Annotated in this window: 49 protein-coding genes, 1 tRNA gene, 1 pseudogene and 1 riboswitch (1 of these 52 running past the window's edge); of the genes and pseudogenes, 21 read left to right on the top strand and 30 right to left on the bottom strand. The window is 60.9% G+C overall.

The annotated features are described in order from the left end of the window. Positions 1–100 precede the first annotated feature (100 nt). The 6 genes and pseudogenes from J8I87_RS14740 to glyA form a co-directional block, all read right to left on the bottom strand. The gene (locus tag J8I87_RS14740) at positions 101–493 is read right to left on the bottom strand and encodes a hypothetical protein (protein ID WP_209932194.1); all 393 of its coding nucleotides are present in this window, start codon (positions 491–493) and stop codon (positions 101–103) included. Between the two features lie 56 nt (positions 494–549). Continuing rightward, a pseudogene (locus J8I87_RS14745) lies at positions 550–1,310 on the bottom strand (PilW family protein). A gap of 77 nt (positions 1,311–1,387) precedes the next feature. After that, positions 1,388–1,840: a hypothetical protein gene (locus J8I87_RS14750; protein ID WP_245253944.1), complete on the bottom strand. Its 453-nt coding sequence runs from the start codon at positions 1,838–1,840 to the stop codon at positions 1,388–1,390. After that, positions 1,822–2,388 (bottom strand): GspH/FimT family pseudopilin, encoded by a 567-nt coding sequence (locus tag J8I87_RS14755; protein WP_409518760.1) that lies wholly within the window; start codon positions 2,386–2,388, stop codon positions 1,822–1,824. The genes J8I87_RS14750 and J8I87_RS14755 overlap by 19 nt, the downstream gene beginning before the upstream one ends. A gap of 166 nt (positions 2,389–2,554) precedes the next feature. Continuing rightward, positions 2,555–3,046, bottom strand: coding sequence for a transcriptional regulator NrdR (gene nrdR, locus J8I87_RS14760; protein ID WP_209932196.1), 492 nt, complete (start codon positions 3,044–3,046; stop codon positions 2,555–2,557). A gap of 6 nt (positions 3,047–3,052) precedes the next feature. Beyond that, complete coding sequence (glyA, locus tag J8I87_RS14765; RefSeq protein ID WP_209932197.1) at positions 3,053–4,300, bottom strand: serine hydroxymethyltransferase; 1,248 nt, start codon at positions 4,298–4,300, stop codon at positions 3,053–3,055. A 175-nt stretch (positions 4,301–4,475) separates the two neighbouring features. Beyond that, positions 4,476–4,590, bottom strand: a riboswitch (ZMP/ZTP riboswitch). 178 nt (positions 4,591–4,768) lie between these two features. Between glyA and ydfG the strand changes: the two genes are divergently transcribed. From ydfG to J8I87_RS14810, 9 genes are all read left to right on the top strand, one after another. Then, on the top strand, positions 4,769–5,515 hold the full coding sequence (gene ydfG / locus J8I87_RS14770; protein WP_209932320.1) for a bifunctional NADP-dependent 3-hydroxy acid dehydrogenase/3-hydroxypropionate dehydrogenase YdfG: 747 nt from the start codon (positions 4,769–4,771) through the stop codon (positions 5,513–5,515). A gap of 121 nt (positions 5,516–5,636) precedes the next feature. Beyond that, positions 5,637–6,107 carry a tol-pal system-associated acyl-CoA thioesterase gene (ybgC, locus tag J8I87_RS14775; protein ID WP_209932198.1) on the top strand — a complete coding sequence of 157 codons (471 nt, stop codon included), beginning with the start codon at positions 5,637–5,639 and terminating at the stop codon, positions 6,105–6,107. A gap of 165 nt (positions 6,108–6,272) precedes the next feature. Then, on the top strand, positions 6,273–6,950 hold the full coding sequence (gene tolQ, locus J8I87_RS14780; protein WP_012401829.1) for a protein TolQ: 678 nt from the start codon (positions 6,273–6,275) through the stop codon (positions 6,948–6,950). A gap of 10 nt (positions 6,951–6,960) precedes the next feature. After that, positions 6,961–7,407, top strand: a complete 447-nt coding sequence (gene tolR / locus J8I87_RS14785; protein WP_209932199.1) for a protein TolR — start codon at positions 6,961–6,963, stop codon at positions 7,405–7,407. Further along, positions 7,404–8,417, top strand: a complete 1,014-nt coding sequence (tolA, locus tag J8I87_RS14790; RefSeq protein ID WP_209932200.1) for a cell envelope integrity protein TolA — start codon at positions 7,404–7,406, stop codon at positions 8,415–8,417. Before tolR ends, tolA begins: the two co-directional genes overlap by 4 nt. Before the next feature lie 115 nt (positions 8,418–8,532). Continuing rightward, the gene (gene tolB / locus J8I87_RS14795) at positions 8,533–9,825 is read left to right on the top strand and encodes a Tol-Pal system beta propeller repeat protein TolB (protein ID WP_209932201.1); all 1,293 of its coding nucleotides are present in this window, start codon (positions 8,533–8,535) and stop codon (positions 9,823–9,825) included. Positions 9,826–9,844: 19 nt separating this feature from the next. Continuing rightward, the gene (gene pal / locus J8I87_RS14800; protein WP_209932202.1) at positions 9,845–10,351 is read left to right on the top strand and encodes a peptidoglycan-associated lipoprotein Pal; all 507 of its coding nucleotides are present in this window, start codon (positions 9,845–9,847) and stop codon (positions 10,349–10,351) included. A gap of 15 nt (positions 10,352–10,366) precedes the next feature. Beyond that, entirely contained in the window at positions 10,367–11,116 is a 750-nt protein-coding gene (ybgF, locus tag J8I87_RS14805; protein WP_209932203.1) for a tol-pal system protein YbgF, read from the top strand. Positions 11,117–11,323: 207 nt separating this feature from the next. After that, a tRNA-Lys gene (locus J8I87_RS14810) sits at positions 11,324–11,399 on the top strand. 210 nt (positions 11,400–11,609) lie between these two features. Here the strand turns inward: J8I87_RS14810 and J8I87_RS14815 are convergent. After that, positions 11,610–13,055 (bottom strand): tyrosinase family protein, encoded by a 1,446-nt coding sequence (locus J8I87_RS14815; RefSeq protein WP_209932204.1) that lies wholly within the window; start codon positions 13,053–13,055, stop codon positions 11,610–11,612. Between the two features lie 93 nt (positions 13,056–13,148). Here J8I87_RS14815 and J8I87_RS14820 point away from each other — a divergent pair, with 93 nt between their 5' ends. Continuing rightward, positions 13,149–14,621 carry a GNAT family N-acetyltransferase gene (locus J8I87_RS14820; RefSeq protein WP_209932205.1) on the top strand — a complete coding sequence of 491 codons (1,473 nt, stop codon included), beginning with the start codon at positions 13,149–13,151 and terminating at the stop codon, positions 14,619–14,621. Between the two features lie 53 nt (positions 14,622–14,674). Next, a complete protein-coding gene (locus J8I87_RS14825; RefSeq protein ID WP_209932206.1) occupies positions 14,675–15,487 on the top strand; it encodes a zinc ribbon domain-containing protein in 813 nt (270 codons plus the stop codon). 193 nt (positions 15,488–15,680) lie between these two features. Here the strand turns inward: J8I87_RS14825 and J8I87_RS45990 are convergent, their stop codons facing one another. The 8 genes from J8I87_RS45990 to J8I87_RS14865 all read right to left on the bottom strand — a co-directional run bounded on the left by J8I87_RS45990 (position 15,681) and on the right by J8I87_RS14865 (position 26,694). Continuing rightward, positions 15,681–16,862: a glycosyltransferase gene (locus J8I87_RS45990; RefSeq protein WP_209932207.1), complete on the bottom strand. Its 1,182-nt coding sequence runs from the start codon at positions 16,860–16,862 to the stop codon at positions 15,681–15,683. Then, positions 16,859–18,040 (bottom strand): glycosyltransferase family 4 protein, encoded by a 1,182-nt coding sequence (locus J8I87_RS14835; RefSeq protein ID WP_209932208.1) that lies wholly within the window; start codon positions 18,038–18,040, stop codon positions 16,859–16,861. The genes J8I87_RS45990 and J8I87_RS14835 overlap by 4 nt, the downstream gene beginning before the upstream one ends. Positions 18,041–18,124: 84 nt before the next feature. After that, positions 18,125–19,315, bottom strand: a complete 1,191-nt coding sequence (locus tag J8I87_RS14840; protein ID WP_209932209.1) for a glycosyltransferase family 4 protein — start codon at positions 19,313–19,315, stop codon at positions 18,125–18,127. Then, entirely contained in the window at positions 19,312–20,673 is a 1,362-nt protein-coding gene (murJ, locus tag J8I87_RS14845) for a murein biosynthesis integral membrane protein MurJ (protein ID WP_209932210.1), read from the bottom strand. The genes J8I87_RS14840 and murJ overlap by 4 nt, the downstream gene beginning before the upstream one ends. 3 nt (positions 20,674–20,676) lie before the next feature. Continuing rightward, a complete protein-coding gene (locus J8I87_RS14850; RefSeq protein ID WP_209932211.1) occupies positions 20,677–21,768 on the bottom strand; it encodes an SDR family oxidoreductase in 1,092 nt (363 codons plus the stop codon). Between the two features lie 63 nt (positions 21,769–21,831). After that, entirely contained in the window at positions 21,832–23,109 is a 1,278-nt protein-coding gene (gene tviB, locus J8I87_RS14855; RefSeq protein WP_209932212.1) for a Vi polysaccharide biosynthesis UDP-N-acetylglucosamine C-6 dehydrogenase TviB, read from the bottom strand. A 79-nt stretch (positions 23,110–23,188) separates the two neighbouring features. Beyond that, complete coding sequence (locus tag J8I87_RS14860; protein ID WP_280923074.1) at positions 23,189–25,435, bottom strand: polysaccharide biosynthesis tyrosine autokinase; 2,247 nt, start codon at positions 25,433–25,435, stop codon at positions 23,189–23,191. Positions 25,436–25,500: 65 nt separating this feature from the next. Next, positions 25,501–26,694, bottom strand: a complete 1,194-nt coding sequence (locus J8I87_RS14865) for a right-handed parallel beta-helix repeat-containing protein (protein ID WP_245253953.1) — start codon at positions 26,692–26,694, stop codon at positions 25,501–25,503. A 399-nt stretch (positions 26,695–27,093) separates the two neighbouring features. Here J8I87_RS14865 and J8I87_RS14870 point away from each other — a divergent pair, with 399 nt between their 5' ends. Beyond that, positions 27,094–28,224 (top strand): MraY family glycosyltransferase, encoded by a 1,131-nt coding sequence (locus tag J8I87_RS14870; protein ID WP_209932215.1) that lies wholly within the window; start codon positions 27,094–27,096, stop codon positions 28,222–28,224. A 64-nt stretch (positions 28,225–28,288) separates the two neighbouring features. On the opposite strand, the gene J8I87_RS45995 is transcribed toward J8I87_RS14870, so the two are convergent. Next, positions 28,289–29,416, bottom strand: coding sequence for a GNAT family N-acetyltransferase (locus J8I87_RS45995; protein WP_209932216.1), 1,128 nt, complete (start codon positions 29,414–29,416; stop codon positions 28,289–28,291). Between the two features lie 216 nt (positions 29,417–29,632). Next, positions 29,633–31,450 (bottom strand): glutamine--fructose-6-phosphate transaminase (isomerizing), encoded by a 1,818-nt coding sequence (gene glmS / locus J8I87_RS14880; RefSeq protein WP_209932217.1) that lies wholly within the window; start codon positions 31,448–31,450, stop codon positions 29,633–29,635. A gap of 571 nt (positions 31,451–32,021) precedes the next feature. On the opposite strand from glmS, the gene J8I87_RS14885 reads away from it, so the two are divergent. The 5 genes from J8I87_RS14885 (at position 32,022) to J8I87_RS14905 (ending at position 36,689) form a co-directional block, all read left to right on the top strand. Further along, positions 32,022–32,252, top strand: coding sequence for a hypothetical protein (locus tag J8I87_RS14885; RefSeq protein ID WP_209932218.1), 231 nt, complete (start codon positions 32,022–32,024; stop codon positions 32,250–32,252). 177 nt (positions 32,253–32,429) lie between these two features. Further along, positions 32,430–33,524: a GNAT family N-acetyltransferase gene (locus J8I87_RS14890; RefSeq protein WP_209932219.1), complete on the top strand. Its 1,095-nt coding sequence runs from the start codon at positions 32,430–32,432 to the stop codon at positions 33,522–33,524. A 62-nt stretch (positions 33,525–33,586) separates the two neighbouring features. Further along, positions 33,587–34,852 (top strand): hypothetical protein, encoded by a 1,266-nt coding sequence (locus J8I87_RS14895; protein ID WP_209932220.1) that lies wholly within the window; start codon positions 33,587–33,589, stop codon positions 34,850–34,852. A gap of 359 nt (positions 34,853–35,211) precedes the next feature. After that, complete coding sequence (locus J8I87_RS14900; RefSeq protein ID WP_209932221.1) at positions 35,212–36,372, top strand: GNAT family N-acetyltransferase; 1,161 nt, start codon at positions 35,212–35,214, stop codon at positions 36,370–36,372. Positions 36,373–36,482: 110 nt separating this feature from the next. Further along, positions 36,483–36,689, top strand: coding sequence for a hypothetical protein (locus J8I87_RS14905; protein ID WP_209932222.1), 207 nt, complete (start codon positions 36,483–36,485; stop codon positions 36,687–36,689). A gap of 132 nt (positions 36,690–36,821) precedes the next feature. Here the strand turns inward: J8I87_RS14905 and J8I87_RS14910 are convergent, their stop codons facing one another. The 9 genes from J8I87_RS14910 to J8I87_RS14950 form a co-directional block, all read right to left on the bottom strand. Continuing rightward, positions 36,822–38,294 (bottom strand): DUF3443 domain-containing protein, encoded by a 1,473-nt coding sequence (locus J8I87_RS14910; protein WP_245253945.1) that lies wholly within the window; start codon positions 38,292–38,294, stop codon positions 36,822–36,824. Positions 38,295–38,310: 16 nt separating this feature from the next. After that, positions 38,311–38,883, bottom strand: coding sequence for a DUF2844 domain-containing protein (locus tag J8I87_RS14915; RefSeq protein ID WP_209932223.1), 573 nt, complete (start codon positions 38,881–38,883; stop codon positions 38,311–38,313). A gap of 428 nt (positions 38,884–39,311) precedes the next feature. Then, a complete protein-coding gene (locus J8I87_RS14920) occupies positions 39,312–39,614 on the bottom strand; it encodes a hypothetical protein (protein WP_209932224.1) in 303 nt (100 codons plus the stop codon). Then, the gene (locus J8I87_RS14925) at positions 39,607–41,436 is read right to left on the bottom strand and encodes a carbamoyltransferase (RefSeq protein WP_209932225.1); all 1,830 of its coding nucleotides are present in this window, start codon (positions 41,434–41,436) and stop codon (positions 39,607–39,609) included. The genes J8I87_RS14920 and J8I87_RS14925 overlap by 8 nt, the downstream gene beginning before the upstream one ends. Before the next feature lie 136 nt (positions 41,437–41,572). Next, on the bottom strand, positions 41,573–42,736 hold the full coding sequence (locus J8I87_RS14930; protein WP_209932226.1) for a hypothetical protein: 1,164 nt from the start codon (positions 42,734–42,736) through the stop codon (positions 41,573–41,575). A gap of 6 nt (positions 42,737–42,742) precedes the next feature. Further along, on the bottom strand, positions 42,743–43,897 hold the full coding sequence (locus J8I87_RS14935; protein ID WP_209932227.1) for an SGNH/GDSL hydrolase family protein: 1,155 nt from the start codon (positions 43,895–43,897) through the stop codon (positions 42,743–42,745). A 400-nt stretch (positions 43,898–44,297) separates the two neighbouring features. Next, positions 44,298–45,008 carry a methyltransferase domain-containing protein gene (locus J8I87_RS14940; RefSeq protein ID WP_209932228.1) on the bottom strand — a complete coding sequence of 237 codons (711 nt, stop codon included), beginning with the start codon at positions 45,006–45,008 and terminating at the stop codon, positions 44,298–44,300. A gap of 347 nt (positions 45,009–45,355) precedes the next feature. After that, on the bottom strand, positions 45,356–46,420 hold the full coding sequence (locus tag J8I87_RS14945) for a glycosyltransferase (RefSeq protein WP_209932322.1): 1,065 nt from the start codon (positions 46,418–46,420) through the stop codon (positions 45,356–45,358). Beyond that, the gene (locus J8I87_RS14950; protein WP_209932229.1) at positions 46,420–47,667 is read right to left on the bottom strand and encodes an oligosaccharide flippase family protein; all 1,248 of its coding nucleotides are present in this window, start codon (positions 47,665–47,667) and stop codon (positions 46,420–46,422) included. The genes J8I87_RS14945 and J8I87_RS14950 overlap by 1 nt, the downstream gene beginning before the upstream one ends. Before the next feature lie 357 nt (positions 47,668–48,024). Between J8I87_RS14950 and J8I87_RS14955 the strand changes: the two genes are divergently transcribed. Beyond that, entirely contained in the window at positions 48,025–49,290 is a 1,266-nt protein-coding gene (locus J8I87_RS14955) for a glycosyltransferase (protein ID WP_209932230.1), read from the top strand. Between the two features lie 55 nt (positions 49,291–49,345). Here the strand turns inward: J8I87_RS14955 and J8I87_RS14960 are convergent, their stop codons facing one another. After that, positions 49,346–50,491, bottom strand: coding sequence for an acyltransferase (locus J8I87_RS14960; RefSeq protein ID WP_209932231.1), 1,146 nt, complete (start codon positions 50,489–50,491; stop codon positions 49,346–49,348). A 413-nt stretch (positions 50,492–50,904) separates the two neighbouring features. Between J8I87_RS14960 and J8I87_RS14965 the strand changes: the two genes are divergently transcribed. Both J8I87_RS14965 and J8I87_RS14970 read left to right on the top strand, forming a co-directional pair. Beyond that, entirely contained in the window at positions 50,905–52,413 is a 1,509-nt protein-coding gene (locus J8I87_RS14965) for an O-antigen ligase family protein (RefSeq protein ID WP_209932232.1), read from the top strand. Between the two features lie 82 nt (positions 52,414–52,495). Further along, positions 52,496–53,743: a glycosyltransferase gene (locus J8I87_RS14970; RefSeq protein WP_209932233.1), complete on the top strand. Its 1,248-nt coding sequence runs from the start codon at positions 52,496–52,498 to the stop codon at positions 53,741–53,743. 36 nt (positions 53,744–53,779) lie between these two features. Here J8I87_RS14970 and J8I87_RS14975 read toward each other — a convergent pair whose 3' ends face one another. Together J8I87_RS14975 and J8I87_RS14980 are read right to left on the bottom strand one after the other, a co-directional pair. Continuing rightward, positions 53,780–55,525, bottom strand: a complete 1,746-nt coding sequence (locus J8I87_RS14975; RefSeq protein WP_209932234.1) for an FAD-dependent oxidoreductase — start codon at positions 55,523–55,525, stop codon at positions 53,780–53,782. A gap of 250 nt (positions 55,526–55,775) precedes the next feature. Beyond that, a complete protein-coding gene (locus J8I87_RS14980; protein WP_209932235.1) occupies positions 55,776–56,456 on the bottom strand; it encodes a DapH/DapD/GlmU-related protein in 681 nt (226 codons plus the stop codon). Between the two features lie 234 nt (positions 56,457–56,690). On the opposite strand from J8I87_RS14980, the gene J8I87_RS14985 reads away from it, so the two are divergent. Further along, positions 56,691–57,344 carry a hypothetical protein gene (locus J8I87_RS14985; protein ID WP_209932236.1) on the top strand — a complete coding sequence of 218 codons (654 nt, stop codon included), beginning with the start codon at positions 56,691–56,693 and terminating at the stop codon, positions 57,342–57,344. Between the two features lie 126 nt (positions 57,345–57,470). Here the strand turns inward: J8I87_RS14985 and J8I87_RS14990 are convergent, their stop codons facing one another. Further along, positions 57,471–57,671 carry the final stretch of a glycosyltransferase WbuB gene (locus J8I87_RS14990; RefSeq protein WP_209932237.1) on the bottom strand. It continues 1,107 nt past the right edge of the window, so 201 of the gene's 1,308 nt are visible here — the last part of the coding sequence; the start codon falls outside the window, past its right edge — the gene reads right to left on this strand; its stop codon occupies positions 57,471–57,473.

The raw sequence follows: 57,671 nt of genomic DNA on the forward strand, positions 1-57,671 counted from the left end.
CAGTAGTTCAAACCAGGCGCCTTGCTCACGAAGCGTTTGACGTTGCTACTCTACATAAAGATCTACAGCCGGTAATAGATGAAATGTGCTGCAGCACATTTCATCTATCTGCATTGCGCCCATAGCCCCTCGCCGTCACGAGATAGGCCTGCGCGTCGGGCCGACTCGCGAGGCGCCACGTTTCGACGAGACATTGCGGAGCGTGGAACGACAGCGATGCCGGCCACGACGCAAATGGAGTAATCGCATTCGATTCGAAAGTGGGCTGGGATTTCCAGCCGGTCGGCTCGCCATTGACACCAGCCATCGCCGAAACCAACCCGTTGACGATATTGCTGGCACAGGTCGACAACGCCGCGTCTGCGGCATGAAACGCGACCAGATGATCGTGCATGCCCGCCGCGTTGCGCGAGACAGCCACCGACTGTTCGAACCACGCCGCCGTCGTCGCCGGCATCATCGATGCGATCAGCAGCACTACGGGCAGCGCCACGCCCCGACTCCGCGCCCGCCGATGTGCCCATCGCCCGAGCCTGACTCCCGTTTCGCTCATGCCGCGCCTCCCTCGTTGTTTCGTATCGCGACGCGCCGCCAGAATGCGCGTCGCACTCGCCTGTCCGTACTGACGACGGATACGCCATCGCAATCGACATATCGCGTCTGCGCTGTCTGCGGCGCCCCCGAACGAGCACGCAAACGTCGACGGCGACGACGTTGACCCACTGTGCGGGCATCAGTGCCGCTGCATCGATTGCCGACAATGCGCCGACGAGCCAGTACCGCAAGCGCATGCGCTCGACGCCTTCGACGAGTGGCTGCGACGAATTCGCCTTGCCCGTCCCCTCGCAGTACAACTCCGGTTCGCCCGTCGAGCCGCTGACCTTCGCATAGAAGCGGTTGACGATAGCCACGCCCGACGCATTGGCGTCCGTTTTCGTTACGCCTTGGCCGAGGCAATCCGTCGAGAGCCCGGCAGTGGAAGGCCATGTCGATACGTTGTCGGCCATGTAGCGCACTGCGATTCCGTCCGAATGAGTTGCGAGCGCTTCGCAACTCAGGTTGTCGTCAGCGCCGACAGGCCTTCCGCCCGTGCAGCCAAAAAGCCCCGGCCGTGCAACGAACGAGTTCGACATGTCAGCGGGAACGAAGCCCGCCATTTGCACTTGCCCGCCGATCAAGGTCAGCGCGGTCATGCCTGCATCGTTGATCTGGGCCGCATCGGCGGCTTGCGTAAATGCGATTCGCTGCGAGTGGTACAGGGACACTGCGCCCGCCGTCACGATCAGCCCAAGCGCCATTGCTATTGTCATTTCGAGCAGAGTGTGACCGTACGTGTCGGCAAAGCGCGAGCGGCGCCCACGTCCACGAGAAAACGAAGCGAGCGGCTTCATCGGGAAAAGGCCATGACAACGCACTGGACGCCTCGAGGCACCTCGACATCGCCGCACGACGCAGGCATATCGGTCCCGTCTGCGGCGCCCGGCGTAGTGCGAGTCGCAAACGGCTGCGCGACCCATGTCGTGCGAGCAAACGACAGATCTGCAGAAGAGCCGGTGACGGCAGCATCACCCTTCGGCAAAAGGCTCGCCGCGCGCAGCTTCCATTGACCCAGTGCGGCGTCGTTCACAGCGGGCGCGCGCGCCGCTTCCGCGACTGCATCGGCGACGAGCGGCGCCTGCTCGCGATACGACATCGCGCGAGCGTCGCGCGCAATCGACAACTGCACGGCAATCAAGCCCAGCACGGTCACGGCCGTGACGGCGACTGCGATCAGCACCTCGACGAGCGACTGGCCGCACGACGAAACCCTGTGCGCGCGCCTCATGTCGTCGCCCCACATGCGCCATCGGCAATGCGCGCCCGGCCACCCGCCGCGATGCGGATGCAGCGGCGCCAGTCCTTGCCTTGTGTCGCAATCGAATCGACGCGAGGGCCGATATCGAAGCTGCGAAAACTGCCGTTGGCCTGACCGGCGGGCGGCGTGAAGGTGAGACTGGTCAGCGCGCCCGCGATGCTGACCGACGCGAGGTCGGGCTGCACGCGCAACGGATAGAGGCCTCCCCCGCGCTCGATCATCACGGCCCATCCGCAGGACCAGTCGACGGCGCCCGTCTTGCACGGCTGTCCGGTGGCGAGACAGCGCCGCGCGGCATCGATCCGGCACACCGTCACGCGTGTGCCGCGCCGTAGTGCTTCGCCGCGCGCATAGCTGAGCGTGGACAGCATCTCGCGAGCGCGCGCATCGACCTGATCGCGCAGATGCCACGCAACGAACGACGGTGCCGTCAGCGTCGCGATGATCGCGAGCAGTGCAATCACGACGAGCGTTTCGAATAGCGTCAACCCGCGGCAGTTGTGCCGCGCATGAACATTCCGATTCATCTGCATTCCTCGATATCCAACAAGAACGCGACGACTCTAACGGTGCACGACAACACCCACAATTAGCCGAACGGCCAGGTGGCGGACGCACGAATCCCTGCACGACAATGCCCGTGCATCGATTGAATTCGCGGTTGAACTTCAGGGAGAGAAAATGCCTATGCGCGAAAAATCAGCGCTTGCGGGAAGGCTTCGCGGGAGCGGCATTAGCGTTCGTGCGGCGGAACTCTTCAATGACGTCCTCGAATTCCGACACGTCTTCGAACCGCCGGTACACGGAAGCAAAGCGGACGTACGCGATAGTGTCGAGCGCGCGCAACTCGTTCATCACCAGCTCGCCCAGGCGCTCGCTGCGCACTTCGCGCTCGCCGCTGCCGAGCAACTGGTACTCGATGCGCGACGCGGCGGCGTCCACCGCGTCGGCAGCAACGGGGCGCTTGCGCAGCGCCAGTTGCATGCTCGCGACGATCTTGCGGCGATCGAATTCCGTGCGGCTGCCATCCTTCTTGACGACTGCGGGCAACGCGAGCTCGACGCGCTCGTACGTCGTGAAACGCTTATCGCAGGCCGGGCAGCGACGGCGGCGCCGGATTGCGGCGCCATCCTCCGATACACGCGAGTCGACGACCTGCGTATCGTCATGCCGGCAGAAGGGGCAGCGCATCGCGGCTTAGCGGTAGACCGGGAAGCGCTGCGTCAGCTCGGCGACCTGCGCGCGCACGCGTTCGATCGTAGCCGTGTCTTCCGGATTGTCCAGCACATCGGCGATCAGGTTGCCGACCTGCTCGGCTTCCTTCGTGCCGAAGCCGCGCGTCGTCATCGCGGGCGAACCCAGGCGGATGCCGCTCGTCACGAACGGCTTTTCCGGATCGTTCGGAATCGCGTTCTTGTTCACGGTGATGTGCGCCGCGCCCAGTGCCGCTTCCGCTGCCTTGCCCGTGATCTTCTTCGCGCGCAGGTCGACCAGCATCACGTGGCTTTCCGTGCGGCCCGACACGATGCGCAGGCCGCGCTTGACGAGCGTTTCAGCCAGCACGCGCGCGTTGTCGACCACACGCTGCTGATATTCCTTGAAGTCCGGCGACAGCGCTTCCTTGAACGCGACGGCCTTGGCGGCAATCACGTGCATCAGCGGACCGCCCTGAATGCCCGGGAAAATTGCCGAGTTGATCGGCTTTTCGTACTCGGCCTTCATCAGGATCACGCCGCCGCGCGGGCCGCGCAGGCTCTTATGCGTGGTCGTCGTGACGAAGTCGGCGAACGGCACCGGGTTCGGGTAGACGCCCGCCGCGATCAGGCCGGCGTAGTGCGCCATGTCGACCATCAGATACGCGCCGACCGACTTCGCGATTTTCGACAGACGTTCGAAATCGATGCGCAGCGCGAACGCCGATGCGCCCGCGACGATGATTTTCGGCTTGTGTTCCTGCGCGAGCTTTTCGGCTGCGTCGTAGTCGATGTCCTCGGCTTCGTTCAGGCCGTAGCTGACCACGTTGAACCACTTGCCCGACATGTTGACGGGCGAGCCATGCGTCAGGTGGCCGCCGTGTGCGAGGCTCATGCCCATGATCGTGTCGCCCGGCTTCAACATCGCGAAGAACACGCCCTGGTTCGCCTGCGAGCCCGAATTCGGCTGGACGTTCGCGGCTTCAGCGCCGAACAGCTCCTTCACCCGATCGATCGCCAGCTGCTCGACGACGTCGACGTATTCGCAACCGCCGTAGTAGCGCTTGCCCGGGTAGCCTTCGGCGTACTTGTTGGTGAGCTGCGAGCCTTGCGCCGCCATTACAGCCGGGCTCGTGTAGTTTTCCGACGCGATCAGTTCGATGTGCTCTTCCTGACGGCGGTTTTCGTCCTGGATTGCGTTCCAGATTTCCGGATCGACGTTGGCGATGGTGCTTTGGGCTCTGTCAAACATGCTGGTTCCGTTAAGTATGTTCAGGTTGACCGGATCGTGCGCAGGTCATGTGCAAGGAGCGTAGTGGGTACGCAGCACTGCTGGCGGTCTGGAGCCTTGACATGGCGGGTGAAGGAGGTGCCGCACACGCGAGGCAGGACAACCACCGGCAGCGCAAACGACAGCGCGCGCGAAACATGGCTGCCCAGGCGAACGGCAAAACGGCACCCTGCGCTTCACGGTGGGACGCTCCACCTTGAACCCGTCAGGCTTGACGCCGTTGAGTTCTATCGCCAGTCACGCAGGGGTGAGCGCGTTAGTTTATTGGAACCGGGTCGAATAGGCAACCGAGCCTCGCCCGCCGCTAAAAGTCCCGTCGCGCTGCGATGCCTGCCCCGCAAACGTGCCTTCTCGCAACGGGGTCATGGTTGCCGCAGCGCCCCATTGGAAGTAGGCTTGTGGCCTTTCTCCACCGACCAGGGTACAGCAATGATCGTGTTCGTCACCGGGGCGTCCGCAGGGTTCGGCGCCGCTATCGCGCGTGCTTTCGTCAAGGGCGGCCACCGCGTCGTCGCGACAGCGCGCCGCAAGGACCGCTTGCAGGCGCTCGCCGATGAACTCGGCGAAAACCTGCTGCCCTTCGAACTCGACGTGCGCGACCGCGCGGCCGTCGAAACCGTCCCCGCCGCCCTGCCCGCGGATTTCGCCGCCGTCGACGTGCTCGTCAACAACGCCGGCCTCGCGCTCGGCCTCGAGCCCGCGCAGCGCGCGCTGCTCGACGACTGGACGACGATGATCGACACCAACTGCACGGGTCTCGTGCAGGTCACGCGCGCGTTTCTGCCGGGCATGATCGAACGCAATCGCGGGCACGTGTTCAATCTCGGGTCGGTGGCAGCCACCTGGCCGTACCCGGGCGGCAATGTGTACGGCGCAACCAAGGCGTTCGTGCGCCAGTTCAGCCTGAATCTGCGCGCCGACCTGCACGGCACCCCAATTCGCGTGACGGACATCGAACCGGGCCTGTGCGGCGGCACCGAATTTTCGAACGTACGATTTCGCGGCGACGACGCGAAGGCGGCGACCGTCTATCAGAACGTCCAGCCGCTCACGGCCGAGGACATCGCCGATTCGATCTACTGGATCGCGACGCGCCCCGCGCACGTCAACATCAACACGATCGAGCTGATGCCCGTCGCGCAGTCATTCGCCGGCCTGAACATTCACCGCGGCTAGCCGTCGAGCACGTCGCACCCGAGAGCCGCAGTGTTCGTCCAGCCGCGCAAACCGGCCACGATTTCATGCAAGAGTGCCCAAAAATGCGGCGTTCTATTGCGTTCCGGTAAAATGCGCGGCTATGAATATGTCTGACAGTCAGTCCGGTGCGGATATCGGCTTTATCTGGCCAATTCGCGTGTATTACGAAGACACCGACGCCGGCGGCATCGTGTTTTACGCGAACTACCTGAAGTTTTTCGAGCGCGCGCGCACCGAATGGTTGCGCGCGTGCGGCGTCGATCAACGCAAGCTGGCAGAAGAATCGGGAGCGCTTTTCGTCGTGCGCAGCACCGCGCTCGACTATCGCGCGCCCGCCCGTCTCGACGATATGCTGCGCATCGTCAGCCGGATCGAACGGCTTGGCCGCGCATCGGTGGATTTCGCTCAGGAAGCCTGGCGCGGCGACGCGCTGCTGGCAACGGGCACGATCCGCGTCGGCTGTGTCGACTCGAACTCGATGAGGCCGGCCGCCATTCCTCCGCCAGTTCTCGCCGCATTGCGGCGCGGAGCGGCCTCAGACGGCGCCAGTGTGTCAACGACGGATATTTGAGCGTCGTTGTCAGCTGGACAGTGAACTCGTAACGGTCACAACAAGACCAAGCATGGTTCGGCGAAGGGTCAGCCGAAGCTTCCGGTTTGCCGGCTGAACGCCGACCGAACGCTTCGACCCACCTTGCAGCCGGACGCCCCATCCGGGACGTTACAGCGAACCTCTATGAACACTACACAAGATCTGTCGATCATTTCCCTCGTTCTCAATGCGAGCCTGCTGGCGCAGGCCGTGATGGCGCTGCTGCTGCTGCTGTCGCTGATGTCGTGGACTTTCATCTTCCGCAAGTGGTTTGCGATTCGCCGCGCACGGGCGCAGACTGAACGTTTCGAACGCGATTTCTGGTCGGGCGGCGACCTGCAGGCGCTATATCAGAGCGCCGCGAACAACCGTCACACGATCGGCGCGCTCGAACGCATTTTCGAGTCGGGCATGCGTGAGTTTCTGAAAGGCAAGGAAAAGCGGATCAACGATCCCGGCGCCATTCTCGACGGCGCTCGCCGCGCGATGCGCGCCGCGTTCCAGCGCGAAATGGACGTGCTCGAAGCAAACCTCGCGTTTCTCGCATCCGTCGGCTCCGTCAGCCCGTATATCGGTCTGTTCGGTACGGTGTGGGGCATCATGAACGCCTTCCGCGGCCTCGCGAATGTCCAGCAGGCCACGCTCGCGAACGTCGCGCCCGGCATCGCCGAAGCGCTGACGGCAACTGCCATCGGCCTGTTCGCCGCGATTCCCGCCGTGGTCGCGTACAACCGTTACGCGCACGATATCGATCGCCTCGCGATCCGCTTCGAGACCTTTATCGAAGAGTTCTCGAACATCCTGCAGCGTCAGGCCCATTAAGGAGTCCACGATGGCCGGTTCAGTCCGTTCCAGCATGCGCGGCAGCCGCTCGCGCCGCGCGATGGCCGACATCAACGTCGTGCCGTATATCGACGTGATGCTCGTGCTGCTCGTGATCTTCATGGTGACGGCCCCGCTCGTCGCGCCGTCGATCGTGAACCTGCCGACTGTCGGCGGCGCCGCGCCGCAGCAGCAGACGCCGCCCGTCGTCGTCAACATCCGCGCGGACGGCAACATGAGCGTCAAGTTCAAGGACGACGCGGGCACGACGCAGCAGGAGACGATGACGCAGGCCGACCTGCGCAGCTTCGTCACCGATCGTCAGGCCGCGCATCCCGACCAGCCTGTCGTGATCGCCGCCGACAAGACGGTCAAGTATGAGGTCGTGATGAATGTGATGTCCGACCTGAAGGCTCGCGGCGTCAAGCGCGTTGGATTGCTCGTCAAATCGCAATGATCCGCCGACCGAAAAACGCCTACCCGCTTCAGCCGCCGCGTGAACGCGGCACGGGACGCGCGTTCGCGCTCGCCGCGCTGATGCATGTGCTGCTCGGGTTCTTCCTGTACCACGGCATCCACTGGCAGAACAGCACGCCGGCGGGCGCGGAAGCCGAACTGTGGACGCAGGTGCCCGACACCTCCACGCCACGGCCCGTTCCGCCGCCGGCCGCGCCCGTCAAGCCCGCGCCGCAGGTCAACGACGAAGAGGCCGACATCGCGCTGCAGGAAAAGAAGCGTAAACAGCAGGAAGCCCAGCGTCAGGCACAGCTCGCCGAGCAGCAGCGTCAGCAGAAACTGCAGGCCCAGCAGGAAGCCGAAGCGAAGCGCCAGCAACAACTCGCGGCCGACCAGGCCGCGGCGGCCGCCGCCGCGAAGCTCAAGCAGCAACAGCAGCAGGCCGAGAAGCTCAAGCAGCAGCAACTGTCCCAGCAGAAGCAGGAGCAGTTGAAGAAGCAGCAGGAAGAGCAGCAGAAGGAACAGGAAGCGAAACAGGCACAAGCTGAAGCGCAGGCCAAGGCCGATGCGGCGAAGGCCGCGAAGGCAAAGGCCCAGGCGCAGGCACAGGCCGACGCCGCGAAAAAGCTCGACGCGGAACGCCGCCAGCGCCTCGCGGCGTTGCAGGGCATGGCGGGCGGCGAAGGCTCGACGGGCAACGGTCTCGCGAAGAGCGGCACGGGCAGCGGCGCGGGCGGCAACGCCACGTCGCCCGGTTATGCGGAGAAGGTGCAGCGCCGCGTGCGTCCGAACATCATCTGGTCGGGCGATACAGCGGGTCTGGAAACCGTCGTCTCCGTGCGCTGCTCGCCGTCGGGCACGCTGTTGAGCGCCACCATCACGCGCAGCAGCGGCAACTCGGCGTGGGACGACGCCGCCCTGCGGGCCGTCCAGCGCTCGGACCCGATGCCGCAGGATATCAACGGCAAGACACCGGAAAGCTTCAAGATCACGCTGCGTCCCGCCGCCTGACAGCCGTTTTCATTCGCCCGCCAGCGTGCGGGCGGACCGGGAACGATTTCTGCCTAGGGCGGTCTGTTCGTAGTCGTGGAGTGTTAGAAATTCGTTTTTGGGGAATCTATACAGAATGAGTTTGATGACCAAGCTAGGACTGCGAGCGCTGGTAGCGTCGTGTCTGATCGCCGCCGGCAGCGCCGCCCATGCACAACTCAACGTCCTCGTGACGGGCGTAGGGTCCACCCAGTTCCCGATTGCCACGGCAAATTTCGCCAACGAGGCAAATTCTCCCCAACAAATCAGCACGATCGTCCGCCAGGACCTTCAGCGCAGCGGCAAATTCACCAATATCGACGCCGGCAGCGCGCCCGTTTCGGAAAGTGATTCGGTCGATCTGGGCGCATGGAAGGCCAAGGGCGCAAACGCGTTCGTGGCAGGCAGCGTGACCCGCTTGCCGAACGGCCAGTATCAGGTGCGCTTCAAGCTGTATGACACCGTCAACCAGCAAAGCCTCGGCGGCCTCGAACTGGTCAGCCCGGAAAGCGGCCTGCGAATGAGCGCGCACAAGGTCGCCGACTATATCTATGCAAAGCTGATGGGCGGCCGCGGCGTGTTCGCGACGCGTCTGTCGTATGTGATCAAGACGGGCAACCGTTATCAGCTGCAGATCTCCGACTCGGACGGCCAGGACGCGCACATCGCCCTCTCCAGCCCCGAGCCGATCATCTCGCCCGCATGGTCGCCTGACGGCACGAAGGTCGCGTATGTGTCGTTCGAGAAGAAGAAGCCGATCGTCTACATTCACGATCTGCCGACGGGCCGCCGCGTGATCGTATCGGACCAGAAGGGCAACAATAGTGCGCCGGCGTGGTCGCCGGACGGCCGCACGCTCGCAGTCGCCCTGTCGCGCACCGGCAACACGCAGATTTTCGCAGTCAACGCCGACGGCAGCGGCCTGCGCCGCCTGACACAAGGCAGCTCGATCGATACCGAGCCGGCTTACTCTGCGGACGGTCAGTGGATCTATTTCACGAGCGACCGCGGCGGCCAGCCGCAGATCTACAAGATGCCCGCCAGCGGCGAAGCCTCGGGCGGCGCGCAGCGCGTCACGTTCACGGGCAACTACAATACGAGTCCGCGCGTGAGCCCGGACGGCAAGCAGCTCGCATATATCTCGCGCACGGGCGGGGGCTTCAAGCTGTATGTCCAGGATCTGCAGTCCGGGGTCGCAACGGCGCTCACCGACACGACACATGACGAATCGCCGAGTTTCGCGGCGAATGGTCAGTACATTCTTTACGCCACACAGGTGAACGGCCGTGGCGTGTTGGCCGCAGTATCGACAGACGGTCGTACGCGGCAGGTCCTGTCCGTTCAGGGAGGCAGCGTGCGCGAGCCTTCCTGGGGCCCGTTTATGCAATAACACACAAGGAGAGTGAAGCATGATGTCCAAACTTCGTATCGCGTTTGCCGTGAGCATGGTCGGCGCGCTGGCTGCATGTCATTCGGGCGTGAAGCTCGACGAAAACGCCAATAAGGCCGGTACTGGCGCGCAGCCGAACCCGAACGATGTCGCCACGGTGAACGTCGATCCGTTGAACGATCCGAACAGCCCGCTGGCAAAACGCAGCATCTATTTCGATTTCGACAGCTATTCTGTTAAGGACGACTACCAGCCGCTGCTGCAACAGCACGGCCAGTACCTGAAGACGCATCCGCAGCGTCACGTTCTGATCCAGGGCAACACCGACGAGCGCGGCACGAGCGAGTACAACCTGGCACTCGGCCAGAAGCGTGCTGAAGCCGTCCGCCGCGCGCTGGCGCTGCAGGGCGTTGCGGATTCGGAAATGGAAGCCGTGAGCCTCGGCAAGGAAAAGCCGCAGGCAACGGGTCATGACGAAGCGTCGTGGGCGCAAAACCGCCGCGCGGACCTCGTCTATCAACAGTAATAGGTGACAAGCCGTATGACGCACCGTTTTTCCTGGCTGCGCATGGCCGCAGCCGCCTGCGTCGCGGGGACGGCCGTGATGGCCCTGCCCGCTCACGCTGGCATGTTCGACGACGATCAGGCTCGCCAGGCGATCCTCGATCTGCGCAGCAAGACTGATAGTCTGTCGGGCCAGCTGTCGGCGGCTCAACGCACGATCCTCGATCAATCCAACCGTCTCGACCAGCTGAACCAGCAGGTCGCGACGCTGCGCGGGCAGAACGAGGATCTCGCCAATCAGCTCGCCACGTTGCAGAAGCAGCAGAAGGATTACTACAGTGACCTCGACGGTCGTCTGAAGAAGTTCGAGCCGCAGCAGCAGACGGTCGATGGCGTGCAGGGCACCGTGCAGCCCGGTGAAACGGAAGCGTTCAACGCGGCTTCGCAGCAGTTCCGCAACGGCGACTTCAAGAATGCGGCGGCGTCGTTCCGCAGCTTCATCACGAAGTACCCGCAAAGCCCGTATCAGCCTACGGCACAGTACTGGCTCGGCAACGCGCTGTATGCGCTGCGCGACTACAAGGGCTCGACGACGGTGTGGCAGGGCGTCGTGCAGAAGTACCCGCAGCATCCGCGCGCGCCTGAGGCGCTGCTCGCCATCGCGAACAACCAGCTCGAGCAAGGCCAGAAAGCCGCCGCCAAGAAGACGCTCGAACAGATCGTCGCGCAGTACGGCGGCTCGGACGTCGCGCAGTCAGCGCAGAGCAAGCTGTCGCAGATCAAGTGATTTCGCAGCGGCCCGCCTTGTACCGGGCGCGTTTGCGGGTTGTAGTCAATGCGTAGTGTCGACGTTCAGGAAGCGATACACGCCTCTCGCCGGAAAGCCCGGAACTTCACGGTTCCGGGCTTTTCTTATTTGAGCGGTCGTGTAGTGTTTGCTCGCTCGGTTTCTTGACAACCCTCTGCTTCGCCGATATAATCTCGCTTCTCTTTTGGGTCGTTAGCTCAGCTGGTAGAGCAGCGGACTTTTAATCCGTTGGTCACTGGTTCGAATCCAGTACGGCCTACCACCTTCCTCGCGGAAAGGACAATCAGACACTTGCGAGAATCGCAGTGCTGAATGAAATGAAAATGGCCCGATCGGCTTACGCTGATCGGGCCATTTCCTTTTTCCGCAGTTCATCATCGCGTATACAACGACGTCGCCCCTGTCCCGCCCCTCTGAAACGGACGACGCCGAAACCGCGCAGCAATCAAACTCAATGCCGCGGACCATCCAATCAAGGCGCGGACGTCGACAACTCGAATCGAAGCTCACCAACCGTGATAGCCGTGCCCTTCGGCGCATTGGGTCCATCCACTCTGACAAGGGAAACCACGGCCCCCGCAGTATTCCCTCCGATGCGCTGCAGCACTTCCGTCGCGGGGAAAGTCACGACGCCGCCCGAGTGGTGCATGGCCGCAGAGATTTCAAACGGCCCCAACGTGCCGAGGAAGTGCGACTGGCTCACTGAGTCGACGTCTCCCTGAGCAGGAAGATTCAGATACACGTTGTAGTAGTAACCGCCCTGCTGACCCGCGCCTGTCACTGCCACGTTATCGAGCACAACATTGACGGAGCGATATGTCGTCGTCGTGGCCGCGCTGCTTGCCGTGCTATTCGCCTGCAGATCCGGAGCAACGGGTGTCGACTTCAGCGTGTCTTGCAGAGCAGTCTCCCCTGACGAAGCGAACTGAAGCTGCGCACTGACGGACTTCTCCGTCAGCGTCAAGCGCGCCACGCCGCCGAGTGAGCGCCGGTCGGATGCAATCGTACGCTCAGGGGTAGTGGCAAAACTTCCCGTTGGAGGACGACCGTGAATCGCCCTCACCTGCGCCTGGACGCGGATGATCCGGCCTTCTTGCGCGACTGGCGGCAATGCAGTCGGAACGCTGGTGTTTGCATATTGATAGTTCAAAAGCGAAGGCCTGTACGTTTTCGATCGCGACATCGTGAGACCCTTCGCATAGGTGAAGTTACCGTTCCAATACGAGTTGCTCGGCAGAGGCAACGTCGTCCACGGCTGCTGCGCCCATGCGTCCCACAACCGGTCTACATTGCAGTGATGCAAATAGAAGATCGGATCCGTTGGAGACTGCATATCCGCCATCCAGCCGCCGATGATGTTGTGTATCGGATTGTGCGGCGCCGACTCGTACGCAGCTTCGAATGAATTGCTCGTTCCCCGCTGGAAGTTCACGACGTTCCGTGCGAACGGCGCGAGTGAGAGCGCACTGGATATATTCGAGTTCACACGACCGGTGACATAAAGCGGATTGCCTGACGCCGCATCAAGGAACTCGCCTGGAATGTTCGGATTGGCATATTGGTCCCAGTACGGCAGCGTCAACGTGTTGTCGCCCGAAATTGTCCGCAACTGCTGTTCGAAATAGTAGAGATACCCTCTATGCCATGCGAGAAAATACGCCACCATATGCGGGCAATAATTGACATGAACATTAACCCAATATGTCCACGAGGTCGGCTTGGTCGCATCCGTTTGGGCCTTCATCAGTCTTATTGCCGTTTTGAACGACTCGAACTGTGGCGTCGTTTTGAATACTTGCCATTCCTGCCTGGTATAAACGGTCGGCGTAGTCGCGCCAATAACTGGAAGCGAAATCAAAGCAGCCGCAGACGCAGAGCCTTTTAAAAATGCACGGCGACTTACGCGAGAGTCAGACATTTTCCCCGTCCTCCTTTATTACGAAGTTTCTACACCGAGCCAGCAACCGCACGCACACACACACACACGCGCACGCGCGCGCGTGCGCATGACATGCGCTATCGCTTTGACCCGGGAGTTCTATACACGATATACGGCAATGACCTGGAACGTTTTGTTATCTGGCGCGCAAATGTGGGACACCGCACACTAACAGTGTTCTTAGGAAATCATGCTGTACTCAAGCGCGCCGTCACACCCTATCATTTCCCTACCGAGACGTCCGGGCCATCGGGCGCGACGACCGATTCTGTATCGAATGAAGAAGCGGTCGTAAAAAGACCAATAATTCTTCGAATCTGCCTTTTTTCCGGCCCGTTTCGTGCTCGACATTATCGCCTGAATGCGGCGATGGACTTTAGTCTCAATCCCGGAGATACCATGCGCATAATGGGGACGCAGGTTCAGATAGTTGCGGATGCGAGAGCCTTCGAGAAGTTGAAAGATGACTGGACAGCGTTGTGGTCCAGGGCGGACGGACAGTATCACGAGTCCCATGCCTTTTCTTGGCTAAGCTGGCAGCATCTGGCGAAACCGCAGGGCGGCGCGTTGCGCTGCATCCTCGGTTATTCCAAATCGAAACTGGTCATGGTGTGGCCACTTGTTCTGTACCGTCGAGGCCTTTGGACCATCCTCAAATCGCTCGGACCCGACTCCGCCGACTACTCGTCAATACTGATCGATCCACAAGAAGACGCTGTGGGATTGACACAACTAGCGATACGCGCAGCAATGAAGGACTGTAATGCAGCCATCATTCGCCTTCCGTACGTCCACACCGACTCGAAGCTTTTCCGATTCTTGTCCGATGCAAAATCGTGTACGCATGCCGAGCCTCGACGAGCTAGCGTCGCGCGCTTGCGAGACATCGACGACTGGGGATCGTATTGCGCGTCACTCGGTACCTTGTCGGGCAAAAAACCCGGTGCACTGGAACGTCGCCTCTCGAACAAAGGAGCCTTGGAAGCTCGCGTCATCGCCCCCACTGACAGACAAACGATTGCCGAGCTGGTCGACTGGACGCTGGAGCATAAGCGCAAGTGGGCACAGCATGCGGCCAAGCAGGGAGCGTGGCTTTATTCGGATGGTTACCGCGACTTTCTTATTTCCATCTTGACTGACCAGCCGGCGCAGCCTGCGGCGCTACTGTACTTGATCCTGTTTGATGGAAAAACACTCGCGACGACAATTGTCGGCAAGGGGCAATCATCGGTTAAAGGATTGATCACAGGGTTCGATGAGGCGTTCTCAAAGTTCAGCCCAGGACATCTGGTAGTGGAGCATATGGTGAAATGGGCATACGACCACAACTTCAATTTCGATTTCGGCGTGGGTACGGAGCCATTCAAGGCGTATTGGAGTCGCGACAATGCGACAAAGTATGCAAGCATGGAAATTCCCGTGAACACCTGGGGCCGCCTCGCCCTTAGCGGAAAGAGATTGCTGCATGCGAACACCCGCAACTCCCAGTTCTCGTGGCTTAGGGGCGGCAAAGCGATGTCCACGCGCAACGGCAACGCGACATGAGTAACGAAGCCGCGCATCGTTGATGCCAACGACGATCACCTGGTAAGCTGATTATGCAATTGATCGGGAAGACTCCAATAGACAGAGGCCTCGCCTTCATTCGGCGGATTGATCCCACAAAATGCCCGCGCTGCGGCAATGCAGTTGCGCGCGACTATCGCTATTGCTCCGTTTGCGGCGCCTTCCTTCCAGGCGCCGATCCAGCGTCCGTTCAAACGCGTTCTCCACGCGGCACGGAAATACGCATTGCGAAAGCGCCCGGGACGGCATTACGCGAGGTCGAACGGGACGAACATCGCCTGGCGCCAAATCACAACCGGCCCGCCCCCCTTCGCTCCAGACGCCTCTCCAACACGACGTTCACGATAAGAACGACACTGGCTATCTGCATCGCGGTAAGCGCGGTGACAGGAGCCTTCACCTACCTCTTATGCACGACCCGGATCGCCAATCGTCTGGCGTTTGAAGTACCGCCCGCCCCCGTGGCGCACGAATCCATCGATAACGCGCCAATGGCGTCTGACGGCTACCTGACAGCGAAGACGCTACACGAAATCGACGCATCGATCGCAACCTCTGGACGCAACGGTGACGCTACCCTTACGACAAGCACCGTCGTTCAGACAAGCGATACCACGGATGGCCGCGACGATACGGCGCGCAATGGCATGTCTAACGAGAACCTGCGAGCACACAGAAGCGCCTCAGCAGTGTCGGAGGCGGGCAATATTGCGTCGCAAGCCACCTACTCGACAAATGTTGATTCCGGGGAGCAGCTAGTCGAGCCGCACCCGTCCATTTTCTCCGACACGACTAATCCCGATGCACTGGAACGGGCAATTCTTGAACACGGTTGGAATAACTGAGTCTTTCCCAGTAATGGCAACGCAAGGATCTGGGGACAAAACCATTACGTGCATCTGACGATTGAGTAAGGTGTCGTTTTCCTAACAACCATACTCAAATTGTGCGGCCGGGCTGCCGCATGGGCATCGCCCATGCATCGACGTATCCGGAAGGTGAGCGCCAGCCCATCTTCCGGAAAGCAATGGCCATGTTTTAGACGGTCGCGCGCCGCCGCTCCTTGAGCGCGTTCCGATACACCTGCTGGTAACTCTTCCAGCTTCTCTCGATCGAGAAAAGCTGCTCTACGCGATGTCTTGCGGCCTTGCCCAACTGCCCTCGTTCAGTTGAAGGAATCGCGAGCACCGCTGCAAGTGCCTGTCCCAATTCCTGCGGGCGTTCCGGCGGCACGAGACGTCCTGTTTCACCAATCAGATATGCCGTGTCCCCGACATTGGTCGCGACGCAGGGCACCTGACACGCCATCGCCTCGGCGATCACCGTCGGCAGAGCTTCACTTTTCGAAGACAGACAAAAGACATCCAGCCCCGCAAGCAACGCTTGTGGTTCACTTTGCGGACCAAGCAGATGACATCTGTCCAGGACACCGGAGGTCTTCAGAAGCGAAACGAGTTCTTCATTACTGGCCTCCAACCCACGACCGACCATGATGAAGTGACATTCGGGCATCGTCTTGTGAAGCACGCGAAGCGCTTCGCTAAATGTCCCGTAGTCTTTGACTGGGTGATAGCGGCCGACCGTCCCGACAAGTGCCGTTGATTCAGGAAGTCCCAGCCGGCGGCGCAATGCGCTCGCAGCGTGCTCGTCGGTTCGAAACTGCGCAAGATCGATCCCGTTGGGAATAACGATCATCTTGCTGCCACAGTATCCACCTTCCGAATGCGAAGATCTCGCCGCTTCAGCACAGCACACGATGACGTCGGGTACTTTCGACGACAAGAACGCACACGCCTTCGCGATCCAGCGAGTACTCCTGCTACTACCCTTCAGTCGCAAGTCGGTGTGATGAATGCCCCATGAAAGCACCGGTCGAGGCAGACTGCTTCCGCGCACGCGCCGCAACAACTGGGCTGCATAGACGCACATTCCCGCCAGCAGATCGGCGTGATACATCCACGTTTGCACGACATCGGGCTGGAGTTCGTCCAGCCACTTGACCAGTTGCAAGATGCTTCTCGCTCGCGTCCGATCACGCTCCATTCCCAGCACGCGGACTTCAATGCCTTCTTGCGCGAGGACGTCGGCAAGCGGCGCTTGAGACGACAAGGAAATCACCGCATGCTGCACGCCTTCATGCCGGCCGGCCCGGATCAGGCGGACCAGCGAGGTCTCCGCGCCGCCGACCGCGAGATCCGTGATGACATGGACGATCTTCACTGTGCCGTGCCCTCCGTCGCCGCGACGGATACCCACTCGGACTCGAGCAGTTCCCGGTACACACCGAGCGTGCGCGTAATGACGATCCGTTCGTCGAACTCCGCCAGTACTTTCTGCCGCGCGGCCATACCGAGCTTCCGGGCTAGCGAACGGTCCTCGTCGAGAAGACGGATTGCGTTCGCGAGTGCGCGGCTGTCGCGCACGGGCACCACGAGGCCGTCTTGCCCGTTCACACTAACCACCTCGCGACACCCCGGCGCATCGGTGATGACGAGCGGCAGTCCGCACGCGGCCGCCTCGATCATCGACTTCGGCAAGCCCTCACGGTAACTGGGTAACACCGCGACGTCGCATCCCGCGTAGAGCCCGGGCATATCCTGCACGTGGCCACGCCATTCGACAAGTCCTTCACTAATCCAGCCTTGCAGCGAAGCCTCGTCGATGGATGCCGGATTTCCAGAGTCCGGTGCGCCAGCCAGAATGAAACGAACGCTGCGACCTTCCTTCTTCAGAATCCGGCTTGCCTCGATGTACTCTGCAATCCCTTTGTCCCACAGCAGTCTGCCCGCCAGTACTACGCGCAATGGTTCGTCGTTTTGCGACGCACACTCGTCGTCTTTAGGCTTGAACCGCTCGATATTGACGCCGGAACCTTTGATAAGCCGAATAGCGTTTTCGTCCACGATATTCGCGTCGCGGAAAATCGTGTAATCGTCCGGGTTTTGAAGTATCACCGCGCTGGACTGTCCGCGCAACGCGAACCGCATCACGCTGCGAACGATCGGCCTCAACACACGTGCTTTCATGTCGAGGCTCGAGAACACATAGCCCATTCCCGCAATGGCATTCACACGTGCCCTCACTCCCGCAAGACGTGCGGAAAGCGAGCCGTAGACTGCACATTTGATGGTGAAGCCGTGCACGAGATCGGGCTGCTCGTTGCGTAGCAGCCGCGCAAGCCATATGACGAGGGAGAGTTCACGCAAAGGGTTCAGGCTGCGCCGATTCATCGGCACGGGTATCCATTTGTATCCGAGCGAAATCAACTCCGCGCCATAGTTTCCCGGTGGTGAAAGAAGAATGACCTCGTTACCCGCGTCCCGCAACGCATGAGCCAGAGAAAGGCGGAAATTGTAGAGATACCAGTCTGTGTTCGCAAACAATACGATCTTGCTCATGACTACTCCTTGCGTGTGCACGGGCTCCAGCCAGGTCCCATTCTGCTTTTCCGACAGGGATATCTATTTCGTTTTCTCTTTGCGTCAAACATACTCGCGCACGGCATCGCTTTTGCCACCAGGCACGCCGGACGGCGCGACGCCGATCGACAGCAGTATTTCGTTCCAGTGATCGAGTACCCGCTCGATCGAGTATCGTTCCTTGATCGAACGTGCTGCGCTTTGCCCGAGGCGTTCACGCAGGCCGTCATCGGCGAGCAGCCGACTGAGTCCCTCCCTGAACGATTGAACATCGTTGGGCGGAATCAGCATCCCGTCGCGGCCGTCGCGGGTGATCTCGCGAGGTCCTGACGGACAGTCGAACGCAATCGAAGCAACGCCGAGCGCCATCGCCTCCATCAGCGCCATCGGCAGTCCCTCGAACTTCGACGGCAAGGCGAATGCGTCGGAGGAGATCATTTCCGTCCATGGTGATGCCGTCTTGCCAGGCATGAAGATCCGGTCGCTCATGTTCAATGACGAGACGAGCGCTTCAAGACGTGCCCGTTCCGGACCATCACCCCAGATCCAAAGATCCCACTCCTTGAAGGACCCAGCGAGCGCAGCAAACGCCTCGATCAGCACGTTGAACTGCTTCTGTTCGTGCAAACGCCCCACCGCCACGAGGCGCTTACGAGCGTTGTCTGTCGCCGTGTTCGCCACGCCTTCCATCTGGGCGGCCAAAGCATCAGGTTTCCTGACCGCGAATATTTCATCAGGAAGCAGATTGGGAAGCACGAAGAGCTGACGAACGCCGGGCACCATGCGCCGAAACGGCGTCACGGCACTCTCTGTCAACACGGTCGCGGCATCGGCAAACGGATAGATCAGCCGGGTGGCAAGGCGCCAGAACGCGGACCGTCCATCCACTGCGGGGTTATTGTGTTCGCAGACGACAACGGGCACTCGCAGGCCTGCACATGCGACGATGGCCGCGACATTCACGTTGGTCAGGAACGATATGACTACGTCCGGCCGCCTCTGACCGATCAGACGGCGCAGCGCTCCAAATCGCGCAAGATAGCCTCCTCGTCCGCCCGTCTCGCTTTTGACGTGGTCGGCAAGAAACACAAGCCGCACTTCATCCGCGAGCGTATAAAAACAGGAACCGCGCCCGCTGAAAGTCGCAACCAGATCGACGGAGTGTCCGCGCTTCGCCCACGCGTTGACGAGTGTCGATGCAACGCGTTCGGCGCCCCCGCTACCCATCGAGCTGACAAGCAACATAATCTTCATGAAGCCCTCTTCGCGGACAAAGACCACGTATATGCGTACCGCACGTAGATAATCAGAGTCGTCGCGTGCATGAGTGCTGTTCCGACCAGAATGCCCGCTATGCCTAGCCAGTGAGTGAACAGCACATTGCCGAGTACTTTGGCGGCGACCCCCGATAACGCTATGGCCGACATCTGTCTGTAGCGACCAGCGCTTGCAGAAAGCGTCAGAAGAACGAGACTGGAAAAATAGAACGGAACCTGTATCTGTCCCCAGCGGAAAAGATGTGCGACGGCTTCCGTATCACTGGCCGTAAATGCACCTCGCTGAAATGCGAGTGCGATCAAGGTCGGCGCGAGTAAAGCGGCGAAAAGCGCCACAACGGTGCCCGATATGAACATCAGGATCGTCCATCTGACAGCCGTCCGGCGTGCGTGGCCAGGGTCTCCCGAGTGAACGATGTCTGAAAAGACAGGCAGTGTCGCCTGGCCGATGGCGAGCGCACCCATGCTCAGCAAAAGCGACAGCACCCTGTTCGCATAGCCGAGCGTCGCGACGGCACCGTCACCGAAGCCCACAGCCATGAACTGATCGAATATCGGCGTGCAACACATCATCAGTTGACCGACTGCCAGCACACGAGCCGAAACAAGGACACGACGCCATTCGGGCGCCTTGGTCGTCAGCCTGAGCCTGACTGGAATCGGGTCCAGTCGCCATAACATCAGGCGCACCAGCACAGTCTGCAAGATGTACCCGCCTATCGTCCCCCAGACGAGTGCATACGTTCCAACGCGCTCATGCGAAGACAACACGAAAGTCAGTACGAAAACGGCGGGAAGCCCCTCGAGCAGCGTATTGATGTGACGTTCTCTCGACTGCAGCCGCGCGGCATACATGCCCGACGCCAGCATGAGAATGCCAAGCGGCGCCATGAAGGTGACCATATAGCGACAAAAACCGATCGTCTCGGGCGAAAGATTTCCGGCGAACAAATGGGTCGCAAATGGCCAGCACAGGTAAAGGAGAATCGCGAATCCAACACCGACCGCGATTACCCATGCCTCGAGTTCTCCGAGAAAGCGTGCCTGTGCCTCCTCCGGTTGTTGGCGCAGTTCAACGAATACCGGGATCAAAACAATGCCAAAGACCGTGAGGACAGCCACGGGCAACCAGCTGACGAGCGCAAGCGTCAGCTGGTACGCATCGACAATCCCTCCCGTGCCGAACCGGTAGGCGACTGCCATTTCCTTGAACGCGCCGGCGCATCTTCCCAGTAGCACAAAGACCGAAATTCTGGCCGCGCCGCGCGCAATGCGTAGATGATCGGGATGAACTTTTGGTAGACGACTTCGCCATTCAGCGAGTTGCGAGATCATCCCTCATCTCCCGCTGGCCGGGGCCTCTAGCGCGACGTCGTTTCTCCCGGCTGCCAGCGTCTTTCCCTTTGCAAAGAGGTCCAGATACCACGGCATCGCGATCGCGAGCCCTTGCAATAGCGTCACGGGCTGATGATATCCAAGAAGCTTCTCGGCCTTTTTAACGCTGGCGAGCGAGTGGCGGATATCGCCAGCGCGCATCGGTCCATGCACCGGGCCCGTCTCGCGCAACGTGACGCCGAGATTGCCCAGCGAAGCGCGAAGATACGTGTAGAGCTGATTCAGCGTCGTGCGCTCGCCGACGGCGACGTTGTACACCTGGTCGCGGCAAGCGGCGTCGGAAAACGCGGCGAGCAGATTCGCCTGCACGGCGTTATCCACATAGCAGAAGTCGCGACTCGATTCCCCGTCTCCGTTGATCACGACCTCGTCACCGTTGATGAGGGCGGATGTCCAGCGCGGAATAACGGCCGCATAGGGTCCGTTCGGATCTTGCCGACGGCCGAACACATTGAAGTAGCGCAGTCCGATCGCGCGAAAACCATAGTTGCGCGCGAACGCCGAAGCATAAAGCTCGTTCACGTACTTGGTGACCGCGTAAGGCGACAGCGGGCGTCCAATACGATCCTCGGTCTTCGGCAAGCCCTGGTGATCGCCATAGGTCGAACTCGACGCTGCATAGGTGAAACTCGACAGATTCGCGTCCCGCGCAGCGACCAGCATATTGAGGAAACCGCCGATGTTGACTTCGTTCGTCGCAATCGGGTCCTGCACGGATCGAGGCACCGATCCAAGCGCTGCCTGGTGCAGAACATGCTCGACCGACTGCACCGCGTAACGGCAATCGTCGAGACGGCGAATATCGCCTTCGATGAAAGTAAAGTGCTGCCACGCAGCCGGGCCGACGAGTGAGCGTACCTCGTCGAGATTCTCCCGGCGTCCCGTTGAAAAGTTGTCCAGCCCGACTACACGCTGTCCAAGCAAAAGCAGTGTTTCCAGAAGGTTCGAACCGATAAATCCCGCCACCCCCGTAATCAGCCATGTCCGGGGGCGCAGCGCCATTTCACATCGTATGCGTTCGTAACTGGTTGGCATGAATAAATCTCCGGCTCGAAATAGACTACCGCGCGACATACCGCGCGACGTCGACGGGAGTGCCTACAGGCGCAAATCGCTTGCTTCCTGTGGCAGAACATATTTCAGGTCGTACAGAACGTTTCTCGATTTGCCGAACGTCCTGAGCTTTTCTGCGCCCCATTCGATGAATTGCCGATGCGCAACGGCAACCAGCATTGCGTCATATACGCCTGTCGGCGGTTCATCGATCAGTTCCAGTCCATATTCATGCCGTGCCTCTTCTTTCGACACCCACGGGTCGTAAACATCGACGTTGACGCCATAGGACTTCAGGCCCGTCACGATATCGATAACGCGCGAGTTGCGAAGATCGGGGCAGTTCTCCTTGAACGAAAGACCCATCACGAGCGTGCGCGCACCCGGGATGTGAATGTCATGCTGCGTCAACGCCCTGATCAGTTGCGCGACGACGTACTCGCCCATGCTGTCGTTGAGTCGCCGGCCCGCAAGGATGATCTCAGGGTGGTAACCGATCGACTGCGCCATATGCGTCAGATAGTACGGGTCCACGCCGATGCAGTGACCGCCTACGAGACCCGGGCGGAATGGCAAGAAATTCCATTTGGTGCCCGCAGCCTGGAGAACCGACTCCGTGTCGATGCCGAGACGGTTGAAGATGATCGCCAGTTCGTTGACCAGCGCAATGTTGAGATCGCGCTGCGTGTTCTCGATGACCTTGGCCGCTTCCGCAACACGGATGCTGCTGGCCTTGTGTGTGCCCGCCGTGATGATTTCCCGATACAGCGAATCGACCAGGTCCGCGACTTCCGGCGTCGAGCCCGACGTGACTTTCTTGATGTCTGTCACGCGATGCGCCTTGTCGCCCGGATTGATCCGCTCCGGGCTGTAGCCGAGATAGAAGTCGACGTTGTATTTGAGCCCTGAAATGGCTTCCAGCCGGGGCACACAGACATCTTCCGTCGCGCCCGGATACACGGTGGATTCATAGATGACGATATCGCCTGGCTTCAATACCGACGCGATCGTCTCTGTCGCGCTCACCAGAGGCGAGAAGTCGGGACGCTTGAACCTGTCGATCGGTGTCGGCACCGTCGCGATGAAGACATTGCACTCACGAAGATCATTCGCGTCACACGTGCAGGTCAGACCCTTAGCCTCGGCCAGCTCTTCATTGCTGACTTCGAGTGTCTTGTCGTGTCCCTCCTTGAGCGCGGAGATGCGCGAACGGTTGATGTCGAACCCCGTTACGTTGCGCTTCTTCCCAAACTCAACCGCCAGTGGCAGCCCAACGTAGCCCAGTCCGACAACGGCAAGGCGCAGTTCTTCAAGGCTGTTCATGACCATCTCCTGTTAGACGTTGTATGCGTTATCGGCGAAAGCACGGTTGCACGCACGGCCCGCGCAGCCTCGCCGTAACCTATTTCGAATCCGACTGGTAGTCGTAGGTGAGATAGGAGCGACTTCCGTAGCGTCGAGCCATCGCGTAATCCATCGTGTGCATATTGGTGCTATTCAGGAGTACGCCATTGACCCGGGCCCCCGTCTGCGCCAGCCGTTTCATGCTTTCCTGAAGTTCGCCGACCCTGGTATCCGCGAACTTCGCGACGAGGAAAAGCAATCCCGCCACGGGCGCCATGATTCCCGCATCGGAGACGACCAGCACGGGCGGCGCATCCAGCACCACTACGTCATAACTGGCCGAAGCTTTCGCGATGATCTGCCGGAACGTCTGCGACATGACCAGCTCAGAAGGATCAGGCGGATATTTGCCCGTTTGCAGCAGATCCAGTTTCGGCGTCACACTCCTGGAGATGGCCGCCTCCAGTTCGATGTTCCCCGTTATCACGTCTGCGAGACCTGGTCCCGGAGGGACGCCGACGTAACGGTGCAGCCGGCCCTTACGCAGGTCGCCGTCGATCAGCAAAACCCGCTTGCCACCCGACGCGAGCAAAGCCGCGAGGTTCGCCGAAACGAATGACTTGCCGACGCCCGGCAGCGGCCCGGTCATCATCACCACGTTGCTGCGCGCGCTGATCATCGCGAATTGCAGTGCTGACCGTACGATGCGCAGCGCTTCTACCGACGGATCTCTCGGAAAGACGGATGCAAGCAACAGGTTCTCGCGACTATTGGTCTTCAGTTTGCTGTTCAGATGATCCTGCTCGATGCTTCGCGGGATGGTGCCGAAGACGCCGAGCCCAGTACGGGCTTCGATTTCCCTCGAATCGGTCACGCCGCGGAATACGTAGTCTCGGCCGACAGCAAGTCCAATACCGATGAAACCGCCCAGAAATACCGCAGCCATCATGACGAGCCACTTGACGGGCTTGACGGGCCGATCGGGGATGTCCGCCCAGTCAATCAGTTGCGCGGAGCCCGCCTTGCCGGCCTGAATCACCTTCAGTTGTTCGATGTTGTTGCGCAAAGTCGTGTACAGATTCGTATTGACTCTGACATCACGCTCGAGCCGCATCGCGCCTTGCTGCTCGCTCGGCATCGATTTGATCTTGCGGTTGAGGTCGTCAATGAATTTCTGCGTCGAAGCAATTTGCGCATTGATCGCAACGACAACGGGATACGTCGGCGAATAGGTAGCGAGGAGTGCGTCCCGCTTGTGCTGCAACTCCAGCACCTGCGTCGTCGCCTCTGCGCTATGCTGGAGAAGAAGACGCCCTTCTTCATTCATGTCCAGCAAGCCATGCACGTTGCGGTAGTTGTTGTACGCGTCTTCCGCCTCGCGCACTTGCCTTTCCATCGTGGGCAACTGGCTTTGCAGATAGTCGAGCGAATTCTTGGCAATAACCGCTTTGCGCGCCGCGTTCCATTGCTCGTACTGGCGGCCGATCTCGTTGATCGTGTCGGTCTCGCGCCGCGCGTCGTTGCCCTCCAGCGAAACTTTCAGCACGCTGGACTTGGACCCTTGCTCCTTGATCTTCAGATTCTTTTGCAGCCGATCCACCGTCTGCTGACGAGAGTTCCTGACCACGTCGAAGCGTGCGCCAGCATTTCCGCTCAGCCTCGTGACGACGAGCGTGATGGGACCGCGCGTGGTGTCGTACCGGAGAACCTTTCCGACCTCGCCCTTGACGCCAGTGTCAGGAAGGCTGGTGCCCGTCAGCAGATAGTCGCGTCCGCCGAGCGAAGTCACGCTGTAGTCTTCGCCAAGCAACATGTCTGGGACTTCGAAATCACCCAATGCGATCGATTCCGTGCCCCAAACGTAGCCGCCCATCCCGAAGAGCCCAGGCGTCGACAACTGGTCGTTGCGTCGCGCGAACCATTGTCCGACAGGGCCGAGATAATGGGGTTTCGCCTCGATATAAAGCCGCAGCGCATCGACGGCACGCGAGACGATCAGCCGGGACCCAATTACCTGGATCTCGCTCTCGGCGGTCGATCGTTCATCGAAACCGGGTGAAATGTTGTTTATCAGTTCGTTCCCGTCCTGCCGAGGCGGCTGCCCCGTCGAATCCTCGACTTTGATGAGCACGCTCGACTCATAGATCGACGGCGCGAACATGAGGTAGATGAAGCCCAGCAGGGTGACTGAGACGACAGAGATTAAAACCATCGTGCGATACTCGATAATTGCATCGAGTATTGCAGCAACCCCAGTGCGATCTTCTACTGCCGGTCCATTTTCTAATGTGCGTTCGGCTTGCATTTTTCAATCCTGTCTAATGCGAATTGGTGCGATGGGAACGTCGAATTACCGCGACATGCAATCGATCAACTAATAATCTTCAGGCCTTCCATGATGATCTTCGGCCCTCTTGCCGCGTCATAGTTTTCGCTTCTCATTCGCGGCACACGAGAACTGACCCACGTGGATGAATTCACCCTGATCGTGCCAGTCACTACGTTTCCTTCCAGCTCGAGCCCTGATATGTTCAGCGGCGCTACCGCCGACAGCTCGTCGCGATGTCCTGTAATTTCGATGCTCACCGTCTTCGGACGAACGCCCGGCAACGCCTGCAAATACATCAGGATTCCCGTACGGCAGCGCCGTGTAACGGGATCGACGATGCGAATGTTGTCGAGCAGATCCAGATTGCTGTTCGGCTCGATGTCCAGGCCCGCCGACGGCATCGTTCCGCCAATCTTTTGCCAGACCGGCCGCTCGAACAGAATGTTCGAACCGCTGATGAGCGAGACACCCTGCCTGCGGCAATCTGAGGCCAGATGGTCGCGCACGGTAATGTGACTCGAGACCTGACCCTTTCGCTCATAACTATTCGCGATATAGATTCCATCTCCCCAGCACCCGATGGTGGTGGGCGAGATGAGGGTCACATTCGAGCTTCCCGCGATCGAAATTCCCATGCCGTAGCCATCACGATCTGGATCGTTCCGCGCACCGTTCAGCTCTTTGCTGCCATTCAGAACCGCACCCTCGACCACGACATCCCGTACGTCCCAGATACGCAACATCTGATACGCGGCCTGGTTGTGGGGCAGCAGTGTGAGTGATGCGCCGGGTTCGAATCGCAAATGACTTCCATTGCGCAATTGAAGACCGCTCGCATCTATCCGGCTGGCCCCTGTCAAAAGCAGAGTTTTTCCAACGCTCTGGTCGATTGCTCTCTGCAGATTCGCTCGGTCGTTCGACTGCCCGTCGCCTTTCACATTAAACGTCTTGTCGATGACAACAGCTGTCGGTGCTTGCTCCGCGGCTCCCGCAAGTCGTGGTGATGCGATGCGATGAACGAAAGCAACGCATGCTGCCGCCATCAGGCCTCGCCGCACGCTGCAAACCGATGAATCACGATCGCCCGCTGCGTCAGCGGACGCCGACGGCAGTTCCGATGCGGTCGTGATCGAGCAGCATGGCTGTTGCGAGTTATCGGAGCGCACGTCTTTAGTTTCCTTAAGCAAAACCGAAATTGCGCAATAGGAAAGAAATCGAATCCAAATAACAACCATCAGTGACAAGTGTCACAGGCTGACACGTACTGTACCCGATAGTGAAAACATAAAATTCTCCCCGCGCTGCAGTTTCACCAAGCTTGTGTTGGGTGTCCCACATAGGGCCCGGTGAATCCACCCTGATTGCGTATAATTAACTTGCGCAAATAGATTTCTTGAATTTTTTGCAAGTTAGATTAATTCGACTGCGGTATTGTCCACGTTTCTCCGCACTTTCCTTCTTGTAGACAAAGGTTTCTTGCCTATCATGGAGCCTCACAGGGTCCCGTGCTTCCGCAGTAGGGGCATGAAACGACTGGCTCCAGGACAAGCGACAAAGATCGTTCCGCTGCACCTGTTTCGATGCTGACTCGGACACCCTGAAGTTCAAACCAAGCAGGTCTCCAGGCGAATGTCATGATCAATCTAACGCTGAGCTTTTTGACTTCTTTCCTGATCACGTTGTTGATTGTTCGATATACGCCGCTACTGGGTCGCTTTTCTCTCGACTGGGATCTCAAGGGTGTACAAAAAAATCATTCCCATCCCATACCTCGTATAGGTGGGCTGGCGATCATTCTTGCCGCTGGTATCACCTGCACGTTTGGCGCGAAGTTCGGGACCAATCCACGTGAAGAGACCATGCTTCTGCTTGCGGCGAGTCTGGCGCCATTTGCCAGCGGGCTGCTCGAGGACATGACCAAACGCATTTCGCCACGCGTGAGACTCCTCAGCGCCATCGCAGGCGCGCTCATTGGCAGTTGGTTGCTGAACGCGGTCATCATCAGGGTCGACCTGCCGCTCATCGATAAAGCACTACTATTCGCGCCTTTCGCGTTGGTTTTTACATTCGTCTATGTGGCCGGCGTCGCAAACGCGATGAATATCATCGACGGAATGAACGGCTTGTCGTCGGGCATTTCAATTCTGATCTTCGCGTCGATCGCATACGTCGCACACGACACGGGAGACTGGTTCGTGACGAGCGTCGCCTTTACGATGATCGGTGCGATCCTTGGTTTCGTCGTATGGAATTACCCTGTTGCATCCATATTCATCGGTGACGGTGGCGCCTATTTCGTCGGCTTCGTCATCGCTGAACTGCTCGTCTTGCTTGTCGCGAGGCACCCCGATGTGTGCGCATGGTATGCGGGCAGCGTTGCTATCTATCCCATCTTCGAAACGGTGTTCTCCATCTATCGACGCCGTTTCCTGAAGGGCCGTGCGATGAGCCAACCCGACGACTTGCACCTGCATACGCTCATCTACAAGCGCGTCACGAGGCATAGCTGGATTACGGGCGGCTCCCGGGAGCGCGGCAATGCGCGCACCTCTATTTATCTATGGGCGCTGTCGTTGATCGGGATCGTTCCGGCCACGTTCTTTTATAAAAACCCGGCAGTACTCTTTCTATCGATGATCGGATTCGTCGCAGCATATCTCCTCTTGTATCGCAGCCTGGTTCTCTTCAGGGCGCCGCGCTGGATATTCGCCAATCAGCGGCATTCGATCGAATCGTCCACGGCCGGGGAAACGAACCAGCACTGAGCCGAATCACCGCTCGAAAGAAAAGCGGCCGTTTTCACGGCCGTTTTTCTTTTTTCATTCCGTCTTAGGTGCTTTGAGCGAGTCTCTGCCCGGGCTGATGCCGCTTCACGCGCTTGAACGCCTGCTGGGCAGCCTGCTTTCCGGCGTACGCAAGTCGTGCCCACCTCGATGCCAGGATGAGGAACGATGCCGATTTATACGTCAACCCGCCGCTCCAGTAAGTCTTGTATTGCTGGTCGCCGGGTCCGAAATCGATATTCAAACCTTGTTCAAAAGCCCACTTGACCCAGTAATCAATAATGACCGTACCCGGTGAAAGCTTTGAATATTTCTTGTCGTAAGTATTCGCGACAAGATAAGTTGAGTGATTACAGACCGCAATAATATTTACAGCCAATGGCTCCTGATCGGAGCTGAGAACCATCATTCGGAACTGGCATGGCGCATCAGCGCCATTCAATAAAAGTTCACGCCAGAATTTGACGCTATCTTCTGAATCGATCCACAGGCTCGATATGCCATTGTCTTTGGCCCATTCACGCTTGTGCTGCGTGAACCATTCTATAAGCGAGCCAATCCTCGCATCAGAACGGTCGACGAACTCGAAACGGATTGCCATGTTGTTCTCTAACCTTCTTTTCACATAGTCCGGCGGCGTTCTCGTTCGTCCTACGCGCGACGTAGCAAACGCTTTCCAGTCAGCGTGACCATTGTTGGCGACCATTGGCGTCACTTCCTCGCTCCAACGCGCTACAGCAGCATTACCTTCCAGACTTTCGCACAGAGGTGACGACAAACGCACGCGCCACAGTTCGACCAGGGCGGCCTTGCCCGACCTGACGACAAACCGCAGCACCTGCCGGGCAGCGTCCTTCACGCCGACCGACGGCGCGATGAGCACATCGCTGGGTGACCGGTTTGGCGGCGTGAGCGGTCCCACGCATTTCAGAAGTCCCTTCTTGAAGGTGACGAGCGGCCACACGACGACCAATTTCCCTTCCTTCCTTCCGATTATGCAATGCAGTCTCTGCCGCAGATCTTGAGGACCTGATTCCAGCGTGCTATGACAAAACGCGAATGACTGGAAATAGTCCCCTCGAGCGATCTGCAACAGCTCGTCCCACTCTCGCTTCAATGCACGGAAACCATCCAGGTCATCGACGATCTGGAAAACGATGGCTTGCTCACTCACGTCGCCGCTCCTTAGACCCACGAGTCCATGTGGGTGCTGAATTAGTGGTCATTGAGACACTGCTGATTGTCCTTCTCGACGTAAGCGTATTTCTCATCGAGATGATTCGGCCTTTCTGGCACACACGCCTGTCGAGCGGATCTAAAAAGCCAAAATGGCGCGATAAGCGCCACCATTCCGGCTTCCACGCGTCACAAAAAACGAACCTTGATAGGGTTACTCCACTGTTACTGACTTTGCGAGGTTTCGTGGCTTGTCGACGTCCGTTCCTCGTGCACATGCCGTGTGATAAGCGAGCAATTGCAGTGGAACAACATGCAGTATTGGTGAGAGTGCTCCATAGTGCTCCGGCATGCGAATGACGTGAGTACCGTCCTCGCTTCCAATGCGCGTATCGGCGTCTGCAAATACAAACAACTCACCTCCTCGGGCCCGCACTTCCTGCATGTTCGACTTGAGCTTGCCGAGCAACGCATCGTTGGGTGCCACGGTGACGACAGGCATTGCTTCCGTGACGAGTGCAAGCGGCCCATGCTTGAGTTCGCCCGCCGGATACGCTTCCGCGTGGATGTATGAGATCTCTTTCAGCTTTAACGCACCTTCGAGTGCAATCGGATAGTGAAGGCCACGGCCCAGAAAAAGCGCATTGTCCTTTCGCATGAATACCTCCGACCACGCGATGATCTGCGGCTCCAGGGCCAGCACGCTATTCAACGCAGCCGGAAGATGGCGCAATTGTGTGAGGTAAGCGCGCTCCTGCTTCGCATCGATATGGCCGCGCATCCGGCCCAGCGTCGCCGCAAGCAGAAAGAGCGCGACGAGCTGCGTCGTGAACGCTTTGGTCGACGCGACGCCGACCTCTATGCCCGCACGCGTCAAAAAGGCTGATTCCGTCTGGCGCACCATCGCACTCGTCGCTACGTTGCAAATGGTGAGCGTGTGCTCGTGACCGAGTGACTGAGCATGCCGTAATGCGGCAAGCGTATCCGCCGTTTCGCCGGATTGAGAAATGACCACGACCAGTGCTTTCGGATTTGCTACCGACTCGCGATAACGATATTCACTCGCGATCTCGACCTGGGTTGGAATTTTAGCGATGGATTCGAACCAGTATTTCGACGTCAGACCAGAATAGTAGCTGGTGCCACACGCGAGAATCAGAAGGCTGTCTATGCGTGGAAACACGTCGCGCGCGGTTGGGCCGAAAAGGTCCGGGTCGAACCGGCTGGCTTGCGGGACGGTATCGGCGATCGCGCGCGGCTGCTCGAAAATTTCTTTCTGCATGAAATGGCGGTATGGGCCGAGTTCCACTACGCCGCCATATGCTGCCACGACGCGTACCGCTCGCTCTGCGGCCTCTCCTTCGCGATCGACGATCTTGACTTCGTCGGGCGCAAGCTCCACCACGTCGCCTTCCTCAAGAAATACGAAGTGGTCGGTCGACCCCGCGAGGGCCAACGCATCAGACGCGAGGAACTTCTTCCCATCTCCAACACCGACGACGAGCGGAGAGCCTTGTCGCGCGCCAACAATCGTGTGCGGTTGACTTTTATGCATTACCGCGATCGCGTACGCCCCATGCAGTTGCCTCACTGCATGACGCACGCTTTCGAACAGATCGCCGCGGTACATGCTGTGAATCAGATGAGCAATGACCTCCGTGTCCGTCTGGGAAACGAATTCATAACCCTTTCCGCGCAGCATTTCGCGAAGCGATTCGTAATTCTCGATGATCCCGTTATGCACGACTGCGACGGCATTGCACGAGAAAATCGGATGTGCGTTGTCGGTCACGGGCGCGCCATGGGTGGCCCAGCGCGTGTGCGCAATGCCTGTCACGCCTTCGAGGTGCGCTTCACAAACCTGGTCATCGAGATGAGAGACGCGTGCGACGCTACGGGCGCGCCGCGGCGAACCATCGGATAGCACCGCTACCCCACACGAGTCGTAGCCGCGATATTCGAGTCGGCGCAATCCTTCGACAAGCACCGAAACAATGTTTTCCTGCGCGACCGCGCCGACGATTCCGCACATGAGTTCTCCCCCTTTCCCGTTTGAGATCGGGTTCACGCCCAGCAAACGTGCACCTACGATCTCGCTTTTCGATCTCGAAGCTTCTTCCTGGAAGCTTCATCGAAAGATCAACCGCTTGCGGACATTGGGTTCGCCGCATCGCTGCCTGCAACGACACGCGTGGGCGAAAAACGCACTATCTCTCCGCCCGCAAAGCGTCGCCTCCATAGTAGTGCGTTGCCTCTTTTCCCGACGGCCTCAATGCTTGCGTCTGTGCCCTTTCGTACATAGGACATCTTCAACCGCGCACCGCGTTGTCGGCTTCGGGAAGCTTCACATTTGCGTCACAGGGAATTGTGCACACTGTCGGGTTGTTGCGAATGTGCATCGGATCGCTACGCGCCACGGCTGACGAGAACTCGCACCGCTCTCATCCTCATCGAGAAAACGCCCATGAAACAACGGGCACGCGCCTGTGCGCCGGCGCCGGCCACGCAGGCGCCGGCCGCTCGCCGGGCATGCGCGCGGCCACGTGCTACTATCAGCCATCCGCGTGCACTAATACACGTGTAAATTGTCTTTGACTGTACGCTTGACCACGCAAATTTCGCTGGCGTCATCGGGTGTAGCACTTATGAGCATTATTTCAATCGTCGGCACAATAGCCATTCTCGGCGTACTCGCCATGTCGGTCGCCGCGATTCTGGAAGTCTTGATCGGCAACGGTCGCCGACCGAGGGCGCGGCAGCGACGCGAAAACCGTGCCGAACGGGGGCGCGAGCGTAACCCGGTCGCACACGTCAAAAACCACACCAGCGACTGACGATCGAGCCCATCAATTTGTCAGCCTCTTGCTGCAGGGCATTGCGGATTTCGCACCTCTCTGATCCCCGTGCATAAGTGGGATATCCAACAGAACGGAGACCTGTAACGTCAGACACTTGTTTGCCGGGGGTGCCGGCTCGCCATGCATCTCTTTCGTGGAACTGGAGACGAAAAGATGGACAACGAGAGCAAAACGCCGCCTCGCGCGCAAACCAGCAGCCAGGCTCCGGGCAACAAGAAAACGAAGAGTAAGGGCGTACTTCCATCGCCAGCCAAAGTGGACCCGGGGCCGGGCCTGTCCGAGCGTTCGATTTTCCATGAGCCCTGGTGGCTCGATGCAGCTACTGAAGGCGCGTGGCGAGTCGCGCAAGTGAAGCACGGCAATATCGTCATTGGCGAGATGCCCTATATCGTGTCGAAAAAGGCGCTGTGGCAGATCTCGACCTTGCCGCCTCTTACCCGGACCCTCGGCCCCGTCATCAGGCCACATCAAACGAGTGCGAACGACAGGGAATGGAGTCAGCGTCTTGGCATTGCACGCGACCTCATCGCACAGCTTCCAAAATGCGCGAGATTTCATCAGATCATGGATCCGCGTGTTTCCGAAGCGGAGGCGCTGGCATTCCGCCTTGAAGGCTTTAACGTAAAGGTCGCGTTCACGCTGGTCGTGGATGGCTGGACAGACGAGGCATCCGCTTTTGCGGCATTGAAAGGTACTACACGCACGGCGGTGCGCAGAGCGCAAGAGTGCCTCACGGTCCGCCCGATCGATTCTGCGAAAGAATTTTTGGACTTCTACAGCGCCAATCTCGAAGTCCGCAAGCTCGACAACGTGTACGGCGCTGCAACAATGGGGCGCCTGCTTCATGAAATGATGAAGCGCGAGGCGGGCACGCTGCTCGGCGCATTCGACCCGCAAGGCACACTCGTTGCAGCGACCGCGTTGCTATGGGATACGCGGTCGGCGTACTACTTCCTTTCCGCGCGACGCCCCGGCGCACACAGCGGCGCAGTGAGTCTCCTGCTCTGGTCGGCAATGCGAACCGCGGGGGAGCGAGGGCTCAGTTTTGATTTTGACGGCGTATCGACGGCCGGCATTCTCAAGTTCCTTGGTGGCTTTGGCGGCCGCCTTGTGCGGCGCTTCGAAGTCGAGCGGACAATGCCCGTCTACGCGGCCTTGCGTACGACCCTGCACCGCGCCCGCTCGATCACCACGCTTGCCAGACCCGCGCTGATGCAGGGCGCGACCGACGAACCGCAGCGCATTTGAGACGCAGAGCGCTCGAGCGCGCTCGCCACTTTATTCACGCTTATACGTTCCCGGACACGCAGATGATGTCGTACGTTCGATTCGCTGTTCTGTTCTTCGGCCTGGCCATATCCACCCTGGTCAGTCACGGTGCCTACATGCAGATGGTCGGCATCATTATCCTGTCCATCTATTGCCTGTCTAGCGAGAAGATCCGTCGAGAAATATTCGAGCGAGACACGGTGTTGGCCGTGGCAATCGTCATGGCCATCATTACCGCGTTCTTTCTGTATTTCATCGCGTTCACTCCGCCGAACTGCGCACCCGCACTGGTGAAGTCAGCGCTCAACAATTACCTGTTTTTAGGTCTGGTCACGCTTTATGTGGTTTGTCTGCGCGCAACCATGAAAGTCGAAGCCGAGAAGATCATATCGGCCCTCTCGGCTTTGATTATCGTCAACGTTCTGATTCTCCTGTTGCAGACGGTGGTTCTGATAGCCAGCAATACGTACATCGACTTCGTCGAACCCGTTACGGGCGAGATGTCCCGGTATCACAATTACGAGAACCTCAATCCCGTTTTCGCATTCCGGCCGACTGGCCTGTATGTCGAACCATCGACATTCAGCGCGGCGCTGGCCGTCATGACGATCGGCTATTTGCTGTTGTGCAGGGCACAGAAGCGCGACCCCCACTTCCTGCCGGTGATTCTTTCCATCATTGCGATGCTGATCACCCAGTCGACGGCTGCCGTTGTTCAGTGCGCGTTACTGCTCGTAGCGATAATGTCCAACCGGACGAAGTCGACACGAGCCATCATTGCAGTCCTGCTTGTCGGCGGACTGGTGGCGGCTCCGTCATTCATCGAAGCGTATCTCGACAGCTTCACGACGAAGATGAGTGAGTCGTCGGAGCTTCGCCTTGCTCTGATGGACTTCATTTACCACCAGCGCTCCGGCTGGGACTGGCTGCTCGGTTACGGTCCGTTTGCGTTGGAAGATCCGCTTTACCGTTTGACTGATACGGGCGGAAAGTATCAGGTCGCTTCCCTCAATGACGCGGGGTTGCTGCAATATTTCGTGGTTCGTTTCGGAATGCTCGGCTTTGCCATTCCTGTCCTCTTCTTCATCAGGGTACGCAAAGATATACCTCATCTTCTCTTCCTGGTCATATTATTGACAGTCAAGCTTTCTTATGCGGAGCCGGTCCTGTATATCGGTCTGTTGCCACTATTGATGCGCTTGCCGAAGCAAGCCAACGCCAGCATCCGACAACCAGAAGCTGAGTCGCCGGGCTCGCTCGATGACATCGCGATGGGCCACCCACCGTACCCCACCCAGCGGACCTAGCAGGGGCACCACTCTTTATAGAACCCGGCCCCGTCCGGCAAGCGTCTATCGGCGCTTGCCGGACGCACTCCGCCCCGTATCGCCGCAAAGCATCTCGTCGCTGGCAGGCTATTCATGTCGAGATGTCCAGCCATCGCGTCGGCCGTTTTCGGCACGTCTTACCTGCCGGCTCATTTGCTGAAACGGTAATTAAGAATGCCAGGTAAAACAGCGTTCCTTTCAAGGCTCCTTCAAACGTGCGCGAGCGCACCGCTCTCGTTGAATTGTGAACCCTAATTCCCCACATTACGCTCAAACAATGATATTTATTTAGGGTAATAAAAGCCAAGAGCATTTCATCTGGCTCTAACGAGGCAAGGATGAATAACGCTGAAATACAGTACGAGATCGTCACCGAAGAAGCAGCGCTGCTAGCGCTAAAAGATGAATGGGACGACCTTTGGAGACGTGCAAATGGGTCTCACTATCAGTCATTCGACTTTTGCTGGATTGCATGGCAACAAGTCGCCAAGCCGAAGAAGCGGTACTTGCGATGCGTAGTGAGGCGGGACAGTGGCAGGCTCGCACTCGTCTGGCCGCTTGTGATGCATATCCGGTTTCTGTGGACATGCCTGTGCCCGCTGTGCCCCGAAGCAGCGGATTACTCGGGCCTGCTTCTCGACGCCGGCGTGCCCGCAACCGAATGGATAGAAGGTGCCTGGCGGACCGCGATGCAACGCTGCGGCGCCGATTTCATGCACCTGCCTTATCTCCACGAGGGCACGGACCTATACCGCATTGCATCGAGCGCCGCCCCACTCATCATCCAGACAGGCAATATTTCTCACGTGGCCAGACTTCGTGAGGAATCCCTACATAACGACTGGGCGTCATTCTGCAATTCACTCGACTCCACACTTGAAAGAAAACCCGGTTCCATCGCCCGTCGTATCGCGAAGAAAGGACAGCTCGAATGGCGGTTGATCGACCCGAGCGATACGGAAGCCATCGGTTCCTCGATCGATCTGATGCTCAAATGGAAACGCGACTGGAGCGAGCGCGTCGGCAAGCACGGCGTCTGGCTCGATTCCGTTCACTACCGCAATTTCCTCGTCGAATGGATTTCGTCGCAGTCGCTTTCGTCTCGCGCATATTTGCTCGTGATTACGCTAGATGGTGCGCCGCTGACGTCGCTGGTCTTTTGTGAAGCCAACGGCTGTGTGAACACGGTGATCGGGAGCTTCAACCAAGCGTTCCGGAATCTGTCGCCGGGCATGCTTGGTTTTGAATATGTCGTGAAATGGGCCTTCGACCGTCAGCTCGATGTCGACTTCGGACCAGGCACCGAGCGATATAAGGAGTTCTGGTCGCGCGGCAACGTAACGAACGTATGGACATTACGGACGGTTGCGTCGTGGTGGGGGCGCATTGGAATGCAGGCACAGAGACTCCCGTTTGAAATCATGGCCGATGCCATGCGCGGTTCAGTTGTTCCACGGATGCAAAACCTGATTCGCCGGCGCGCATTGGACAAGTATTAAGAGAAACGCGGAGAATCGAAAATCTCCGGACAATTGACCGTGTCGACTCGCGCGTTGTCCAACCCAACTCCGCGGGCGATTGGCGGTCTCCCGGCCCGCTGGCCAAGACGGTGACGATCGATATCTCGAATCATACCGACTATGCCGCCGATGACGCCGCCTTCTACGTGAGCAGCCTCCGACTGAACGGCCACGTCGTTACCGGTCACATCACCAGCGTATCGCCGACCTTCGTCGGATCAAAGGCAGGCTACCGACTCTCAGAATACGACACGGCGGGTCCGTCGATGGAAGTCAGCAACATCACGAAGAAGTAACAGGTGCATCCGCCACGATGCGGCCGTCGGTTCGATTTACGGCCGCGCGAATCCAGCTCGACACACGGAGCCAATAATCCGCGCGCTCCGTTTCATCGACAGCCGGCATGCCATCGAAGCCAGCACACACGATCAGAACGCGGCGAACGGCGCCTGGCCGCCCGACGCGCGCTTGTCCATCCCGAAGTACACGTAGCGGCCGAAGAAGAACGGCAGCCCGAGATCGAACGCCGTCAGCGAGCCGATCTGCCCGCCGAGATTGTTGAATACGAAGTTCCTCTGGCTGCTCAGCAGCGTCTGCGCGCTGACGATGCCGATCGCCGCCGCACCTGTTGCGCCGTTCGCGCCGACGAGGGTCACCGTGCGTTGCTGCGGCGTACCAGGGCAGTAAAACGACGACAGGCTGCCGCCGCACAGCAGCAGCGAGTTGTCCTGGAAGAAGTAGGCGTTCGAGCCCGAATCCATGAACGCGCTCGTCTTCGTGCCGTTGAACTGGCTGTTGACGAGGTCGCCCGACGCGTCGGTCGTATAGGTCGTGGCCGCCGCATTGCCGTTGTTCGACTGCGTGCCGATGCCGAACACGACCGTGCCCGTAGCAAACACGGCGCCGCTCGACGAAATGGGCGCCATCTGCACGATCACGCCATTGTTGTCGACGGGGAAGTTCGGCACCGGGTTGGCCACCTGCTTCGACATCTCGGCGAGCGTGCGCGTGCAATTCGTGCCGTTTTGGCATGCGTAGTAGCTGCTGAACTGCGCGACGTTGCCCTGTACCGAGCACGCCGCGCCGCAGTCGACGGGTGCCACGCCAATCCCGATGATGCCGTTCGCGCCCAGCGACTGCGCGGTGTTCTCCGCCGCGCCGTTCACGCAATCACCCGGAATGGTCGAATCGGGCAGATCGCCGATCACCTGGATCGGGATGTTGTTCGCCACTTCGCCGCTGATCTTCACGGTTGCCGTGCGCGTCGTGCCCCAGCTGAAGCCGTCCGCGAAGTGCGTGCATTCGACGAGCTGGCCGCCCGCCGTCGCTTGCTGGATGGGCAGTGAGTTCGCCAATGAGCCGAGCGCGGAATTGACGACGCGCAGGCCGAACGAGCCGGTATCGAGCAGCACATGGTCGATGGTCGTGCAGTTCGTGGTGGAGTTCGGCGCGCAGACCGTGACGCTGATCGTCGGGATGTTGATGATGTTCGCCACACCACGATCGACGGTCACGGCCACCGTGTTCGGCGCATTCGCGGCGATAGGTTGCTGGCTGGGGCCGCTGTTATTGTTGCCGTTGCCGTTGCCGATGCCGGTGCCGGTGCCGGTGCTGCCGCCGGTGCTGTTTCCGGTGGTGCCGCTGCCAGTGCTGCTGCCCGTGTTGCTGTCGCTGCTGTTGCCATTGCTCGGGTTGCCGTTGCTGGCGCTGCCGTTGCTGGTGCTGCCGTTGCTGGCGCTGCTGTTGCCATTGCTGCCGCTGCTGCTATTGGACGACGACGGCGATGATGAGTCTCCGCCCCCACCGCAGCCCGCGACGAACGCCGTCATCACGACGACGGACACGACGAGCACGGCTTTCACGACTCGAATGCACTCTTCAGGCTTCACGGCAATTTGCATGGCGCGTCTCCCGTCGTCAGTGGATGTCGATGCCGCTCACGCCCGCAGGCAATGCCTGCGGCACCCAGGCCTGGCCCGAGAACGCGCCCATGTGTCCGCCCGAACGCACGACAAGTCCGCTGTCCTGCACGACACCGGGACCGTGGCCGCCGCCGCGCAATGCGCGCGCGTTCGTCACGCCCGCCACGTACTGCGGAAAATAGCTGCCGAGCAGACTGGACAGATTGGGCATCTGCGGCCCGCTCCATGCGAGGCCGAACACGTTACCCGTCGTCGAAACGTACTCGCGCACCGACGTGCCATTGCCAAGCGACGTCTCGCGGACGGTATAGGACGCCGCGGCGCCCGACGACGACGACGAAGCTGACGAAACCGTCGCGCCCGAACTTGCCGCCGACGCGCTGCGCGTCACGGCGGCACCGCTCGACGGCGCAGGCACGGTGCGCGTCGTGGCGCTCGACCCGGGCGGCGGCGTCATCGGACTGCCGCCGAGCGCGGCGCTCGCCGGGCGCGACGCAAGCACGGCAGACAGCGCACAACAGAAGCCCAGCGCTGAAACAACAACGGCACGACTGAAGGGGATCGACATGGCCTTGCACCTCCCACGATCGACAGCGGACATGCCCGCCATTCGCAGACTCGGCGTGTTGATTCAGAAACAAGCGGCGCAGCGTAAGGCGGGCATGCGCGCGCCGCGCGCAATTGAAAGTCGAGTGACGTCGCGCGCCGTTCTTTCCTGGCTGTAGTACGCGAGCCGTTGACCCCAAGCCCGCTTGCTGCACTACCGCGCGGCCCTTATGTTTGCAGGCTGGATACGGCCGCTTTTTTCGTTGATGCTCGAGTACAGTCCGCGACCGGGGACCCTATTGATGAGCCGACCCGTCTCGTTGCGAGAGCGGGTTGCGTCCACGTCGCCCCGGCGCTTGAATCCGCTACAGATGCGCTACAACCGGCAAATGCCCGCCGCCGCATCCGAGCGGCGCCGGGCACAACGATCACAGCATCGAACCAGCCGGCTCAATACATCGCATACACGAATTGCGATACGGCCTCACTCTCTTCGGCGGGCGCGCGAAGCGCCTTCGCCATCTTGCGCAACTCCGGCTCGAGTGATGCCAGCGTATCGAGTCCCTGCTCGCGCCAGATCGCGATCAACGCGCCGATCATGTCTTCCTCGACGACGATCGGCGCCGGCTCGAAGACGTCGAGAAAGTACGATGAGCACGCGTCATCCGTCTTCGCCAGCACGAACGGCTCCACCTGCGGCCTCGCACCCGCGAGCTTCGAGCGGAAGAATTTTCCAAGGTCGGCGTCAGTCAAGTTGGTACTCCTTCTTCCATGAATCGTCCGATTCGACAGGCTGCTGCTCTTCGCGATAGAGGATGTAGTTGCCCATCACGAGCGCGTCGATCTCCGTGCGCATGAAGCAGCGATACGCGTCCTCCGGCGAACAGACGATCGGCTCGCCGCGCACGTTGAACGACGTGTTGACGAGCAGCGGGCACCCCGTCAGCGCCTCGAATGCCTGCAGCACGGCGAACATCCGCGGGTTCACGTCCTCCTCCACCGTCTGGATGCGCGCGCTGTAATCGACGTGCGTGATGGCGGGAACCGTGCTGCGCACGGCATTGACGATCTGCAGCATGTCCTCGGGGTCCGACGACGCCTCAGGCACCCGCCGATGCTCGGCGCGCACGGGCGCGACGATCAGCATGTAGGGACTGTCGGAGCCGAGTTCGAAATAGTCCGCTGCGCGGCTCTTCAACACGATGGGCGCAAAAGGCCGGAACGATTCGCGGAACTTGATCTTCAGGTTCATGCGCGACTGTGTCGTCGCCGCGCGCGGATCGCCGAGTATCGAGCGTCCGCCGAGCGCGCGCGGACCGAACTCCATGCGCCCCGAAAACATCCCGACGATCTTTTGCTCGGCAAGCAGGTGCGCGATTTTCCCGGCGCCGTCGTCGCCGCGGTCCAAAGCGTGATACGCGGCGCCCGATTGCGCGAGGAATGTCACGATTTCGTCGTCGCTGTATTCCGGTCCGACGAAGCTCCCTTGCTGCGAGTCCTTCGCGCCGACAAGCGCAGGCCGCGTGCCGCCGAGCATGTTGATCCCGGCGAGATACGCGGCGCCGATCGCACCGCCCGCGTCGCCTGCGGCGGGCTGAATCCAGATATCGTCGAAGATGCCCGCGCGCAGGATCTTGCCGTTGGCCACGCAGTTCAACGCCACGCCTCCCGCGAGACACAGGTTCGCCGCGCCCGTCATGTCGCGCAGCGTGCGCGATATCTTCAGCATGACATCTTCCGTCACGGCCTGGATGGATGCGGCGAGATCCATTTCGCGCTGCGTGATGCGCGATTCAGGCACGCGGGGCGGTCCGTCGAAGAGCCGATGAAAGCGCTCGTTCGTGAGCGTCAGCCCGCTGTGAAAATCGAAGAAGTCGAGATTGAGCCGGAATGAACCGTCGTCCTTCACGTCGATCAGATGCTCGCGGATCTTCCCCTCGTAGATCGGCTTGCCGTAGGGCGCGAGGCCCATTAGCTTGTACTCTCCGCTGTTGACCTTGAAGCCGCAAAAGTACGTGAACGCGCTGTAGAGCAGGCCAAGCGAATGCGGATAGCGGATCTCCTTGAGGATCTCGATCTTGCTGCCGCGCCCGATGCCGAGACTCGTCGTCGACCATTCGCCGACGCCGTCGACGCACAACACGGCGGCCTCCTCGAACGGTGACGGAAAAAACGCCGACGCCGCATGCGAATAGTGATGCCGCGCGAAATAAATCGGCACTTCGCAATTCAGCATCTCCTCGATCAGTTCCTTGAAGTAGGGCTTGACGCCGAAGAACGAGCGAACGGCATGGGTGAAAAACGCTTCCGACTCAGGCGCGAATGCGATCGACGAGCGGATGATGCGATCGGCCGTCAGCGCGGGATCATCGTAGAACGCGATCGCGGCCAGATCACTGCCGTCGATTTCCGCCTCTTCGAGACAGTAATTGATTGCGCCGCGAGGGAATCGCGGATCGTGCTTCTTGCGACTGAATCGCTCTTCCTGCGCGGCCGCGACGATCACGCCGTCCTTCAGCACGGCCGCCGCCGAGTCGTGATAGAAGGCCGAGACGCCTAATACATACCTTGACATTGCTCTCCCCTCGCGACGATGAAAGGTCGCGCTCCTCGTGGACTCGCCCGCTCGAACGCGGGCGCGCTTCATTCCCGTCGCACTGCGCAAACGCGAATGTACGTAACGACACCATCGGCACGATGCACACCGATGCCTACGCTTGCTCCCGCTCGCGCACGATGGCGCCGTCGAGCACCATCGGCGCGCCGTCGATCAGCACGTCGCGCGGCTTGCCGTGCGCGAGCAGCTTGATGAAATCGCGGCTGTCGCCGTTTTCGGCGAGATCGGCGGGACGGTCGTACAGGCATAGATCGGCCTTCATGTCCGCCGCGATCGCGCCGATATGCGCAATGCCGAGCGCCTGCGCCGCCGAACGTGTCAATGCATCGACTACGACATTGCATGTCGCCACGGCGTCGCAGGATTGGTGTATCAGCGCGGTCGACAGGGACACGAGCGACTCGTAGCGATCCGCGCGCCCCACTGCATGGCCGCTGATCGAGAAACCCAGTGCCCGGTCGTGCAACGACAAGCGCGCAAAGTGTTGCTCCAGCAACAATTCGCTGACGGCGCCCGGTGCGCATACCACGTTCGCCGACGATTCGTTCACCATCGCCACATCGCGGCGAGTCAGTTGCGACAGATTGAAGATCGTCGCCTGCGATAACAGCGACAGGTAGGACAGCAGCCCCACCTCCGTGAAGTAGCGCGTCTCCTTATAGCGCTTCGCGTCGCCCGTCGTCGAGCTCAGGCGCACGCACAGTCGCCTGCCGAGGCGCTCGGCAATCGACGCGGCGGCGAGCAGCGTCGCCGCGGACCAGATCTCGCCCGGCACGACCGCGGGAAAAACCTCGCAGCTCCCGAGCCTGATTGAATTCATCACGCGCACGAAGTTCTCCAGCGCACGCTGGACGGCGGCCGTCTCGCTGTCGCTGCTTGCGCCGCGCTCCGCGACTTCCACGTAAAGAAGCCGGCGCACGCCGTCATGCCCGCAGCACGCCACGCATTCGGCAAGGCTCGCGCAAAACACGCCCGCTGTCGTGACTCCGTGCAACGCGAGTTGCTGCGAATAGTCGTCCCAGTCTTCGTGAAGCGGGCCCACGTCGGAGTCGATCAGGCCGGGCAGACACACCGTCGTCTCGCCCGCCAGCGAACAGGCCCGCCGCGACGTGCCGGGCGGCAAGATCCGCGCGATGCGAGCACCGTCGATTTCGATATCTGCTCGCACAAAGCAATGCCGCATCGAATCGAAGTACAACGTATCGACGATCGCCCATTGAGCCATGCCGCAGATGTCGGTATCGAGAACGCCGCCCATATGCCCTCACGTACTCAGGCCTTTCGATGGCGACGCCCGTACGGCTGCCATCCCCTCGTTACCGATATCGTCCGTTCGCGTCGCCTGCCGCGCATCGCCCGTTTCTTGAACGGCGGGGGACGCTGGATTCGCATCGCGTGTCGCGTCGACCTTCAGCAGCGGCGCAACGACGTTGGCCAGCGCCTGCCCGATGAGCTTGTGTGCAACGGGTGTGAAATGGCAATCCATCCGGAAGCGCAACTGCCTTCTCGTCCCGGCGGGATGGCGCAGCATGTCGTCGAGCACGTGATGGACAGGCACATCGATCGACTGCGCGAGCTCGTCGAAACGCTGCCGGATGTCCTTGTAGCTCGCCGTTTCTTCGACATACTGATAGACGGGCATGACGGCGATCACCGCCGGCACGGGAATCTCCGACACCCACTTCTGGAGGATGGCCTGCATGAGCTTCCAGCCGTCGTTGCTGGCGGAACCGTATTCCGGAAGGGGCTGGAATTTGGTCAACCGCTGGCACAGGTCCTTGAAATCAGGTCCCATCTTGTTGACCATCTTGCGCAAGCTCGAGCGCAGCGAGGCGATGCCGCGTTGCGGCGCGTCCGGCTGATCTGGCTTGTAGGGCTGCGCGACGGGCTGACCCGTCAGGGTCAGCCCGTCGCCGCCGGCAGACAGCTCGAACCAGGGCTTGGGCACGCGGATCGCTTCGCCGGCGCGGTCCGCCCATCCGCGTTCCTTGAGGACATTACGCTGGATGTTCTCCACCAGCACGCTGATGACGACGGCGTCGTACTCGATCTTCCCGGCGTACTGCTGGAAGATCAGATACTGCTGGTCGGTGCCGCTGCCGCTCAGCCCGAAGTTCAGCACCTCGGTGTCGGGCAGTTGCTCTTCGAGGACGTCGGCGTAACGCTTGCCGTTGCTGACGCCGTCGCCTGCCGTGTACGAATCGCCAAAGACGAGGATACGATGCGCGCGGTTCTTGCGGGGCGTCACCTGATGTTCGCAGCGAAAGCCATCGCGGTTGGTCTTGACCAGATAGCCGCCGCCTTCATGGGGAATCCGGAGTTTGAGGCCGGGTGCAAACCGGTAGCCCAGGACTGGGTCGTATTGCATCAACCGCCTGTGCAGCCCAGGCGCCTCGGTGGCCTGCGTGCGCGCATTCATGGTTGTCTCGGTCTCCTGTCGACGAGAGTTGGCGCTTTAGCGCCTTACTCTCGTCCCACGGTATGTCGGCCGGCGTTGGCGCTTCAGCGCCTACACCGGCCCCATAGCGAGTCGACGAGAGTTGGCGCTTTAGCGCCTTACTCTCGTCCCACGGTATGTCGGCCGGAGTTGGCGCTTCAGCGCCTACACCGGCCCCATAGCGAGTCGACGAGAGTTGGCGCTTTAGCGCCTTACTCCTACTCTCATCCGCATGCCTTATTGGTATTTCGCACCTTCCATTTACCATCAAACGGGACAGCGGATTTCCATAGCCATCCTCATTAATGACCCAACATCCATCGTTCCAATTACGCGCTGGCCTCTCTGTAAGTTACCCCGCCGGGCTGGCCATCGAGCGCCATCACATAGTCGATTTCCGCAACCCTGCCTTCGCCGGCTGGCGGCACATCAGAAAGCACTGGGAGCTAAGCCACCAGGGCAGCAACGCGACTGGACTGAATTCGATCTGCCGGATTTCAAACCACTGGCCAACCTCGGAAATCAGCTCGCGAAAATCAAATCCCTTATGTGTGACACGCGGATTCGAAGGCCTTGCAACCTTGAAGCCAACAGCCGATTTCAATACTTCGAAGAGGGTGTATTCCGTCTGCCATTTGCGATGACGAATCATCCAGTTCAGGACCTTGGGCACGACGGCCGCGCCGTACATGATCGGCACCGAGATGATGAACGTGCCATCCGGCTTCATGACGCGCTGGGCATCGGCCATCAGTTGCGATAATTCCTGCGCATGCAGGTGTTCGCATACCTCGAAAGCCGTGAACACATCCACCGACGCATCGCAGACGGATTGCATCGATTCGACATAGCGGACTTCCGGATAGATGGGCGACATATAAGGCTCATACCCGATCAGCGAGACATCAGGCCTCATTTGCCCCAGCCGGTGAAGAAACTCGCCCTGGCCTGTGCCGAAATCGATGACTACGCTTGCGTGGCCGCTAAAGAGATTGGCCAGCTGGAGCCCTTTCGCCAGTCGTTCCCGGTGCGCATACCGGGCCAGAGGATTGGCGGATCGGATGGTTTGCTCCTCGTACGGAATGTCTCGCATCTCTGGCACCTCGGTTATTTTTGATTTCCTCAGGCTCGAAACTTCGAGTGATCGCGTTTCGGTACGCCTCCTGATACCGTCAGTCGAATGCAATGAACCTGTCTCGTCGCGATTGCGCCGCGACGAGAAACCTGCCGCATTGGATCGGGCGCTGCGCCATCGAACCGGCATGCGCGCAGTCCGCGATGTAAGCCGATGCGTAATTATTTCTCTGCAACATCGTCATTGTACGGAGATCGCGCAGCAATTCCCGGGCACTTCCGTAAGGTGTCGGAGAAGGCCGAGATGTTGGCCGAATGTTCCCCTCGCAACAGACAGCGCGCGTAAAACTTGCCTGACCCGCAAGGCTAGAGTTTCGCGACGACCTGCTGCGCGATGGCCAGATACCGTTGCGCGGTGTCCTGCAACGTCAATCCGGCAAGCGAGCGCTGCACCCTCGGCTGCGCGAGCGCCGCCAGCAATGCGGCTGAATAGGCAGCCGTGTTATCGGTATCGACGAGTTGCACACCCGGCAGCGTCTTCGCGAACTGAAACGGCGTAATCGCACTGGCGACGACGGGAATGCCCGACGCCAGCGCTTCCAGGAACGCAACGCTGTGCCCTTCCGAGCGTGAAGGCATCGCAAACACGTTCGATATGCTCAATACGCCGCTCACGTCCGAATTCGGGCCATCTACGCTCACCCGCTCTTCGAGCCCGAGCTTCTTCACCAGATCCTCGATCGCGGCCAGATACGCCGGGTCCTCGACCACGCCATACAACTGCAGCCTTACGTCATTGACCTGCGCGGCGACGTCGCGAAATGCATGGACGGTCTGCAACTGGTTCTTTACCGACGTATAGCGGCCGATCTGCACGATCTGCGCCGGCGCGCCGTTGGCGCGAGGGCGGTCGTCGAACATAAAGCGCGATGTGTCGACGCCGTTCGGAATCATCGTCAGCAACGGGTGCGAGCCGACGCAGCGCGTATAGTCGCGCAGGTTCGCCGGCGATACGCCGATCACGGCTCTCGCCCGCGATGACAACAGCCGTTCGACGTTGCGAAATAGCGCCCCTTCGAAGTCGTTGACGGCCGAATGCATCACGTAGATGACGGGCACCTTGCTCGGAAGCGCGCGTGCATAGAATGCAGGGATCGTCGCGTGGGCGAACACCACATCGGGCCGGAAGCGCCGCATCACGCCCGCCAGATGCATCAGCTTGACGGGCAAACTCGAACGTCTCGCGGGAAACACGCACTCGACGCCATGCTTGACCATCTCGCGCGTGAGCGCCGCAAAGTCGGGACGCTCGGGCAGCAGCGCCGTCATGCTCACCGTGCTGCCCTCGCGCTGCTGGTGAATCGCGAGATCTTTTGCCAGCACCTCCGCGCCCGACAGACGCGGCTCCAGCACGAGATGAAGGATTCGCATCATCGCACCCGTGCAGTCCGGTACGCCATCCACGACGCGGCCGAGCTCAGGCCGAGCGTCATCGCCCACGCGATGCCCGTCACGCCCCAGTAATGCGTCGCAGGGGGCACGCACGCGAGCAGCACGAACACCTGGATCACGGAGGCCTGCGTCGTCGCCTTTGCGTCGCCCACGGCGCGCAGATACGCGACGAGCACGGCGATCAGCGCGCCGATCGCCATGTTGATCACGAAGATCTTGAATAGCGGGACGGCGGGCAGCCATGCGGGGCCGAGGATCAGCGAGAAGAGCATGTGCGCCGCCATCCGCAGCACGATCACGACGACCACCAACCCCAGCGCGACCACGCCGATATAGCGCCTGAAAAGCCGCGCGGCGTGGTGCGCGTCCGTGCGGTGGCGGGCGGCGAATGTCGGGAACAGGTACTGCGACATGGCGATCGCGGCATCGGCGAGCAGCATCTGCGCAAGCCGCGACGACATCTGATAGGCGCCGAGTTGCGCGGGCCCGAGCAGCTTGCCGACCACCACCTTGTCGAACTGGTTGAGCACCAGGTTGACGACGCTGCCTGCCCAGATCCACCGGCTGAATCCGATGTAATGGCCAATACCCGACCAGCGCAGTCGAATGGGCGGACGCGGGTTCATCGTGATCCACGTGAGCACCGTTTTCAGCGACTCGCCGACGATCATGCCGATCAGCACCGAATACGCACCCGCACCCGCCAGCGCGAATGCGAGCCCGCAGCAGCAGTCGACGAATGCCGCCGAGATCTCGACGAGCGCGATGTGCTGGAACCGGCGGTCGCGCTGCACGACGTAGTATGCCGGTGACGCGACGCCGCGCAGCAGCGGCAATAGCGCCGCGAGTTGCAGCAGCAGCAGCGCGCCGCCCAGATGGAACTGGCTGTTCATCAGCGGCGCGATGGCCACGAGCGCCGCGCCGACCAGCACGCCGCGCGTCGCGAGCGTGGTCCATACGGCGCCGAGTTCGTCGCGCGTCGGCGCCGCCCGCCCCTGGATCACCGCCTGCGACAAGCCCGTGTCCGACAGCGATTCCGCGATCGCGACGGCGAGCAGCGCGACGCTCACGCTGCCGATCGCTTCCGGGCCGAGAATGCGGCCGATCGCGAGAAACTTGATGGCCACGAAGCCGCGCATCAACACCTGTTGCAACAACACCCATGTCGCCGCACTCGAACCCAGGCCCGCTCTGAACGAAAACGCCGGTAGCCTCATCGTTCGCAATCTTCTTCTCCTTGATTCGTGTCGCTGCATACCGTCATGTCGCAATCAGATGCGCCGCATGTCGCAGATGCAAAACAGCACGCGCGGAACGGCCGATGCAAACCGGCCGCGCCGCACATTCCGCCACGGCATTCCTCACGCCAAAAGCCGCGTGCAGGCGGCACAGCCTTGCCCGGCAACGCACGCGTGCCGTACGTCAAGGTAACCCGCCGGATTCGCATGCGGACGCCATCAGTCAGTCAGATTCGGCAAGCGGCCTGAACGGCTGTCTGTTCTCGCCAAAGATATGGCGAAATTGTCGGTTCACGCCGGGGTCGTGATGCTAAGGTGAGCGCAGTACCCATTCCCGCAATCGCCATGGAACGCGCAACCCATCTCGTGCCCGTCGATGCCCCCATTGCCGATGCCGCAAAGCTCGGCTATGTCGTCATCATCGAGCCGAGCTTCACGGGACACCGTTGGCGCTATGTCGAATGGATCGCGCAAGCCTGTCTCGAATCCGGTCATCCGTGCCTCGTCGTGACGGAAAACTCGAATGAGGACCACCGGCTCGCGCGCGAGATCATGGCCGCCGGGCGCGAGGATCTGCAGATCGCATTCGTCGATCCGGACGGACAAGGCCAGCGTCGCGGCCTCGGCATCAAACGCAACAGCTATGCGCGTTATCACGCGTATTTCAAGCTCGCTTACGATTCCGTGAAGCGTGTCGAACGGGTCCGCCTCGTGGTCGTGCCGTACGTCGATTACTTCTTTCACGCGCTGCCGCTGCTCGGCACGCCGTTCGGCAGGGCGCCGTGGATCGCGATCACGATGCGCGCGACCTTCCACCATCGCAAGGTCGGCGTGCGCACGCCGGGGCGCCCGGTCGCCAATCTCGTGAAGTCGCTGCTGTTTCGCCGCGCCGTGCATACGAAAGGCCTGCGCGCGCTGCTGTCGATCGATCCGACGCTGCACGAATGGGTGGGCCGCGCGAACCCGAAGCATGGCGCGAAGGTCGCGTATGTCGCCGATCCGTTCCCCGACGCGACAGCGGAAGATCCCGTCGTCGCGCGCGAGCGGCTCGGGCTCGATCGCAACGGCCGCTATCTGCTCGTCTATGGCTCGATCAGCGAACGCAAGGGCATCTGCGAGCTCGCCGAAGCGCTCGCGGGCATGAAAGACGCGCCGACGCTTTTGCTTGCCGGCGAGCAGGACCCGGACATTCGCGGCTTCATGCGTGCGTTCATTCCGATCCTCAAGCCTGCGCCCGTCATTCTCGACCGCTTCATTTCGAACGAGACCGAACGCGACCTGTTCTCCGCCTGCGATATCGTATGGCTCGGGTACAAGGGCCACTACGGCATGAGCGGCGTACTCGTGCAGGCGTACCGCTTCGACAAGCCCGTCATCGCGACGAGCGACGGACTGATCGGCTGGTTCTGCCGCGATGGGCAACTCGGGCCGTGCCTGCACGATCTGTCGGCGGCATCGATCAAGCGTGCAATCGATGAAATCGGCGCGCGCTGGCAACAAGGCATCATGCATCAGCGTCCGCTCGACCATATGCTCGCCCGCAATACGCTCGGGCAATTCAAGGAAACGTTGCGTCAGACCATCGCAGCGGCGATCGAGATGCGCGCCTGAGCGCGCACTCGCGCGCCGCGTGCGGCACGCGGCACTCAATGATCTGATATCAGTATCAGGACAACTGCCCGCCGACGGGCATCTCCTCGCGCACCGACGCATTGCGCTTCGCCGGGTATAGCGCGTTGCGCAGCCGCAGGAACGGGTACTCGACGGCGCGGGTCATCACATAGCCCGCGATGATCGCAATCGCAGCCTGGACGGATAGCGCGACCACCCACGTGGCCACGGGCGGCAAGCCGAGTGCCGTCGCCTTGCGGATCACCATGTCGCCAGGTGCGAGCGCGAGCGAATGCCACAGGTAGATACCGTACGAGTACACGCCAAGCCACGCCATCGCCCGATATGGGAAGGCATTGCGCACCTTTGCCGAGTGCTCGAGCATCAGCACGATGAATGCGCAAAAGCCGATCGCCTGAATCGTGTAGCCGATGCTTTCGTCGAGGGGAACATGCTTCGTCGCGAACGCGAGCCATGCGACCAGCACGCCCACCACGGCAAGCAGCAACCCCGTGCGTTTCGCGATGCTCTGATACACGTCGGGCTTCATCCAGTAGATAGCGGCCAGGATGACACCGTAAAGGAGACTATCGATCCGGTATTGCGTATAGAAGAACGCGGCGTCGAGGTTGCCTCCCGCTACGACGATGCAGCGGGCGACCAGCACGAGCGCGCAAATGCTGCCCAGCACGCCGATGATCGATCCCGCGCGCAGCTTCCAGCGCGCGAACAGCAACAGCACGGCGGGCAGGATCAGATAGAAATGCTCTTCGACGGCAAGGCTCCACGTCTGCGAGATCGACGTGCCGAAGTAATTCTGCAGATGTGTCAGGTTCTGCCAGAGAAACGTATCCAACGGATGACGCCCGGCGATCGCGTGAAAGAGGATCAGCACGTAATACGCAGGCCAGATCTTGAACATCCGGCGCACGATGAAGCGGCGCGCGTCGACGTGTCCCGTCTCCGCGTATTGCCGCAGCAACAGGCCGCCGACGAGAAACCCGCTTAGCGTGAAAAAGAGGTTCACGCCTTCGCGGCCGAAGTTCTTCAGCGGATACTCGATGATCGCGATCAGCGTGCTGCCCGTCTGCACCGTATGAAAGTGAAAGCCCATCACGGCGAGGATCGCGATGCCGCGCACGAAGTCGAGTTCGACGGATCTGCCCCGCACCATCGACTGCGCGCTGCCGAATAACTTCATGCCTGCCCCCTTCTACGCCTTATTCGACGCCTGGTTCGACGCCATTCGCCCGTCTTGTTCGAGAGGCGCGGCGCGGAAAATCCACTCGCCCTGCTTGCGCCGCGCCACTGACGCATCGCGCGATGCAAAGCGGTGTCAGCGGGCGCTTTTTCGCACGCTATTCCAGTCATGTTGCTTGCTTGGCCTTGCACTCGTGCGCCAACTTGCCGTCGTTGTCGGACAGCCTGGTGACATCCGCCAAACCCTCTGACCGTCGCTGTCCGGCCGCATCGTGCGACCCCGCCAGAACCCAGGCGAAATACGCCTCGTCCGGACTCGACCGTAAGCCGCCCATTTATATTCAGACTGGATGGTGGCGAGCGCGCCGCCGACGTCACGATCAACGCACCGCATTGGGAGAGGGGGAACCGTCGATGCGCAACAAGTACGCTACGTTGTGGATCTGGATGTGCATCGTCCCGCTCGCGCTCGATTACAAGGCCCCGGATGCCGATTCGGGCCACGCCGCCCAGGTGCTGCTCGTCGCCCCGACGCTCACTGCCTCGGTGGCGCTGATGTTCATCGCGCCGCGCTTTCGTCATACCTCGCCGTTGCGCAGCTTCGTGACGCTCTGCCTGATGTTGAGCGTGCCGTGCAGCCTGATTTCGCAGTTCGTGCAGGGCAACGATTTCGGCAACTACATGCGCGTCATCCTGCCCTTCCTGTTGTTCATGCTCGGCTACGAAGTCGCGTGCCGTCCTTGGCATGAAACCCGCATCGGCGAGATGGAAAAAGCGCTCTTCTGGGCCAATCTGATCAGCCTGGTTTTCACGTTCATTTTCGGCATCGCGACGAGCGGCGGATTTGGCGCGCTCGCCGAGGTGCGATACCGGATCGTCTCCGTGACGCTGCTCGGCCTGCAAGGCGTGTTGCTGCACGAGTTCATGCTCGCAAGGCGTTTTTCACCTTTGATGCTCGCCGTGTTTCTCGGCACCGTGGTCGTCGAGCTGTTGAGCGTGACGCGCAGCCTGCTGGTCGGCACCGTGACGCTGATCCTGATGGCCGCATGGATGAACGCGCCGTCGCTGCGTTATCTGGTGCGCTCCGCGATGCGGATGTTCGTCGTCAGTCTGGTGCTCGGCGCAATGGCCGCCGTCGCCGTATGGAGCTTTCCGAGCGTCACCAAACACTGGACGCAGCGCCTCGACGCGGCGGCCGCCACCGAAACCCGCAAGGACCCGACGACGATCACGCGTCTCGCCGAAATCAAGGATCAGTTCGATCAGGTCACGTCGTCGACGCAATCGCTGCTGCTCGGCGAAGGCTACGGCCACTACTACCGCTATTCGCCGCAGTATCTGCCCGATCTCGCCGGACAGATCAGCGAGAAGGATTTCTACGCGATCCGCGAATGGGCAGCGGGCCATAACTTCTGGATCTATCAGTTGTTCGCGGGCGGCATCCTGTTCGGCATTGCGCTGCCGCTCGCGGTGCTCGTCGTGCTCTGGCAGTGCACGCTCGCGTACCGGCGCTGGCGCTGGCGCAGTCCCGGCGCGCCGCTATTGCCCGTGTTCGGCCGCGCGATCCTGCTGCTTGCCGCGTTGCCCGCCACGTCGATCGGCGGCAATCCGCTCGGGCCGCGTTTCTCGGGGCTCGTGTTCGGTATCGCGCTCGGGCTCACCGTCGCCATGTACTGCCGGCTGCAGCGCGAACTGGACGCAAAGACGCGTGCCCGCTTCGGGCCGGTGATACCGCCGCAGCCGGCGAACACGCCCGCCACCGTCAAACGTCCATCGACACAGCCCCCGACGCAGCCGCCAAGGCCCGCGCCTTTTGCATCCGCTGCGCAGCACGAAGCGCTTCCCTGCTCCGCCGACACCGGGCCATTCGAGCCGGGGCGCACGCATGACGTGCGTCAGCGCGGCATGCCCGCGTCCGCATGACGGATGCGGCATGAGCGCTGTCCGTTCGGGTCGCCCACACCTTTCGCACTTTGCCGTATTCACTTTGCCGTATCGCTTGCCAATGAAAATTCTTCATCTACTTTCCACAGTCGACCCGCGGGCAGGCGGCCCGACTGAAGGCGTACGACAGAGCGGTGTCGCGATGGCGTCGTTGGGTCATGAAATCGAAGTGGCGTCGCTCGACGCGCCCGATGCGTCCCACGTGCAGGACTTTCCGTTGCCCGTGCATGCGTTGGGCCCCGGGCGCAATGTCTACGGCTACACGCCTCACTTCGCCGGATGGCTCGGCCGGGAAGCGCAGCGCTTCGACGCGGTGATCGTGCACGGCCTCTGGCAATACCATAGCTTTGGCGCGTGGCGCGCGCTGCGCGCGTCGAACGTGCCGTACTACGTGTACACGCACGGCATGCTGGACCCGTGGTTCAAGCGCACTTACCCGCTCAAGCATCTGAAGAAATGGGCGTACTGGCCGTGGGCCGACTACCGCGTGCTGCGCGACGCGGCCGCCGTCATCTTCACGACCGAGGAAGAGCGGCTGCTTGCGCGCCAGTCGTTCTGGCTGTATCGCGCGAACGAATGCATCGTGCCATTCGGCACCAACCCGCCGCCGCCGCATGCGCAGGCGCTGCGCGAAATGTTCCTGAGCGCGTATCCGCAGTTGCGCGGCAAGCGGATCGTGCTGTTTCTCGGACGCATCCACGAGAAGAAGGGATGCGACCTGCTGATCCACGCGTTCGCCGATCACGCGCAGCGCGACCCGGATGCGCATCTCGTGATCGCCGGTCCCGATCCGACGGGCTGGCAGCGCCCGTTGCAGGCGCTCGTGCGTTCGTGCAGCCTCGATGAGCGCGTCACATGGCCCGGCATGTTGCAGGCCGACCTGAAGTGGGGCGCGTTCTATGCGAGCGACGTGTTCGCGCTGCCGTCGCACCAGGAGAACTTCGGCGTGGCCGTCGCGGAGGCGCTCGCGTGCGGCTTGCCCGTGCTGCTGTCGGACAGGGTGGGCGTGTGGCGTGAAGTGGAAAGTGATCACGCGGGGTTTGTATCGAGCGATACCGTCAGCGGCACGCAGCGCAATCTGCTGAACTGGCATTCGCTCGACGCCGTCAGCAAGGCAAAAATGCGCGAGCAGGCGCGTAAGACCTTCGATGCGCGCTTTGGAATCGCCAGTATGGTGGACGGGCTGACGGCGCTGTTGCAGCCTCAGACGGCCGCGGCGACGCGCACGGCGGGTGTGCAGCAGAATGCGTCGGGGGCGGCGTCCGTTGCGTCGAAGGCACCGGCGCAGAAGCATCCGTCGGTGAATTGAGTCATGGATGCCCGTCGTGCGACGGGCATCTATCGCTTAGACGGCCTTGTTCCCCCCAGCTGTCTGCACCAGCGACTGCGCCGCGATCGGCAGCTCGACGGGATCGAGATTCGGCATCGCGCCAAACCGCGCGCCCGCATCGACGATGGGCAGCACCGTTGCCGTGTCCGGCTTGCCCAGCCGTTGCGCGAGATGCTCGCCAAGACGCAGTGCGAGCGCCGAGATCGTGATCGTCGGGAAGTTTGCGCCGACCGTCGGGAAGACGGAGCTGCCCGCCACATACAGATTGCTCACGCCATGCATCTTGCAGTCGCGATCGACGACGCCTTCGCGCGGTGAATCGTGCATCCGCGTCGTGCCCATGTGATGCCACGTGCCTTCGAATTTCCCCGGCCATGACGCGCGGCCTTCGAGCGGCTCTTCGAGTTCGACTTCGGCGACGCCCATCAGCTTCAGTTCGTCGGCGAGCAGCGTGAACGTGCGGTCGAACGTGCGCCGCACGAGTTCCGTGAGCCGCCAGTCCACTTTCACGCGCGGCAGGCCGAGACGATCCTTGCGATCGGAGAGCGTCACGCGGCTGTCGGGATTCGGCTCCGCTTCGACGATCGCCTGCAGCTTCACGTCGGAAATCAGCGCGCGCAGTTGCAGCAGACGCGTCAGGCCAAAGCCGATGGTGTCGACCGGATGCGCTGCCATCGTCAGGTAGTCGTCGCGCGCGCGGCGGCCCGGCTGTTCCTTGCGATGCAGCGCCTCGCGGCAACGGATGAGCGCCTCTGAACCTGCGCTGCCCTCACCGAAAAAGCGCGAGAAGAACCACACGCGCGAGTTGAGCAGCTTCTCGCGCATGATGACGTCGTGCGTCAGCGCGAACTGCGACGAGATATGCGCGCCATGCGCCGCGACGGCCGGGTTCTGATAGTGGTATTTGATGTCGTACAGCTTGTTGCGCGCCCATTGCTTGGAGAACTTCACGTTGCCCGTCATCACGCGCGGATGATCCATGAAATAACGGCCCACGAGATCGTTGCCGTTGCCGAGGCCCGCCGCCTGCACCTTGTTCGATATCAGCAGAAGGCGCGCGTTTTCGATGCCGCCTGTCGCCAGCACGAATACCTTCGCATTCACGCGCGCACGCTTGCCCGTGAGCGTCACGACATCGACGCCCGTGACTTCCGTCGCCTGCGGATCGGTGTCGATGTTCACGACGTTCGCATACAGAAACACGCGCACGCGGTTCGAGCGCGCCAGCGCTTCCCGATACTCCTTGCCGAAACGCACAGGCGGGCTGAACTGCGAGATGGTGTCGCGCACGTTGCCCGACATCAGCGGATAGCGGCGCACGTCATGCCGGTTGATCTGCTGCTCCCACCACGCCGGTTCGAAATTGTGCGGTCCGAGCTTGAGCAGCGTATGCACGCGCTCGTAGTACGGCGCCAGTTCTTCGAGGCCGAACGGCCAGCCGCTGTGCGCGACCCAATCCTTCCTGTCGAAATCCCACGGGTCGAGCGGCCGGCACCAGCCGCCCCAGCAATTGCTGCTGCCGCCCAGAAAACGGCTGCGGCAGCCGTCCGCGAAGGTGTAGGGGATGCCGACGTTATCGCCGCGATAAAGGTCGCGTGTCTCGTCGTCTGCCTTATAGCCGCCGCTTTCGAGCAGGCAGCATTCGACGCCCGCCTTGTCCAGTTCCATCGCGAGCGTGATACCCGCGACGCCAGCCCCGATGATGCATACCGTCGTTGACACAACAACGCCCTGCTCGACACTGCGGGTATCGATAAACATCCGCTGCTCCCGGCTTGGTGTTCTCTTCGTACCTTCTACGGCCGCGTAAGACTGCGTCCGTTCTGGTCCCTCGCCACCCGTGCAGCCACAGGTTCGCGGTGCAGCCGCGTACCGCGGGGACGCCCCGTCGCGGCGCTTGCATACTTCGTTCCCGTGCCTGCAATGCTTACGTAGGATGATGGCGCCCAGTTGGTCCGTTCATCCGCCAACATCGCGCTTCCTGCAGACAGAAGCATGCACCGCATGCGTGCTATGACGCGCCGCTCGCCTCCTCATCGAAGCGCTTGCGGATGAACCGGCATGGATTGCCGCCGTACACGCCCTCCGCTTCGAGCGAACGGTGCACGACCGATAGCGGCGTGACCACGGCCGACCGCCCCACCGTCACGCCCATCTGCACCACGCACTTCGACGAAATCCACACGCCGTCCTCGATGACGATGGGCGCAACGCGCAAGTCCATATTGGTTCGCATGTCATGCGAGCCTGCGCTCAAGAACGCGCCTTGCGAAATGCAGACGTTCGAACCGATGCGAATCGGCGCCTGGTTGTAGATCCATACATCCACGCCGAACCAGCAGTTGTCGCCGACGCTCAGGTTCCAGGGCGCCTTCACGCGGATCGGATGAACGAACCGGCAGTTCGCGCCGATCTTCGCGCCGAACAGCCGCAGCAGCGCGACCCGCACGGCCGACACGGGAAGCAGCTTGTTGTTGATGATGCAAGCTTCGAGCACGAACCAGATGAGCTCGGTCAGCACACCGCGCGATGCGACGTAGTTGCCCTTGCCCGCGCGGCTCAAGTCGATCACGCGGCCCGTCTGCCTGTCGCCCGAAGGCGGCGGCGCAGTGGCCGGCACGGATGGCTGCGCGGCATCGCGCTGCTGCATGTGCGCGTTCTGATCGATCGTGGAGCCGATCGGATTGTTCATGGTCTTCTCCAATCGAGAAAGGCGCCGCTTTTGTGTATACGGTTCGACAGGTCCGGGTATTCCGCGTGTCGCACGCCCGGTGTATCGCGCGCCCCATGCAGTCGATTATCTGGCCCGCACATCCGCATGGAAGGCGGCTGGCCGTGCCGTGCGGTCTTTTGGCGGATCGGTGCGGACTCTCCGGTTCACCATGCACGCATGGCTACACGATGTTTGCACTGGAGGTAGACGACGATGGCCGCTCATCCTCGTTCGCGGCACGCCTCGCCGCTCGAATATCTGTTGCGCTTCGGCGCTCGTCCCCGCGTCCTGCTGATGCCGCTCGCGATTGCGTCAGCTGTCGCACTCTCGCCATACGCGCAGGCTCAGGCGCAAAACGACGCCGCACAAGGCAACGGCAAGGCGGCTGCCGCCCGGGGCAACAACGCGGGTGGAGCAAACGGCGCAAATGGCCCGAACGGCCCCAATGGCGCGCCGCCCAAAAAGACGGCCGCACAGCGCGTGCAGGAAGATAGTCAGCGTCTGCTCGGCGGCCCGAAGACGTCGATCGATCAATATGGCGTGGAGGGCGCCACGCCCGACGCGCAACGTGACGCGCTCATGAACAGCGAACGGATGCGCGTCGCGAAACCCAATACGCAGGCCGCAGGCGGCCCCGTCGCCGCGGGCGGCAATGGCCCCGCGCAAGCCCCTGCCGCCGCGAAGCGGCCCCCTCGTGGCGGCGCGAATGCGCCAAATGCGGCGGATGCGGGTGGTGCCGGCGCGGGCGCAGCGGGACAGCGCGGCGGCGCGGCCAACAACACAAGCGTGGGCGCTGCCGCCGCGTCGGTTTATGGCGCGCCCTATAGCAACCGCGCCGGCAGCACGTTGTATCGATCGCCCTGGTGAGCGTCGGCGCCGCGTCGACGACGAGCCGCTCTACGTAACGAACGAAGGCCACATTCGACTTGCAACGAGTGCAGGCCGAATGTGGCCTTCGCGTTTGATGCATCGGATCGCCGGCACGCCGGCGCTTCACTCCACTTCCGACTCCTTGACCCGTGCCTGCAGAATGCCGCTATCGGCGATCGGCGGCGCGACGGGCCGCGCGGCGGGCAGTTCGCCGCCCGTGAGCGCGGCAAGACGCGCGTCGAGCGTGACCTGGGTCGAAAGCGGCGAGAACATCGTTTCGGCATAGCGCCTTCCTGCCGCGCCGAGCCTCGCGCGCCGTGCGCC

The sequence above is a fragment of the Paraburkholderia sp. LEh10 genome, assembly GCF_017814945.1.
Taxonomy (GTDB): domain Bacteria; phylum Pseudomonadota; class Gammaproteobacteria; order Burkholderiales; family Burkholderiaceae; genus Paraburkholderia.

Excerpts from the sequence above, each read along its gene's own strand:
- J8I87_RS14915 (WP_209932223.1), bottom strand. The coding sequence starts at position 38,883 with ATGTCGATCCCCTTCAGTCGTGCCGTTGTTGTTTCAGCGCTGGGCTTC.
- J8I87_RS14980 (WP_209932235.1), bottom strand. The coding sequence starts at position 56,456 with ATGAACAATCCGATCGGCTCCACGATCGATCAGAACGCGCACATGCAG.
- tolA (WP_209932200.1), top strand. The coding sequence starts at position 7,404 with ATGATCCGCCGACCGAAAAACGCCTACCCGCTTCAGCCGCCGCGTGAA.
- tolB (WP_209932201.1), top strand. The coding sequence starts at position 8,533 with ATGAGTTTGATGACCAAGCTAGGACTGCGAGCGCTGGTAGCGTCGTGT.
- nrdR (WP_209932196.1), bottom strand. The coding sequence starts at position 3,046 with ATGCGCTGCCCCTTCTGCCGGCATGACGATACGCAGGTCGTCGACTCG.
- J8I87_RS14870 (WP_209932215.1), top strand. The coding sequence starts at position 27,094 with ATGATCAATCTAACGCTGAGCTTTTTGACTTCTTTCCTGATCACGTTG.
- J8I87_RS14755 (WP_409518760.1), bottom strand. The coding sequence starts at position 2,388 with ATGCAGATGAATCGGAATGTTCATGCGCGGCACAACTGCCGCGGGTTG.
- J8I87_RS14895 (WP_209932220.1), top strand. The coding sequence starts at position 33,587 with ATGATGTCGTACGTTCGATTCGCTGTTCTGTTCTTCGGCCTGGCCATA.
- glmS (WP_209932217.1), bottom strand. The coding sequence starts at position 31,450 with ATGTGCGGAATCGTCGGCGCGGTCGCGCAGGAAAACATTGTTTCGGTG.
- J8I87_RS14955 (WP_209932230.1), top strand. The coding sequence starts at position 48,025 with ATGGAACGCGCAACCCATCTCGTGCCCGTCGATGCCCCCATTGCCGAT.
- ybgC (WP_209932198.1), top strand. The coding sequence starts at position 5,637 with ATGAATATGTCTGACAGTCAGTCCGGTGCGGATATCGGCTTTATCTGG.
- J8I87_RS14940 (WP_209932228.1), bottom strand. The coding sequence starts at position 45,008 with ATGCGAGACATTCCGTACGAGGAGCAAACCATCCGATCCGCCAATCCT.
- J8I87_RS14835 (WP_209932208.1), bottom strand. The coding sequence starts at position 18,040 with ATGAGCAAGATCGTATTGTTTGCGAACACAGACTGGTATCTCTACAAT.
- J8I87_RS14970 (WP_209932233.1), top strand. The coding sequence starts at position 52,496 with ATGAAAATTCTTCATCTACTTTCCACAGTCGACCCGCGGGCAGGCGGC.
- J8I87_RS14985 (WP_209932236.1), top strand. The coding sequence starts at position 56,691 with ATGGCCGCTCATCCTCGTTCGCGGCACGCCTCGCCGCTCGAATATCTG.
- ybgF (WP_209932203.1), top strand. The coding sequence starts at position 10,367 with ATGACGCACCGTTTTTCCTGGCTGCGCATGGCCGCAGCCGCCTGCGTC.
- J8I87_RS14865 (WP_245253953.1), bottom strand. The coding sequence starts at position 26,694 with ATGGTTGTTATTTGGATTCGATTTCTTTCCTATTGCGCAATTTCGGTT.
- J8I87_RS14925 (WP_209932225.1), bottom strand. The coding sequence starts at position 41,436 with ATGTCAAGGTATGTATTAGGCGTCTCGGCCTTCTATCACGACTCGGCG.
- tolQ (WP_012401829.1), top strand. The coding sequence starts at position 6,273 with ATGAACACTACACAAGATCTGTCGATCATTTCCCTCGTTCTCAATGCG.
- tviB (WP_209932212.1), bottom strand. The coding sequence starts at position 23,109 with ATGAACAGCCTTGAAGAACTGCGCCTTGCCGTTGTCGGACTGGGCTAC.
- ydfG (WP_209932320.1), top strand. The coding sequence starts at position 4,769 with ATGATCGTGTTCGTCACCGGGGCGTCCGCAGGGTTCGGCGCCGCTATC.
- J8I87_RS14825 (WP_209932206.1), top strand. The coding sequence starts at position 14,675 with ATGCAATTGATCGGGAAGACTCCAATAGACAGAGGCCTCGCCTTCATT.
- J8I87_RS14945 (WP_209932322.1), bottom strand. The coding sequence starts at position 46,420 with ATGCGAATCCTTCATCTCGTGCTGGAGCCGCGTCTGTCGGGCGCGGAG.
- glyA (WP_209932197.1), bottom strand. The coding sequence starts at position 4,300 with ATGTTTGACAGAGCCCAAAGCACCATCGCCAACGTCGATCCGGAAATC.
- J8I87_RS14840 (WP_209932209.1), bottom strand. The coding sequence starts at position 19,315 with ATGAAGATTATGTTGCTTGTCAGCTCGATGGGTAGCGGGGGCGCCGAA.
- J8I87_RS14890 (WP_209932219.1), top strand. The coding sequence starts at position 32,430 with ATGGACAACGAGAGCAAAACGCCGCCTCGCGCGCAAACCAGCAGCCAG.
- J8I87_RS14975 (WP_209932234.1), bottom strand. The coding sequence starts at position 55,525 with ATGTTTATCGATACCCGCAGTGTCGAGCAGGGCGTTGTTGTGTCAACG.
- J8I87_RS14815 (WP_209932204.1), bottom strand. The coding sequence starts at position 13,055 with ATGTCTGACTCTCGCGTAAGTCGCCGTGCATTTTTAAAAGGCTCTGCG.
- J8I87_RS14750 (WP_245253944.1), bottom strand. The coding sequence starts at position 1,840 with ATGTGGGGCGACGACATGAGGCGCGCGCACAGGGTTTCGTCGTGCGGC.
- pal (WP_209932202.1), top strand. The coding sequence starts at position 9,845 with ATGATGTCCAAACTTCGTATCGCGTTTGCCGTGAGCATGGTCGGCGCG.
- J8I87_RS14850 (WP_209932211.1), bottom strand. The coding sequence starts at position 21,768 with ATGCCAACCAGTTACGAACGCATACGATGTGAAATGGCGCTGCGCCCC.
- J8I87_RS14930 (WP_209932226.1), bottom strand. The coding sequence starts at position 42,736 with ATGGGCGGCGTTCTCGATACCGACATCTGCGGCATGGCTCAATGGGCG.
- murJ (WP_209932210.1), bottom strand. The coding sequence starts at position 20,673 with ATGATCTCGCAACTCGCTGAATGGCGAAGTCGTCTACCAAAAGTTCAT.
- J8I87_RS14820 (WP_209932205.1), top strand. The coding sequence starts at position 13,149 with ATGCGCTATCGCTTTGACCCGGGAGTTCTATACACGATATACGGCAAT.
- J8I87_RS14860 (WP_280923074.1), bottom strand. The coding sequence starts at position 25,435 with ATGCAAGCCGAACGCACATTAGAAAATGGACCGGCAGTAGAAGATCGC.
- J8I87_RS14900 (WP_209932221.1), top strand. The coding sequence starts at position 35,212 with ATGAATAACGCTGAAATACAGTACGAGATCGTCACCGAAGAAGCAGCG.
- J8I87_RS14935 (WP_209932227.1), bottom strand. The coding sequence starts at position 43,897 with ATGAATGCGCGCACGCAGGCCACCGAGGCGCCTGGGCTGCACAGGCGG.
- J8I87_RS14910 (WP_245253945.1), bottom strand. The coding sequence starts at position 38,294 with ATGCAAATTGCCGTGAAGCCTGAAGAGTGCATTCGAGTCGTGAAAGCC.
- J8I87_RS14965 (WP_209932232.1), top strand. The coding sequence starts at position 50,905 with ATGCGCAACAAGTACGCTACGTTGTGGATCTGGATGTGCATCGTCCCG.
- tolR (WP_209932199.1), top strand. The coding sequence starts at position 6,961 with ATGGCCGGTTCAGTCCGTTCCAGCATGCGCGGCAGCCGCTCGCGCCGC.
- J8I87_RS14960 (WP_209932231.1), bottom strand. The coding sequence starts at position 50,491 with ATGAAGTTATTCGGCAGCGCGCAGTCGATGGTGCGGGGCAGATCCGTC.